At 63.1% G+C, this 56,916-nt stretch carries 51 protein-coding genes (1 of these 51 cut by a window edge); 12 read left to right on the top strand and 39 right to left on the bottom strand.

Annotated features, from left to right (window positions below; genetic code table 11):
* From tssC to SAZ10_RS27150, 4 genes are all read right to left on the bottom strand, one after another.
* Positions 1-1,082, bottom strand: partial view of a type VI secretion system contractile sheath large subunit gene (gene tssC, locus SAZ10_RS27165; RefSeq protein WP_318612560.1) — the 5' portion only. 418 nt of this gene lie to the left of the window's left edge; the window shows 1,082 of its 1,500 coding nt (coding positions 1-1,082); the start codon lies at positions 1,080-1,082; its stop codon lies off the left edge, out of view.
* 39 nt (positions 1,083-1,121) lie between these two features.
* Complete coding sequence (gene tssB, locus SAZ10_RS27160; protein WP_318612559.1) at positions 1,122-1,664, bottom strand: type VI secretion system contractile sheath small subunit; 543 nt, start codon at positions 1,662-1,664, stop codon at positions 1,122-1,124.
* Positions 1,665-1,764: 100 nt separating this feature from the next.
* A complete protein-coding gene (locus SAZ10_RS27155; RefSeq protein WP_318612558.1) occupies positions 1,765-3,081 on the bottom strand; it encodes an ImpA family type VI secretion system protein in 1,317 nt (438 codons plus the stop codon).
* Positions 3,082-3,146: 65 nt separating this feature from the next.
* On the bottom strand, positions 3,147-3,671 hold the full coding sequence (locus SAZ10_RS27150) for an OmpA family protein (RefSeq protein ID WP_318612557.1): 525 nt from the start codon (positions 3,669-3,671) through the stop codon (positions 3,147-3,149).
* Between the two features lie 112 nt (positions 3,672-3,783).
* Between SAZ10_RS27150 and SAZ10_RS27145 the strand changes: the two genes are divergently transcribed.
* The 3 genes from SAZ10_RS27145 (at position 3,784) to tagH (ending at position 7,834) form a co-directional block, all read left to right on the top strand.
* Positions 3,784-5,583 carry a type VI secretion system Vgr family protein gene (locus SAZ10_RS27145; protein ID WP_318612556.1) on the top strand — a complete coding sequence of 600 codons (1,800 nt, stop codon included), beginning with the start codon at positions 3,784-3,786 and terminating at the stop codon, positions 5,581-5,583.
* Between the two features lie 135 nt (positions 5,584-5,718).
* On the top strand, positions 5,719-6,270 hold the full coding sequence (locus SAZ10_RS27140; RefSeq protein WP_318612555.1) for a DUF6931 family protein: 552 nt from the start codon (positions 5,719-5,721) through the stop codon (positions 6,268-6,270).
* A 199-nt stretch (positions 6,271-6,469) separates the two neighbouring features.
* Positions 6,470-7,834: a type VI secretion system-associated FHA domain protein TagH gene (gene tagH / locus SAZ10_RS27135; RefSeq protein WP_318612554.1), complete on the top strand. Its 1,365-nt coding sequence runs from the start codon at positions 6,470-6,472 to the stop codon at positions 7,832-7,834.
* A gap of 294 nt (positions 7,835-8,128) precedes the next feature.
* Here tagH and SAZ10_RS27130 read toward each other — a convergent pair whose 3' ends face one another.
* The 7 genes from SAZ10_RS27130 to SAZ10_RS27100 all read right to left on the bottom strand — a co-directional run bounded on the left by SAZ10_RS27130 (position 8,129) and on the right by SAZ10_RS27100 (position 14,343).
* Positions 8,129-8,611, bottom strand: coding sequence for a DUF4123 domain-containing protein (locus tag SAZ10_RS27130; protein ID WP_318612553.1), 483 nt, complete (start codon positions 8,609-8,611; stop codon positions 8,129-8,131).
* Complete coding sequence (locus SAZ10_RS27125) at positions 8,608-9,087, bottom strand: PAAR domain-containing protein (protein WP_318612552.1); 480 nt, start codon at positions 9,085-9,087, stop codon at positions 8,608-8,610. The genes SAZ10_RS27130 and SAZ10_RS27125 overlap by 4 nt, the downstream gene beginning before the upstream one ends.
* Before the next feature lie 9 nt (positions 9,088-9,096).
* On the bottom strand, positions 9,097-9,492 hold the full coding sequence (locus SAZ10_RS27120; protein WP_318612551.1) for a hypothetical protein: 396 nt from the start codon (positions 9,490-9,492) through the stop codon (positions 9,097-9,099).
* Positions 9,489-10,535: a hypothetical protein gene (locus SAZ10_RS27115; protein ID WP_318612550.1), complete on the bottom strand. Its 1,047-nt coding sequence runs from the start codon at positions 10,533-10,535 to the stop codon at positions 9,489-9,491. Before SAZ10_RS27115 ends, SAZ10_RS27120 begins: the two co-directional genes overlap by 4 nt.
* A 7-nt stretch (positions 10,536-10,542) precedes the next feature.
* Positions 10,543-11,238, bottom strand: coding sequence for a hypothetical protein (locus SAZ10_RS27110; protein ID WP_318612549.1), 696 nt, complete (start codon positions 11,236-11,238; stop codon positions 10,543-10,545).
* Between the two features lie 100 nt (positions 11,239-11,338).
* Entirely contained in the window at positions 11,339-11,467 is a 129-nt protein-coding gene (locus SAZ10_RS27105) for a hypothetical protein (RefSeq protein ID WP_318612548.1), read from the bottom strand.
* A gap of 248 nt (positions 11,468-11,715) precedes the next feature.
* Positions 11,716-14,343: a caspase family protein gene (locus SAZ10_RS27100; RefSeq protein ID WP_318612547.1), complete on the bottom strand. Its 2,628-nt coding sequence runs from the start codon at positions 14,341-14,343 to the stop codon at positions 11,716-11,718.
* 400 nt (positions 14,344-14,743) lie between these two features.
* On the opposite strand from SAZ10_RS27100, the gene SAZ10_RS27095 reads away from it, so the two are divergent.
* The 5 genes from SAZ10_RS27095 (at position 14,744) to SAZ10_RS27075 (ending at position 18,403) form a co-directional block, all read left to right on the top strand.
* A complete protein-coding gene (locus SAZ10_RS27095; protein ID WP_318612546.1) occupies positions 14,744-15,058 on the top strand; it encodes a hypothetical protein in 315 nt (104 codons plus the stop codon).
* A gap of 140 nt (positions 15,059-15,198) precedes the next feature.
* On the top strand, positions 15,199-15,504 hold the full coding sequence (locus tag SAZ10_RS27090; protein WP_318612545.1) for a hypothetical protein: 306 nt from the start codon (positions 15,199-15,201) through the stop codon (positions 15,502-15,504).
* Positions 15,505-16,049: 545 nt separating this feature from the next.
* Positions 16,050-16,964, top strand: coding sequence for a tonB-system energizer ExbB (gene exbB, locus SAZ10_RS27085; protein ID WP_412535306.1), 915 nt, complete (start codon positions 16,050-16,052; stop codon positions 16,962-16,964).
* A gap of 12 nt (positions 16,965-16,976) precedes the next feature.
* A complete protein-coding gene (exbD, locus tag SAZ10_RS27080) occupies positions 16,977-17,426 on the top strand; it encodes a TonB system transport protein ExbD (RefSeq protein WP_318612544.1) in 450 nt (149 codons plus the stop codon).
* Positions 17,423-18,403 carry a TonB family protein gene (locus SAZ10_RS27075; protein WP_318612543.1) on the top strand — a complete coding sequence of 327 codons (981 nt, stop codon included), beginning with the start codon at positions 17,423-17,425 and terminating at the stop codon, positions 18,401-18,403. The genes exbD and SAZ10_RS27075 overlap by 4 nt, the downstream gene beginning before the upstream one ends.
* An 81-nt stretch (positions 18,404-18,484) precedes the next feature.
* Here SAZ10_RS27075 and SAZ10_RS27070 read toward each other — a convergent pair whose 3' ends face one another.
* From SAZ10_RS27070 to SAZ10_RS27025, 10 genes are all read right to left on the bottom strand, one after another.
* Positions 18,485-19,867: a GH1 family beta-glucosidase gene (locus tag SAZ10_RS27070; protein WP_318612542.1), complete on the bottom strand. Its 1,383-nt coding sequence runs from the start codon at positions 19,865-19,867 to the stop codon at positions 18,485-18,487.
* Positions 19,868-19,881: 14 nt separating this feature from the next.
* Positions 19,882-21,075, bottom strand: coding sequence for an ABC transporter permease subunit (locus tag SAZ10_RS27065; RefSeq protein WP_318612541.1), 1,194 nt, complete (start codon positions 21,073-21,075; stop codon positions 19,882-19,884).
* On the bottom strand, positions 21,072-21,863 hold the full coding sequence (locus tag SAZ10_RS27060; RefSeq protein WP_318612540.1) for an ATP-binding cassette domain-containing protein: 792 nt from the start codon (positions 21,861-21,863) through the stop codon (positions 21,072-21,074). Before SAZ10_RS27060 ends, SAZ10_RS27065 begins: the two co-directional genes overlap by 4 nt.
* Positions 21,864-21,870: 7 nt before the next feature.
* Positions 21,871-22,938, bottom strand: coding sequence for a sugar ABC transporter substrate-binding protein (locus SAZ10_RS27055; protein ID WP_318612539.1), 1,068 nt, complete (start codon positions 22,936-22,938; stop codon positions 21,871-21,873).
* A 119-nt stretch (positions 22,939-23,057) separates the two neighbouring features.
* A complete protein-coding gene (locus SAZ10_RS27050) occupies positions 23,058-24,089 on the bottom strand; it encodes a LacI family DNA-binding transcriptional regulator (RefSeq protein ID WP_318612538.1) in 1,032 nt (343 codons plus the stop codon).
* A 386-nt stretch (positions 24,090-24,475) separates the two neighbouring features.
* On the bottom strand, positions 24,476-26,491 hold the full coding sequence (locus SAZ10_RS27045; RefSeq protein WP_318612537.1) for an aldo/keto reductase: 2,016 nt from the start codon (positions 26,489-26,491) through the stop codon (positions 24,476-24,478).
* Positions 26,492-26,532: 41 nt separating this feature from the next.
* Positions 26,533-27,618, bottom strand: coding sequence for a sn-glycerol-3-phosphate ABC transporter ATP-binding protein UgpC (locus SAZ10_RS27040; protein WP_318612536.1), 1,086 nt, complete (start codon positions 27,616-27,618; stop codon positions 26,533-26,535).
* Between the two features lie 12 nt (positions 27,619-27,630).
* Positions 27,631-28,440 (bottom strand): carbohydrate ABC transporter permease, encoded by an 810-nt coding sequence (locus tag SAZ10_RS27035; protein ID WP_412535308.1) that lies wholly within the window; start codon positions 28,438-28,440, stop codon positions 27,631-27,633.
* Positions 28,441-28,508: 68 nt separating this feature from the next.
* Positions 28,509-29,432, bottom strand: a complete 924-nt coding sequence (locus SAZ10_RS27030) for a carbohydrate ABC transporter permease (protein WP_412535307.1) — start codon at positions 29,430-29,432, stop codon at positions 28,509-28,511.
* A 148-nt stretch (positions 29,433-29,580) separates the two neighbouring features.
* On the bottom strand, positions 29,581-30,852 hold the full coding sequence (locus SAZ10_RS27025) for an ABC transporter substrate-binding protein (protein WP_318612533.1): 1,272 nt from the start codon (positions 30,850-30,852) through the stop codon (positions 29,581-29,583).
* Between the two features lie 122 nt (positions 30,853-30,974).
* On the opposite strand from SAZ10_RS27025, the gene SAZ10_RS27020 reads away from it, so the two are divergent.
* Complete coding sequence (locus tag SAZ10_RS27020) at positions 30,975-31,844, top strand: helix-turn-helix domain-containing protein (RefSeq protein WP_318612532.1); 870 nt, start codon at positions 30,975-30,977, stop codon at positions 31,842-31,844.
* A 186-nt stretch (positions 31,845-32,030) separates the two neighbouring features.
* Here the strand turns inward: SAZ10_RS27020 and SAZ10_RS27015 are convergent, their stop codons facing one another.
* The 9 genes from SAZ10_RS27015 to SAZ10_RS26975 form a co-directional block, all read right to left on the bottom strand.
* A complete protein-coding gene (locus tag SAZ10_RS27015; RefSeq protein ID WP_318612531.1) occupies positions 32,031-32,801 on the bottom strand; it encodes an enoyl-CoA hydratase/isomerase family protein in 771 nt (256 codons plus the stop codon).
* Positions 32,802-33,166: 365 nt separating this feature from the next.
* Positions 33,167-34,360 carry a CoA transferase gene (locus SAZ10_RS27010; RefSeq protein ID WP_318612530.1) on the bottom strand — a complete coding sequence of 398 codons (1,194 nt, stop codon included), beginning with the start codon at positions 34,358-34,360 and terminating at the stop codon, positions 33,167-33,169.
* Between the two features lie 26 nt (positions 34,361-34,386).
* Positions 34,387-35,175, bottom strand: coding sequence for an SDR family NAD(P)-dependent oxidoreductase (locus SAZ10_RS27005; RefSeq protein WP_318612529.1), 789 nt, complete (start codon positions 35,173-35,175; stop codon positions 34,387-34,389).
* Positions 35,172-36,353: an aldose 1-epimerase family protein gene (locus SAZ10_RS27000; protein WP_318612528.1), complete on the bottom strand. Its 1,182-nt coding sequence runs from the start codon at positions 36,351-36,353 to the stop codon at positions 35,172-35,174. The genes SAZ10_RS27005 and SAZ10_RS27000 overlap by 4 nt, the downstream gene beginning before the upstream one ends.
* 54 nt (positions 36,354-36,407) lie before the next feature.
* Positions 36,408-37,184 carry an ATP-binding cassette domain-containing protein gene (locus SAZ10_RS26995; protein ID WP_318612527.1) on the bottom strand — a complete coding sequence of 259 codons (777 nt, stop codon included), beginning with the start codon at positions 37,182-37,184 and terminating at the stop codon, positions 36,408-36,410.
* Positions 37,185-37,188: 4 nt separating this feature from the next.
* On the bottom strand, positions 37,189-38,160 hold the full coding sequence (locus tag SAZ10_RS26990) for an ABC transporter permease (protein WP_318612526.1): 972 nt from the start codon (positions 38,158-38,160) through the stop codon (positions 37,189-37,191).
* A 111-nt stretch (positions 38,161-38,271) separates the two neighbouring features.
* Positions 38,272-39,201 (bottom strand): substrate-binding domain-containing protein, encoded by a 930-nt coding sequence (locus SAZ10_RS26985; protein WP_318612525.1) that lies wholly within the window; start codon positions 39,199-39,201, stop codon positions 38,272-38,274.
* A 110-nt stretch (positions 39,202-39,311) separates the two neighbouring features.
* Positions 39,312-40,226, bottom strand: coding sequence for a sugar phosphate isomerase/epimerase (locus SAZ10_RS26980; protein WP_318612524.1), 915 nt, complete (start codon positions 40,224-40,226; stop codon positions 39,312-39,314).
* 23 nt (positions 40,227-40,249) lie between these two features.
* Positions 40,250-41,341 (bottom strand): Gfo/Idh/MocA family oxidoreductase, encoded by a 1,092-nt coding sequence (locus SAZ10_RS26975; protein WP_318612523.1) that lies wholly within the window; start codon positions 41,339-41,341, stop codon positions 40,250-40,252.
* Between the two features lie 529 nt (positions 41,342-41,870).
* Here SAZ10_RS26975 and SAZ10_RS26970 point away from each other — a divergent pair.
* Positions 41,871-42,893, top strand: a complete 1,023-nt coding sequence (locus SAZ10_RS26970) for a LacI family DNA-binding transcriptional regulator (RefSeq protein WP_318612572.1) — start codon at positions 41,871-41,873, stop codon at positions 42,891-42,893.
* A gap of 246 nt (positions 42,894-43,139) precedes the next feature.
* Here the strand turns inward: SAZ10_RS26970 and SAZ10_RS26965 are convergent, their stop codons facing one another.
* The 7 genes from SAZ10_RS26965 to purU form a co-directional block, all read right to left on the bottom strand.
* On the bottom strand, positions 43,140-43,928 hold the full coding sequence (locus tag SAZ10_RS26965) for a class I SAM-dependent methyltransferase (RefSeq protein WP_318612522.1): 789 nt from the start codon (positions 43,926-43,928) through the stop codon (positions 43,140-43,142).
* A 390-nt stretch (positions 43,929-44,318) separates the two neighbouring features.
* Complete coding sequence (locus SAZ10_RS26960) at positions 44,319-45,251, bottom strand: ArsR/SmtB family transcription factor (protein WP_318612521.1); 933 nt, start codon at positions 45,249-45,251, stop codon at positions 44,319-44,321.
* Between the two features lie 111 nt (positions 45,252-45,362).
* Positions 45,363-46,259, bottom strand: a complete 897-nt coding sequence (locus SAZ10_RS26955) for a carbohydrate ABC transporter permease (RefSeq protein WP_318612520.1) — start codon at positions 46,257-46,259, stop codon at positions 45,363-45,365.
* Positions 46,256-47,140, bottom strand: a complete 885-nt coding sequence (locus SAZ10_RS26950; RefSeq protein ID WP_318612519.1) for a sugar ABC transporter permease — start codon at positions 47,138-47,140, stop codon at positions 46,256-46,258. The genes SAZ10_RS26955 and SAZ10_RS26950 overlap by 4 nt, the downstream gene beginning before the upstream one ends.
* A gap of 101 nt (positions 47,141-47,241) precedes the next feature.
* Complete coding sequence (locus SAZ10_RS26945) at positions 47,242-48,525, bottom strand: ABC transporter substrate-binding protein (RefSeq protein WP_318612571.1); 1,284 nt, start codon at positions 48,523-48,525, stop codon at positions 47,242-47,244.
* A gap of 338 nt (positions 48,526-48,863) precedes the next feature.
* On the bottom strand, positions 48,864-50,372 hold the full coding sequence (locus SAZ10_RS26940) for an alpha-N-arabinofuranosidase (protein WP_318612518.1): 1,509 nt from the start codon (positions 50,370-50,372) through the stop codon (positions 48,864-48,866).
* Between the two features lie 520 nt (positions 50,373-50,892).
* A complete protein-coding gene (gene purU, locus SAZ10_RS26935; protein ID WP_318612517.1) occupies positions 50,893-51,750 on the bottom strand; it encodes a formyltetrahydrofolate deformylase in 858 nt (285 codons plus the stop codon).
* 339 nt (positions 51,751-52,089) lie between these two features.
* Here purU and SAZ10_RS26930 point away from each other — a divergent pair, with 339 nt between their 5' ends.
* Positions 52,090-54,402: an amylo-alpha-1,6-glucosidase gene (locus tag SAZ10_RS26930; RefSeq protein ID WP_318612516.1), complete on the top strand. Its 2,313-nt coding sequence runs from the start codon at positions 52,090-52,092 to the stop codon at positions 54,400-54,402.
* Here the strand turns inward: SAZ10_RS26930 and SAZ10_RS26925 are convergent, their stop codons facing one another.
* Together SAZ10_RS26925 and SAZ10_RS26920 are read right to left on the bottom strand one after the other, a co-directional pair.
* The gene (locus SAZ10_RS26925; RefSeq protein ID WP_318612515.1) at positions 54,403-55,038 is read right to left on the bottom strand and encodes an FMN-binding negative transcriptional regulator; all 636 of its coding nucleotides are present in this window, start codon (positions 55,036-55,038) and stop codon (positions 54,403-54,405) included.
* Positions 55,039-55,230: 192 nt separating this feature from the next.
* Entirely contained in the window at positions 55,231-56,358 is a 1,128-nt protein-coding gene (locus SAZ10_RS26920) for a tetratricopeptide repeat protein (protein ID WP_318612514.1), read from the bottom strand.
* A gap of 231 nt (positions 56,359-56,589) precedes the next feature.
* On the opposite strand from SAZ10_RS26920, the gene SAZ10_RS26915 reads away from it, so the two are divergent.
* The gene (locus SAZ10_RS26915) at positions 56,590-56,907 is read left to right on the top strand and encodes a hypothetical protein (RefSeq protein WP_318612513.1); all 318 of its coding nucleotides are present in this window, start codon (positions 56,590-56,592) and stop codon (positions 56,905-56,907) included.
* Positions 56,908-56,916 lie beyond the last annotated feature (9 nt).

Raw genomic sequence — 56,916 nt, 5'->3', positions numbered from 1 at the left:
TCGGTGTTCTTGCGATGAATGAGCGGCAAGAGCCCGGATTTCGAAAGCTCCGCCTCGCGCCGGTCGCTGATGGCGATCTCGGTGGGGCACTTCAGGTCGATGTCGCCGTCGTCAGTCGGGAAGGTGTGGGTGGGCAGGTTGATGACCTCTCCTCCCGACTGGACGCCGCGGATGCGGACGGTCCAGCCCCATTCCTTGTAGGCGCGGTTGATGTTGGCGGCCATCGCATAGGCCGCGTTCATCCAGGCATATTTCCCGCCCTTGTGGCCGTCGGTCTCCTCCTCGAAATCGAACTCCTCGACGGGGATCGACTTCGCGCCGAAGGGCTCGCGGGCGAGCACGCGCGGCATGCAGAGCGCCACGTAGCGGGAATTCTCCGAATCCCGGAGCGACTTCCAGCCGGCATAGTCGGGCGTCTCGAAGATCTTGCTGAGGTCGCGCGGATTGGAAAGCTCCGTCCAGGAGTCCATGCCAAGCAAGGTCGGCGCAGCCCCGGAGATGAACGGACAATGCGCAGCGGCCGCGACCTTGCCGAGGTCGCGCAGAAGCCGGACATCGACCGCCGACTGGTCGAAATAGTAGTCGCCCACGAGGCAGCCATAAGGCTGGCCGCCAAGCTGCCCGAACTCGGCCTCGTAGAGCTTCTTGAAGAGCGGGCTCTGATCCCATTTCGCGTCCGGATAGTTGCGCAGGTCGCGATAGAGCTCGTTCTTCGAAACGTTCATGACCTTGAGCTTGAGCGTCGCGTCGGTCTCGGAGTTGTAGACCAGATAGCTCAAGCCACGCCATGCGCTCTCGATGCCCTGGAACTCCGGCGCATGCATGATCGCGTTCATCTGGTCAGAAAGCTTCTCGTCCAGGCGGGCGATCATGTCCTGGATCGTGTCCAGCACGTCTTCCTTGATGATGCTCGTATCGGCGAGCGCCTGCTGCACCAGCGTGCTGATGGCGTTGTCGACCTCGGTCGCAGCCCGTTCGCTACGCGGCTTGAAGCTCTGCTTCAGAAGCGAAGCGAATTCGTCGGCGTCTTGAAACGCGGCTTCCGCCGAGGCCGTCTTTTCCTGTTGGAGTTCAGTAGCCATGATGTCCTCTCATCAGCACCGCACTACGTGTCGCACCGCTCACTGGGCAGCGCCATCTTCCGACTGTGACTGGTTCGCGAGAGCCGTCGCGCGCCGATCGTTGATCGAACGCATCAGCTCCGGGCTCGCGAGGAGCTCACGCAGCTTCTCCTCCGCCGCGGACTTGCCGTCCATGTAGCGCTGCAGGTTGGCGAGCTGCTCGCGGGCCTCGAGCAGCGCCCGAAGCGCCGGCACCTGGCGGGCGATCGCAGCCGGCTCAAAATCAGCCATCTTGGTAAAGGTGAGCTTGACGCCCATCTGCTCGCCGGACTTTTCGCCGAGCCGGTTTTCGGTGCGGAAGGCGACGGCAGGCTTGACGCTCTCCATATACGCGTCGAAATTGTCCATATCGACGTTGACGAACTTGCGGTCCGCCATCGGCGGCTTGGCGACTTCCGAGGCATTTCCCGACAGGTCCGCCATGACGCCCATAACAAAGGGCAGCTCGACCTGTTTGTTGGCCTCGTACGGGTCCTGATAACTTATGTGGACGCGAGGCGGACGATTGCGCTTGATGAACTTCTGACCGCTGTCTGATGCCATGTGAGCAGTTCCCTCTACGTAAGCTGATGAGACCCGAGTGCCCTGACTTTGTCAAACAAATTGGCGGCTGCCACATTGCAGCTCGCAGCTTGTCGTCGCTCTAGGCAGGCGGCCCTATCAGATCCTTCAAAATCGCGTTGAAATCCCGGTTGGCGAAACCGCTGGCCTTGGCCAACAGCATGGGCACCGGGCTCGACGGCTCCGCCGTCTTGAAGAAATGCTCCACCTCAGCCATCAGCGTCATCGCCTCTCCCCTGGAGCCTGCCGAGAACGTGTTCGAACTCGCATCGGACCCGTTGGCGCCATTCGCAGGGTTCGCAACATCTGCCGTCAACTGCTTCAGCTGCGCCATGTTGAGCTGGAGATTAAAGTCGCCTTGTATCTTGATCATGGCGCGCGGTGCGGCCTCAGGTAACAGAACCTCGATGGCATGTATCAACGGTTTGCCGACCAGCGTCCGCGCCTGATGGATGAGGAGCAGAGCCGGCGCCGAGGGCTCGTGCGCCGCGAAATAGGTCTCGATCGCAAGCAGAGCTGCGGCCGCGTCCGCCTGGCTTGCGATAACGCCTTGGACCGAAGGCGCTTTCGCTTCGGCAGAAACATCGGCCGCCTGCGAGCCGTCGCCGTCGCCTGTTGCCGGCGCCTCTTCGACAGGCGCGGCAGCCACCACCAGTTCGGGCCGCGCCGCCTGAAACAATTTCAGCAGCGGCTCGAGGAAAGCCTGCAGCCGGTCGAAACTCGGCACGTAGTCGTAGCCCGAGTTTTCAATGAAGGCCTCGCGTATCCGGGTCAGCGCAGCCGCGGCCCTCTTCGCCGCGTCGAAGCTGATGTCGCAAAGCGCGCGGTTTTCCTCGGCAGCGAGCGCCCTATGGATGTCGCCGATGTCGGGCACGGCTTCGTTGCCCCGCTTCTCGGCGCTGCCGCTGGCGATTGCGAAGTGCCTGAAAAGAACCGGGCCAAGACGCTTGTCGCGCACAAGCGCCGCGTGCTGAAGCGGCTGGATGACCTGCCACCAGTCGTCGAGGCCGCCCAGCATGTTCTGGCGCAGCGTGAAATCGCCGTCGATGGCCTTGGGATGCACGTCTTCCCAGAAGCGCTCCACGAGCCCGGCTATCGCTTCGACGCAGTCGGCGAAGCCCGACAATTCGCCGGCAAAGCTCTGGAATCGCGCCTCGATGCACAGCAGCCTGACGTCGCGCGTCTCCTTCAGGAGAGAGCCGATCGTCTCCACCTCGTCCTTGAGCTTGATTTCGGCGCGGTCGATCGCCTTGTCGGTGTCGGCCCTATAATACCGCTCCGGAATGCGGCTGGTGACGGAAAGGACGTAATTCAGATATTTCTCGTCACCGATATCGTCCAGGTCGGGACCGCAGGGCTCCGCTTCCGATACAGGTTCGAGCAGCCAATCATATCGCATGCGAGCAGGCCCACCCCTGAAAATGCAACGCCGCCCGCGAGCGCCTTCTTGCCGATGCTATGCGGTCACTGCAGTTTGATCCGCATCTCCACGCGGCGGTTCACCGCATCCAGCGGATCGGGCACGCGCGGATTTGTCTTGCCCAAGCCGACCGCCGTCACCTTGTCCGGGGCAATGCCCTTGTCATAGAGGAACTTCGTGACCGCCTCGGCCCGGCGTTCCGAAAGGCCGAGATTGTACTGATCGCTCCCACGCGCGTCCGTATAACCTTCGACGACGAAATGAGCGCTTGAGAGCTGTTCGTTGCGCAGCGCCTTGGCGAATTCCTCGAGGTTCTGCCGCGCCTGGTCCGTGAGCCTGGCCGAATCCAGGTCGAAGTTGACCAGCATATCGAAGCCCTTCGGCTTGGGGGCGGTCTTGTCGCATTCCTGCGCCGTACCGATGCAGAGCCCTCGGGCAGCTCCGAGCTTCGCAGAGTGCACGAAAAACTGCACGATATCGTCCGCCTTGACGTTCGGATCTGCAACCGCAGGCTGAATCCCGATGGTGCCGGCGCCCAGGAGCACAGCCGCCAGAAACTTCGGAGACATTCGACGACTCCATTTAGTTACGGAAGAAAGCTAATATGGACGATAAAATTCCAGCCGTGCTATGTCAATAAAGGCGATCTGAACCGCTCTGCCTTTCGAAGGAAGTTTCTGAATGCCGGATTCTCTTCGCCAAGACAAACGTCTCGCCAAACTCAACACCCCCCTTGGAAAAGATAAGCTTGTCCTCTCCAGCTTCGACTGCATCGAGGGTGTGAGCGAGAAGTTCCAGATCAACGTCGAAGCTCTGAGCACAGACAAAGGCGTCAACTTCGATTCCGCGATTGGGCAGAACTGCACGATTGCTGTCGAAATAGAACCCGGCAAGAAGCGTTATTTCGACGGAATACTGACCGAAGCGCGCTGGGTCGGCACCAACCCGGACGACAACGAGGCCTACAGCCTGGTCCTCGAGCCATGGCTCAGGCTGCTCGCCTACCGTAGCAATTGTCGAATCTTCCACGAGAAGACCGTGCCGGAGATCATCGAGCAGATCTTCGGGGAGCACAGCTTCGCGCGCTACACCAACAACTTGTCTCGGGGCTATCCCGAGCTCGAATACTGCGTCCAGTATCGCGAGTCCGATATGGATTTCGTCTGCCGGCTCATGGAGGAGTACGGCATCAGTTACTACTTCGAGCATTCCGACGGTGAGCACAAGCTCATCCTCGCCGACGAGATGTCGACTTTCGAGACCCTCCCGGGCGGCGCCAGGCGCTATACACCGCAAGTCGGCGGGCACAGGACGCGCAAGGAGGACTTCTTCACCTGGGAGCAGGACCGCCGTTACGTCTCTGGCAAGATCAAGCTCACCGACTACGACTTCAAGAAGCCGAACAACGATCTGACGGTCAACGAAGACATCAACCCGCCCTTCGAGAACGCCACGCTGGAGGTGTTCGACTATCCCGGCCGCTATGTCGAAAGCTCCGACGGCCAGAAGATCGCGCAGGCATGGCGCGACATGGAACGCGCGAAAGACGGCCATTTCTTCGCCGACGGCGATTGCGTGACCTGCTTTCCCGGCGCGCTCGTCACCCTGGAAGACAAGAGCGGCAGCGGTTTCGACGCCGAGTATCTGGCGCTTCGCTGCCGCCACAAGTTCGGCCCGCAGTCCTACCGCAGCGGCGCCGCCAGCCCGGCAGAGCGCATCTATATGGGATGGTACGAGTTCATCAAAAGCGACAAGACCTACGCACCTCCCCGGGTCACCAAGAAGGCCGTGATCCAAGGCCCGCAGACGGCGGAAGTCGTCGGCAGCGGCGATATAGACGTAGACGAATACGGCCGCATTCTCGTGCGCTTCCATTGGGACCAGAAGAAGGACCAGTCCCGCCGCTGCCGTGTCGCCCAGGTATGGGCAGGCAACCAGTGGGGCGGGATCTATATCCCGCGTGTCGGGATGGAGGTGCTGGTCGATTTCCTCGAAGGCGACCCGGACCAGCCGCTGATCGTCGGCGCGATATACAACGACAAGAACATGCCGCCTTACGACCTGCCCGGCCAGAAGAACATTTCCGGCCTGAAGTCGAATTCAACGGAAGGCGGCGGCGGCTACAACGAGCTCATCTTCGACGACAGCTCAGGCAGCGAACTGCTGCGCCTTCACGCGCAGCGCAATCTGGAATCGGTCGTCGAGAACGACGAAGCGCGCAAGGTCAAGATCAACCGCAAGAGCGAGATCGGACAGAACGACACGTTGGATGTCGGTCAGGTCCTGAAAATCGACGCAGGCACAAAAGTCGAGATCACCGTCGGATCGAGCAAGATCACCATGACGCCTGAAAAGATATCGCTCGAATCGCTGCAGATCGAAATCAAGGCGACCGATCTGAAGTCAGATGCGGTGATGTCGACGCATTCGGCAGGCGGCGTCATGGACATCAAGGGGTCCTTGGTGAAGATCAACAGCTGAGGGGAATAAGGCAATAGGGGAATAGGGGAATAGGGGAATAGGGTTCTTCTCTGACGCGGCTTTCAAAGCCCTAAGGTCTCTCTTCTCCGCCTATTGCCCTATTGCCTTATTGCCCTATTGCCCCTGTGTGGGGACATGACGCAGAGGCTTCGATTCAGCACGGCGCGCGACTTGTTCCAGGCCTTTCCGACCGCGCTGGACGACATGGCCGCGCGTCCGTCGGACCGCGGCTCGCTGGAGTTCGTCAGGGACCTCGCGGGCAGCGCAACGCCGGAGGACGCGATTACCTTCTCGGCCTATCTGCTCGGGCGCCGCGAAGCCGTCTGGTGGGGACACCAGTGCCTGAACACGCTCCCCGACAGGCTCGCCCCCGACGACCTTCGCCTGCTGGCGCTTGCCGAGGATTGGGTGCGGCGCCCCGAGGAGGCGACGCGCATTGCGGCTCTCGATGCGGGCATGGCTTCCCGGACGAGGACCCCAGGCGTATGGATAGCGCTCGCCTCCGGCTGGAGCGGGGGGAGCATGATCGGGCCGGACTCGATGCCGGTCACCCCTCCGCCCTATCTTACCGCAAAGGCCGTGAACGCCGGGGTGCTTTCCGTGCTGGCGCGGGTCGACCGCAAGGACAGAGCGGCGACACTGCGCATTTTCGTCGACATGGCCATCCGCCTTGCAATGAGAACATGACGGGAGCTGGCCCGGGACGGTTTAGTTGTTTTGCAGAAGGGCAGAGCCGCTTTAAGCCACGCACGGCGAAAAAAAGCAAACGTCCTCCGCCCCGCAGGCGGCTCGATCCGCTTTCTTGCAAGAAGCTCGGGCACGGCTAAATTAAGTAAACATTCGGAGTTAGCCTTGCGGGCGTTTCCGATGGGACGGACGCTAGTTGATGACGATCAGCCTGAGGATCGACAATGTCGACGCACTGCCTGACGGCGGGCCGCTGAGCTATCGGGCGAACCAGCGCGGCTTCGAGATCGGCCGTGAGCATCGCGACTGGACGCTGCCCGACCCGAACATGTTCATCTCGGGGCGGCACTGCGAGATCCGCTACGAAAAAGGCGGCTATTGGCTCTACGACGTGTCGCGCAACGGCACGTTTGTGAACGGCGCGTCGCAGCGCGTCCGCAGCCCGCATCCGCTCGCCGACGGCGACCGGCTGAAGATCGGGCACTACCTGATCTCCGTGTCCATCGATGCTGCCGGCGACGCGGAGGAAGGCGAAGCCTCGCCTTTCCAGGCCCCGGCCAGGAATTCCGACAATATCTGGGACACCGGCGAGCCGGCGCCGCCGCCGATCAGCAGACGCGAGCTGATGGCGCGCGAGAAGCAAGGCCAGCGCAGCGCCGATTTCGCCGAGCGCCACCTCGACCTGCCGCCAGTGATCTCGAGCAACCCGTTCGAGGATTTCGCGAAGCCGGCAGAGCGGCCGGCCGCGCAGCAGCCTGACTCGTTCGCGCCGGCCCCGGGTGAATCGCCTTTCGGCCAGGATGCGGCGCCGCAACGCAAAGCCTACCCCGCTGCCGGCCAGCCGTCGCCTGCCGTACGGCCCCCCTCGCCTTTCGATTTCGGCGGCGAGCCGTTTGCGCCGCCTTCCTATCCCACGCCAGCGGCCACCCCTCAGCCGCAACGTCCGGCGACGCCGACCCCGCCCGCGGCTCACCAGCCGGGTGGGGGCGGCTCAGCCGGCGCAGAGGCGATCCTGCGCGCCATAGCTGCGGGTGCCGGCGTGTCGCCCAACGTCTTCCTCCAGCGAGACCAGGCGGATGTCGCGGCCGAGATCGGCACGGTGCTGCGCGCCGTCATCGAGGAGCTGGCGATCCTGCTCAAGGCGCGCGCCGCGGCAAAGGTGATGGCCAAGAGCAGCAACCGCACCATGATCGGCGCGGTCGACAACAACCCGCTCAAATTCGTGCCACGCCCGGAAGAGGTGCTGGAAATCATGTTCGCGCGCCGCGCCGGCTATCTGGACGCCAAGCGCAGCGTCGATGAGGCCTTCCACGACCTCAAGACCCATGAGTTCGCCACCTATGCCGCCATGCAGAAGGCATTGGCGCGCCTCTTGGAAGACCTCTCCCCCGAGGCGATCGAGAAGAAGGTATCGAGCTCGGCCTTCGCCTCGCGAAAGACCCGCGCCTGGGAGACCTTCGTGGCGACCTGGGAAGCGATGGAGAAGCCGCACGAAAACGGCATGCTGGACGTGTTTCTGGCCTATTTCAGCGATGCGTATGCGAAGGCTTCGAAGCCGAAGTAAATCGTGTGGCGTGGTTGGTGGCTGATCACACGCTTCGATTGCGTAAATTTTCATCGTCGGCGCTGCCCCTCACCTGGCTGCCGCCATCCTCTCCCCGTGAACGGGGAGAGGGACGCTCTCTTTTTTGATTTCGCCAATCGCCGACCTTGGGAGAAGAAGCGCCGACAAATCGGCCGGCGTCCTTCTCCCCGTTTACGGGGAGAAGTGCCCGGCAGGGCGATGAGGGGCAGCGCCGACTTCAAAACCTATGGCCGCCAGAGGGCGGATCGCTTCGATCTAAAGCCTGAAAACAGCCTACTCCGCCGCGCGATCATGCAGCTGCCCCTCGCGCAGCGTGAACTCGTGAAAGCCTCCCGCCTCCCGGTTCTCGACCAGATATGCCGACACGCCTTCGAACCAGGGCGCCAGTTCCTCAGGCGTACAGCTCGACAAATACGGCCCGAAGACACGCGGGTCGTAGAAGCGGAATTGCGCGACCATGCCGTCGGGGAGCTTCGCCACCATGAAGCGCCTGAAATGCCGCCTGAGCTCGCCGAGCGGCATGGCAGACCTTGCCATGATGCCCCAGGACTGGCCGCGGCCCTCGTCGCGCCAGGAGTTGAACAGCGGCTCACGGCTCTTCAGGTCGACGAGATAGGGGGCTGCCCGGTTGAGCGGCTCGGCAAGCTCGCCGCCGAACAGGCAAGCCTGGTCGGAAGCCTGCATCACGAGCCCATAGAGCCGCGCGTCCCGGGCGGTATCGATGACGGCATAAAGCGTCTCGGCACCTGCCGTCATTGGTTGCAGAGCTCGCAGAAGGGCACGCCGTCCTTTGCCGCCTGCCGCAGGGCTTCGGCCTGCTTCGTGGCGGCCGAGGAGGAGGAATTGGCACTGGTGAGCAACCCGGCGGAGCCCTCCCCGGCATCCGGGGCGCCACCTTCCCCAGCGCCTGCGCCGCCGCCCATATAGCCGGAGCCACCGCCGGCTTCGCCGATGAGCACATTGAACTGGCCCATAACGATCGTCCCGCCATGCGCCGTCATGTCGCCGATGCGCGCGGCTGGCATGCCGCCGATCAGGACCGTATAGGCACCGGTCACGATGACGTCGGGAGGGCCAGCGCAGGTGCAGAGATCCGAAACGCGGGCGGCCGGCAACCCGCCGATGAGGACGGTCGGCATGCCGGGCGGCAGGATAGGGCCGCCGACATGGGGAACGAGCACGTTCACCATGGGGCAGACATGCATGTCAGTGACGCGCGCGGCAGGCGGCATGGCGAAATCCTAGACCGTGTAGGCAGCGCGCGCTTCCGCAGTATTGAAGCGGCCGACCAGCCAGACGAAAAAGTCGTTCATCTCATCGTCGTCGTCAACATAATCGTCCGGCTCCGGCGCCGGGATCTCGGCGAGCACGTCGTCGCCCCGCGCGATCACCAGGAAGCGGCCTTGGCCGGTCTGCCGAAGGGCAAGCCGTGTGCCGGCATCGAGGATGAGGAGATGGCCGTTGAAGCCGAGACAAGGTCCGCGTTTCGAGGGAACGACGAAGACATGCCGCTCGGGCGTGCCCGAGAAAAAGCCCGGCGCGAGCGGCGCGGCGAAATTGGCCGGCCGGCCCTTGACGCTCAGATCCTGAGCCAGCTCGAGCCGGTCGGCGATGTCGTAGAAGCTGCGGATGATCATGGCTTCAGCTTTTTCACCTCGTCGGCCCATTTGGCGATGTCGTCGGCCGGCATCGTATCCAGCCATTTCTTGAACCCGCCAAGCAGCTTGTCCACCTCCTCGTTTGGCCTGCTGGCCTTTTCGATGATCTCCTTGTTGGAAAGCAACCGCTCGCGGAAGGCCTGACAGGTCGGGCCAAGCGGGTCGCCATATCGCTTGTGGTTGACGGCGCGGATATAGGTCTGAAGCGGTTCCGGCGTCAGCTCCTTGTATTCTTGGCCGAGGGCGCGCCGCTTCCAGCTCACGATCTCCGCCACCTCGCCCTCGTCCATTCCCGCGGCCAGCATGTTGTCGGCGGTGGTCTTCAGGTCCCGCACCTTCTCCATGTATTCCTGCCGCAGCGGGTGCGAACCGATATCCTTGCCGATCGCATCGACGATCGCCGCCACCTGCGCCTGCTTGACGTGAGGCGGCCCAGGGATCGTCTTGCCGCAAGGCAGCACGACCGGGCTGGAATCCGGTGCCGGCATTGCGGGCGCCGCTATCGCGCTCGCCGCCCTGGCGGCCGCACTCGTCGCCGCCGCCGGGATTTGCCCGGCGGCCGCCTGCAGAGCATCGGCCGCCGGCCCGAGCTTGGCGGCAATGCCTTGCGGGATGAGCTGGGGGACAGCAGGCAGTTCATGCCGAACCATCTCCTCGAGCGCCTCGGGGACGCCCGGCGCCTTGAGCTGATCTTCGAGCGTGGAATAGAGCTGGTTCGCACCGTCGGCCGCGTCGCGAAACGCCTTGCTTGCATCGCCCAGCGCCTTGTCGGCCCGATGCTCGAGCGCGGAGGCCATCTGCCGGGCCTTTGCGAAGGCCTGCTCGCGCAAGGCCGGGTCCTTGGCGAGCGCATAGGCCTGCCTGGCGAGTTCTGCCGCCTCTTTGGCCTTGGCCTTCACCTTGTCGGCCGTCTTCTTCGCCGCGTCGGCAGTCTTCAACGCCTTGTCGGCTGCGTCGCCTGCCTTCTTGGCGGCCTGTGCCGCCTGCTTCGCCGCTTCGCCGGGGTCGGGGAGCTTCGCCATATCCGCCTCAAACGAACCGGGCGAAGTCGAGCGCCAGCCTGAGGCGCAGCGCGTTCACGACCGCCCGCGGCGGCAGGCCGGCGCCGAACACGCCGTCGGCCCACGGCAGCCGGCTCTCGTCGAACGCCTGGCCGTAGAGCGAGCGGCAGGCCGCGAGGACCAGCAGCGCATCCGGGATATCCGCAAGGCCGAGCCGACCGGCAAGCGCCTGGGCGGCCTCTACCGTCGCGGATGCGGAAGCCGCCTCCGGCCGGTCGTGGAGCACGAGCAGAATGGCCGCAGCCGTCCGTTCCGCTTCACCCGCTTCGATCATCGAAGGCCTGACGTAGAAAGACAGGGTGGTCGCATTGCGCTCCGCCTCGGCCCAGGCCGCCTCCGAGACGAGGCCGGGCAGCGCAGTCAGCACCTGGTCGCGCGCCCCGTCCTGCCCTTGCAGCACGGCACGAATGTCAGGCTGCTCGTCGAAATTCGCGGCGACCGAAATCATCAGCTCGCAGAAGGCGAGCAGGGCGCGCTGGCCGTATATGCCCCAGCGCGAGGCGCGCCCGAGCATATTGCCGACGATCGCCGCCTGCACCGGTTCCGGAAAGCGCGGCAGGAAATGCAGATATTTCTCAGCAAGCGCGGCCTGGACCCGGCGCGCGAAGAGCGGCCGCGCCGAGGCCTCCAATGTCCGCAATGTCGTCTCGGAAATGGACAGCATTCAGGTCTGCCGCGGCGTCGCCAGGTTTAAATCTGTGCCAATGCCAGCGAAACTGCGCAACTGGCACTACTAGACGTAGCAGAACTGCCGCGGCTCGGCTTCAGCAATTCCCAAGGGGATCATCCCCAGCCTCCGCCACCGCCACCGTTGCCACCACCGCCGCCGCCACCAGCGCCACCTCCACCGTTGCCGCCGCCACCGCCGCCATTACCTCCACCACCGCCGCCATTACCTCCGCCGCCTCGGCTATGTTCCATGGGCGTTGGGAACGGCATCGGATCTGCTGCGTCTGCTGGTTGCTGCGAAACGCGACGTTTCAGCTTCGCTTGTTTCGCCTTGGTCGGCTTAGCCTGGACCGGCTGGTCGACTCTCTGCATCGGCAGCTGCATCGGCAGCTGCGACACGCATGCGGACACCGTGGCCATTGCGGTGCAAGTCAATAGGGCCAATACAATCCTAGGCATCGCATTTCCCCAATCAAAGCATGTCAAGTCTCGGTCTCGAGGTAATCCATTCCTTGCGGACCAGCTGGACCAGGAGTTCGCGCGAATCCTTCGGCGCGCCTGCGCCGAGCACTGCCACTGCGGCTTTGCGCGTAGAGGACCCGAGCTTGCCGTTGATCCTGCCGGTATCGTGTCCCATCCTCGCCAGCGTCGCCTGCACTTCCGAGGCGATGGCCTTGTCGGAAAGATGAGCCAAAGCAGCTCTCGCAGTTTTCGAAACGTCTCCGGTATTCTGCGAGGCGGCCAGGGCGTAGTACCGGATGCCTTCTCCCGAATCCTTCGCCAGGTCAGGATGCGCGGCAATGAAATCGGCGGCGGTGACGGCACACCAAGCCTGGCCGAGCTCAGCGCTCTTGCGGTACCAGCCCAAGACCTCATCCGGACTGGCGTTGCCGGTGTCCAGCAGCAGTTGGCCGATCAGCGTTCCAGCTTCCGGCTGGCCGCCCTTTTCGGCCTGCTTGAAAAGGTCCAGCGCCTTTCCGGTGTTTTTGTCTACCCCTTGGCCGTCGCGATAAAGGATGCCCAGATTGACCATCCCCCACACATCGCCGCGATTCGTAGACTTCTGGAAGAACGATACCGCGCGCGGCAGATCCTGCCCGATATTCTTGCCGTTCCGATATTCAAAACCCAGCTGGTTCAGCGCGTAGGTGTGGCCGGACTCGGCCGCGCTCATCAGCAGCTTCATGCCGCGATCGACGTCGACAGCGATGCCGTTGCCCTGGATAAGCGTCTTGGCGAGAGAATACTGGGCGTAAGGGTCGCCTTTCTTGGTGCCCGCCTCGAAATAGGTAACGGCCTTGGCCGGATCGCGCTCCACGCCGACGCCGAGCTGGTAGAAACGCCCGAGCATGTATCCGGCGCGCACGTGTCCCTGATCATAGGCCGACTTGAACTGCTCGACCGCGCCGTCGAAATCGCCCTTGGCATAGAGCCCCCGGCCGTATTGATATTTGAAGCGCGCGACGTCGGGATATTGCGCGACCGCTTGCTTGCAGGCTTCGCCGGCGGCCTGAACGTCGATCTCGTTTGGCAGCACCCCTTCGGTGACACCCTGAATGTCGAAGGGCTCGGCTGCGAGCTCGTCACATTTGTTCACCGCAGCGGCAACGGTGATCGCCACAGGCTTCGTGTTGCCGTCCGCAGTCGCCGGGACAAGGTTGACCGCCAGCTTCTCGCCGGCCGCCGCGAGCGAGGGACGTATCACGAGATGTCTCACATCTGCCGTCCGGAACAGGTCGCCGCTCGAAACCACCTTGTCGTTTAGCGCCACAAGCACGCCGGGGTCATGATCTGCCAATCGCAGCCAGCCGGTATCGGCTTGCGCGTCGGAAAGCTGAGCGCCGGGCAGGTTGGCAAAGCCGGTTCCCACATCGACAGCCATCGCCATCTGCACTGGCTTTTTGTCCGAATTGGATTGGGCCACCGCGGGCGCGGCTTTGTCGCTCTCCGGCGCTGCCTCAAAGGCAATGTTCACCTCGCCGCTGGCCGTGCGCCCGTCATCGGTGCTCACGACATATTTGACGTGCTGCGGCGATCGGTCGGCAGGATCCGGCTCGAATGCAACCTGGGAAAGCTGCTCGGCGGAAATTGCGGAAGACTGATCAATCTTTTCATTGCCGATCCAAAGCGTGCCGCGATCGGGGAGCTGCGCAAACTGGACCGACAAGGGCGCGTTTCCGCTGCCAAGCGGCATCGGAATCTTCAGCGCCGCCTTGGCCATCACCGTGGACGGTATTCTGACGTCGGTCGTATTCTGCACGACCAGCAGGTTCTGGTTCTTCACGAAGTAGAACGAGGTCGTGAGGCTCGACACGTCCCAGGGAACCTGCCTGCCGCCGGTCTCGCTGATCACTTCGTTCCGGATCCTGGTGATCAGCTCCCGCACTTCGGTGCCGGGCGTCAGTGCGTTTTTCGCGAAGGCACCGGTGAAAGGGCTGACCGACCCGCCGCCGTCATAAGCCACCTGATCGGGCGCCGTGGAATAAACGATCAGCGAGCCAAGACCCGGCATCGGCGCGGCGAGGCCCTGATTTCCGGCCACGTCGACCTTCTTCTTTCCTACGTAGTAGACACCGTTTCTGAAGGGGTTGTCGCGGCAGGCGTCAAGGATCGCAATCTGCAGGGACGAGGACTGCCGCATGTAGTCCAGCAGGTTGCCGACATTATACGCCTGGACTTCCAGATCATAGGAGGACGCCAGGCTGGCATCGACTGGAAAGATGTAGTTCTCGCCCGCCACCTGCGCGGCATGCCCGCTATAGTAGAACAATGCGATGTCGCCGTCGTTCAGGCTGCGCAGGAAATCGCGAATGGTCTTTTCCAGTCCCTTGCCATCGAGATTCTCGCCAACCACGACGTCGAAGTTTGCGCGTTGGAGGACTTCCTTCACACGATTGGCGTCGTTGACAGCGTTGGGAAGCTTGGGGAGCGCCTGGTACTCGCTGTTGCCGATGACCAGGGCGGTCCTGCGGCCGGTGATGTTAAGCGACGCAAATGCCGAATCCTGCAGAAGGAGGAGAGAGGCGATGACGACGAGAAGGGCGACCAACATGCGTTCGCCCGGTAGAATGAAGCGGACACGCGGAACATCTCTCCGCATAGGGCTCCTCCCTTTCACTCGGCTCCCAGGCCTCTGCTGGCCAGATACTCGAACCGCTCTGTAACCGCACAATGCGACGCGCAGGACTTTCTGTAACAGCCAGGTTGCCGCTACGTGCGACTCCGGCATCGCAATCTTCCGTTAGGGAAGCCACGACCTTCCTCATGTCCGCAAACAATGGCGAAATTCCTGATGGAACGAGGTTGCGCTCGAACTGTTCGTGCAAGGCTGCGCCCCGAGTATTCCATGTCATGCGGTTCCCTGGTCTTATCAGCGGCCACCGATCGTTTGACCGTAGTCTGTGAATTGCTTCTCCAACCTCGCCTGCCTCCGGAAACATCGCTCGGCGTCCTGCGTTTGCTGCACGGATCGCAAGAATCGCATCCTCGAAAGGGAATTCATGAAAAGAATTGCAATCGTCGTTCCGCTGTTGTTCGCCGCGGCGGATGCTTCGGCCATTTCGCGCTACGAGATCACCAACATGAGCTGCGCCAAGGTCCAGGGTCTGATCCAATCGCAGGGCGCCGCCATCCTGCGCTATAAGTCGGCGCGTGTCCCGGGCCTGCCGCTCTACGATCGCTATGTTCGGGACAGCGGCTACTGCGACCCCTCCCAGTTCGCTACCTGGGCGACCGTGCCGACCGCAGATACCAATTCTTGTCCGGTCGCGAAGTGTATCGAGAGGGACTTCTTGGAGTTCGACAGGCGGCGCTGACCCGCTCTCGCCTCGTCTGTCGCTGCTCACCTTTCAGCAATTTGAGCCACATTGAACGACGAGCCTCTTGAATTTCGGGGCGCGCCAGCCGCAGATGATTGTCGGGTTTGGGGCCCCAAGCGCCTCCGGAAAGGAGCCCGATGAAGAGGATCGCGATCGCAATCCCCTTGCTGCTCATTGCGGCCAATGCCTGGGCTGCCGATCGCTACGACATAGCCGGCATGACCTGCGAGCAGGTGCAGGCGGTCCTTTCAAAGGACGGCGCCGCCATTCTGCGCTACCCCTCGACCCGCAGCTTCAGCCTGCCGATTTACGACCGCTTTGTGGACGGCCAGAAAGAATGCCAAACCGACGAAGTGGCCGCCAGGACAGGCGTTCCAACCGCCGACAAGAAATACTGTCCCGTTCACAAATGCGTGCTGAGCAGTACGTTCGTCGCGCGGTGAAGCGCGTGGCGGCTGTGATGCCCCCCCGTCAATTCGATGAACTGGATCTGCTCGACACATCCCTTGGCCCGCGTGAGTCCGAGCGAGGCGTCCGTTCCGGCAACGTCGCATTCCGTCCAATGCCCCTTATGGTCCATCGCGAGGCGAGGCGGAGGTAGGTTGGATAGGCCGGCGGGACAGTGCCCCCCTCTGTCCTGCCGGACATCTCCCCCACAAGGGGGGAGATCGGACGGCCGCATCGGTTTCGCCAGCCAGCGTTGGAGATTGGCGAAACCCTTGACGATGGCTGATCTCCCCCCTTGTGGGGGAGATGTCCGGCAGGACAGAGGGGGGCAACGTAGGGCACGTAGTTTTCCGCGGTCTTCGCGCTGGAAGATCGCTTGATGCCGGACACTCCAGGCTGCGGAGGCGGCGCGCGCTGCCCAGGCCTCACCTCACAAATTCCTCGCACGCGGTGATTGATCCATCGTAATAGTTGAGTGTATTTGTCCAGAATTATCTCCGGACGAGCCGAGGACGAATTCGTGGGCAGAGTGACGAGTTGTATGAGCCTTATGAAAGCGGCGAGCCTGGCCGCCGTGCTTCTCTCAGGTCTGTCGATGCCTCCCCAGAGCTTTGCTCAAGAGCAGGCTGCCCAGCCTGCACCGGGGCAAGCCGTTCAGCCCGAAGCCGCAGCACAAGATGCCGTGGAGACTTCGCCGGCCGCCGAGGCAACGCAGGCGGCGCACCCCGCTCCGCCTGCGATAAAGCTCGCTCTGCCCCACAACCTCTCGCCCTGGGGCATGTTCATGAATGCCGATGTCGTGGTGAAGGCGGTGATGATCGGGCTCGCTTTCGCCTCATTCGTCACCTGGACCGTGTGGCTGGCCAAATCACTGGAGCTTCTTGCCGCAAGGATCGCCGCGAGGCGCGCATTTCGATCGATCAGCGAGGCGCTGAGCCTCGCGGATGCAAGCCGCGCGCTCGACGGCAGCAACGGTACCGGTGCCTTACTGGTACGGGCGGCAAGCCAGGAGGTGGAGCTCTCGCAAGGCGCGCTGGCCCATGCCAAGGGCGACGGACTCAAGGAACGCGTCGCCTCGCGCCTGACGCGGATCGAGGCGCAGGCAGGGCGGCGCATGTCACGCGGCACCGGCGTGATCGCCACGATCGGCTCGACCGCGCCGTTCGTTGGCCTGTTCGGTACGGTCTGGGGCATCATGAACGCCTTCATCGGCATTTCGGAAGCGCAGACCACCAACCTCGCGGTGGTCGCGCCGGGCATTGCCGAGGCCTTGCTCGCCACGGCGCTCGGCCTCGTTGCCGCCATTCCGGCAGTCGTCATCTACAACGTCTTTGCCCGCTCCATCACCGGCTATCGGCAGATGCTCGCCGACGTGTCGGCGAGCGTGGAACGGCTGGTGAGCCGCGACCTCGACTTCCGCATGCTGCAGCACCCTGCAGCGCTGGCGGCGGAGTGAGGGAAGCTAGCCATGGCAGCAAGATTGAACGAAAGGTTCGGCGACGAGCTCGAGGAGGCGCATGAGATCAATGTGACGCCGTTCATCGACGTCATGCTCGTGCTGCTCATCATCTTCATGGTGGCCGCGCCGCTGGCGACCGTCGACGTCAATGTCGACCTGCCGGGGTCGACCGCAGCGGCCGCGCCGCGCCCGGAGACGCCGCTCTTCCTGACGCTGAAGCAGGATCTCAGCCTCGCGCTCGGCAATGAAAGCGTGCCGCGTGAAACGTTCGGAACCGTGCTCGACGCCCGCACGGATGGAGACAAGGAGACGCGCATTTTTCTGCGCGCCGACAAGTCGGTCGATTATGGCGACCTCATGGAGGTGATGAACCTGCTCAGCGCCAGCGGCTATCTCAAGGTCGCGCTGGTGGGGCTGGAGACGGCGCCCGGCACGGCGCCGCCGGCGGCAGGTCAGTGACGGCCTATGTCGACATAGGAAGCCGGCCCCAGTCTCTGCCGTCCGCGCGAGAGGCGGGGCTTTGGGTGGGCGCAGGGCTGGTCGTGATGACCACCTATGCCATGATCGCCTATGCCGTGCATACGTTCGTGCCTGCCGAGCCGTCGCCCGAGGCGGCCCAGCCTGCGATGGTGGTCGAGCTGACGCCCCTGCCGGTATCGCAGCCGGAATCGGTCCAGTCGGAGACGCTGACGGAGGAGCGCACCTCAGAGACAGTACCGGTCGAGGAAACTCCCGAAATCATCCCCGAAACGGCGGAACCCGCAGAAGCAGCGCCTGCCGAGGAGGCCGTCAGGCCGGAGGCGATCGCGCCCGAGACACTGAAACCCGAAACCACCGAGCCGGCCACGCAAACGGCGGAACCGGAGACCGTAGCGCCGGAAACACCGGAGGTGGAGGAGCCTGAGACGGTGGAGCCGGAGCTGGCACCGGAAGTCGCAGAGGCGGTGACGCCGGACGTCGCCGTGCCGCTTCCGCAGCCACGCCCCATCGTCGAGGAAAATCCGAAGCAGGCGGAGCCGGCTAGGAGGGCGGAGAAGCCGGCCAGCAAGAAAGCCGAGAAGGAGCCGAGCAGGAAGGAGGTGGCCAAGGCCGAACCCAAGCCCACGCCGAAATCCAATGCGTCCACGGAAAGCCGCGCCTCGAAGGCGCCGACGATCAGCCCGGCCAAATGGCAGTCGAAGGTTCTCGCCTGGCTCAATCGCCACAAGCGCTATCCGCGCGGTGCACGGTCGCGCAAAGAGGAGGGAATGGTGCGCGTGGCTTTTGCCATCGACGAGTACGGCGCCGTGCTCTCGGCCCGCATCGCACGCTCCTCCGGCAACTCCGAGCTCGATCAGGCAGCGCTCGACATGGTGCGCCGCGCCTCGCCGGTCCCGCCCCCGCCGCCGGAGGTGGCTAGGAATATCACGGTGCCGGTGCAGTTCAGCCTGAGGTGATCAATGCTGGTGTGGCTGGATAAATGGGGGTAGCGCCCTTCAGACCCCCCTCTGTCCCGCCAACCTGTTCCGGCTCGCCTACTATGCCGTCGGCATCGTGACGCCCTGTTCTTCAAGCCCTGCGCCTATGCTTTCCCCATTGGTCGCGATCACGCGCTGGTACCAGCGTGCGCTGTCCTTGAAGGTGCGTCGCTGCGTCGCGTAGTCGATGTGGATCAGGCCATAGCGGCGCGAATAGCCGGCCTGCCATTCGAAGGTGTCGATCATCGACCAGGCGATGTAGCCGCGCACATCGACGCCGCGCGCAATGGCTTCGCGGATAGCGGCAATATGACCACCCAGGAATTCGATGCGTTCCTGGTCGCGGATGCGGCCACTCGGATCGACATAGTCGAAGCAGGCGACGCCGTTCTCGGTGATCAGGAGCGGCAGGTCCGTGTATTCGCGGCGGACGCGGGTGAGCACGTCGAGCAGGCCCTCGGGGTTGAAGCCGACATTCATCGCAGTGCGTCGCTCACCCGGATAGGTGAAGAGCGCTTTGCGTTCCGGATCGGTCGGGTCGGCGCGGGTCAGGTGCTGTTCGTAGAAATTGACGCCGAGAAAATCGATCGGGCGGCTGATCGCGGCAAGGTCGCCGTCCCGCACGAAGCCGAAATCGGTGACGGGTTCATAGAACCGGAGGACGTCGTCCGGGTAGGAACCGCGGAACAGCGGATCGAGCAGCAGGCGGTTTTCGAGGCCGTCCTGCCGGCGTGTGGCCGCAATGTCGGCCGGGCTGTTCGTCGCCGGGATCTCCGACACAAGATTGAGGGCGAGCCCGATCCTCCCGGCGACGCTCTCGGCGCGCAGGCGCTCGTTGGCTCGCGCATGCGCCAGCAGCTGATGGTGGATCACCCGCGGCGCCAGGGCCTCGTCGCTGACCCCCGGCGCATGAATGCCGTCGCGGTGACCGACGAAGGCAACGCACCACGGCTCGTTGATCGTGTTCCAGAAGGCAACGCGGTCCCTCATCCTCTCCGCCACCGCGGTCACGTAGTCGGCAAAATAGTCTGTGGTCGCCCGCGACCCCCAGCCTCCCTCATCCTGCAGAGCCTGCGGCAGGTCCCAGTGATAGAGGGTGAGCATCGGCTCGATGCCGCGGACGAGAAGCCCGTCAACCATGCGCTCGTAGTAATCGAGACCCCTTTCGTTCACCGTTCCTTTCCCGTCAGGCACGACGCGCGACCAGGAGACGGAGAAGCGATGCAGCTTGAGGCCGAGCTCGGCGGCGAGGTCGAGGTCGCTCTCGAGCCGGTGATACTGGTCGCCCGCCACGTCACCAGTGTCGCCGCGGACGATCTTGCCCGGCTGGCGGACGAAGCTGTCCCAGATCGACGGGCCGCGGCCGTCCTCGGCCGCGGCGCCCTCCACCTGGTAGGCAGCGGTGGAAGCGCCCCAGAGGAAATTCTGAGGAAAGGCGTTCATGTATCTCTCCGATTTCAGCGGTTCTGTCTGTTGGCGCGCGCCATGGCGTCGATGGCAACGGCGATCACGAGGATCGCGCCGGTGGCAATGTTCTTGGTGCTCGAAGGAGAGCCGAGCAGGTCGAGGCCATTGGCTACGCTGCCAATGACGAGCGCGCCGAGTATGGCGTGATAGATGCGCCCGCGCCCCCCGAACAGGCTGGTGCCGCCGATCACGGCCGCGGCGATGGCGTCGAGCAACAGCGTGCCGCCGCCCGTGCCGATCGACACGGCGAACTGGCGCGAGGCGCTGATGACGCCGCCGAGGCCGGCAAGCGCGGCGATCAGCGAGAAGACGCCTATCCTGACCGCGGCGACCGGGATGCCGGCCCGGCGGGCCGCTTCGGCATGGCCGCCGATCGCGTAGATATGCCGGCCGGTCATGGTCCGCTCGGTGAACCAGGTGAGCGTCAGCACCACCGCACCAAGAAGGAGCAGGATGAAGGGCACGCCGAAATAGGCGTTGAGCGCGGTAATGAAGAGCGCAACTACGAGTGCGAGCGCTGCAAGCCGGAAGGCAGCCCTCCCTGCCGGCTCGTTGTCGAGTCCGGCTTTCTGCCGCAGCGTGCGGCGGCGCAGGACCACGGCCGCGGCGGCAAGCACAACGAGCGCACCGATCGCATAGCCCATCGCAGGACTGAGATAGCCCGAGGCGATGCTGCGGATCAGCGGATCGCGCACCAGCCGCTCGCCGGTCGGCCCGAGCAGGATGAGCTGCACGCCCTGCCAGGCGAGCAGGCCCGCTAGCGTCGCGATGAAGGACGGCACCCTGAACACCACGATGACGAAGCCCTGGAGGAGCCCCAGCAGCGCGCCGGTGACGATCGCCGCCAGCAAGGCCAGCCAGCCCGGCCAGCCATATTCGCTGAGCATCACGCCGAGCACGGCCGCGGCGACGCCCGCGACGGCCCCGAGCGACAGGTCGATCTCTCCGAGAAGCAGCGCGAGCACGACGCCCGAGCCAAGCGTACCGACCACCCCGATCTGCAGAATCAGGTTGGACATGTTGCGCGGCGTCAGGAAATTGGGATTGAGGCTTTGGAAGACGATGGCGATGACGACGAGCCCAGCAAGCACGGGGATCGGCCCCAGCTCGCCGTGACGCAATCTCTCCCGCAGGCGCGCCAGCAAGGCCGGGCGCCCCAGCGCACCATGCGCAATTTCCGTCATGGCCCGGCCTCCGCGAGTTCGTTGCCGCCGGTGATTGCCGCGACCACGTCGTTCCGGTTCGTCTCGTCGACCCGGAAGCTCGCCACGCGACGGCCGAGCCTCAGCACGATGATACGGTCGGCCACGCGAAAGACATCCGACAGATTGTGTGAGATCAGCACGACCGCGAGGCCGCGATCGCGCAATTGCCGGACGAGCCGGAGCACCATCGCGGTCTGCTCGACCCCGAGCGCCGCGGTCGGTTCGTCCAGCAGCACGACCTTCGAGCCCCACAGCACGGCGCGGCTGACGGCCACCGCCTGGCGCTGCCCGCCGGACAGGAAAGAGACCGGCCGTCTCAGCGACGGCAGCTTGACCGCGAGCCCCGACAGGACCTCGATTGCGCGCGCCTCCATCGCGTATTCATCGAGCGGTCTGAGCGGCGGCGGCAGGCTTCGCGGCCCTGTCTCGCGGCCGAGAAAGAGGTTGGCGACGACGTCGAGGTTCTCGCAAAGCGCGAGGTCCTGGTAGACCGCCGAGATGCCCAGCCTGCCCGCGTCCTCCGGCGAGGCGATGTGAACGGGCTGGCCTTCGAAGAGTATCTCACCTTCGTCGGCGCGATAGGCGCCCGACATGATCTTCGTGAGCGTCGACTTGCCGGCGCCGTTGTCGCCGACCAGCGCCACGACTTCCCCGACATCGACCTCGAAATTCACCCCGGAAAGCGCGACGACCGAACCGAAACGCTTGTGGATGTTGCGCAGGGCGAGCCGGTGGCCGCCCTGCGCCGGTGCTTGGGAGAGTGCCACGACCAGCCTACTTGCACTCGGCAGCGGCGGCCGCTGCTTCGACGCAGATGCGCTCGCGAGTGGTGAACCCGTCTGCGATCACCGTTTCCTTGATGTTTTCGCGGGTGACGACCACGGGATCGAGCAGGATGGAGGGGACCTTTCCGGCGCCGTTGTCGACCTCGGTGGTCGCCAGCGCCGCCACCTCATCCTTCTTGCCGGCGGCGAGCAGCAAGGCTGCCTTGGCGGCGGCTTCAGCCTCGGCCTTGATGGCCTTGTAGACGCTCATCGTCTGATCGCCGGCCAGAATGCGCTGGAGCCCGGCATCGGTCGCGTCCTGCCCTGTGACCAGCACCTTGCCGTTGAGGTTTCGTGCGGTGAGCGCTGCAATCACCGCGCCGGCCATGCCGTCATTGGCGACGAGCACGGCATCGACCTTGTCGTCGAGGCTGGTCAGCCCCTGCTCCATCGCGGCCTGTGCCTTGGCGGGGTCGAACTGCGGGATATCCGCTTCATAGCCGAGCACCAGCTTGCCGCTTTGAACCACCGGATCGACGGCCTCGTGCGCGCCTGCCTTGAACTCGCGTCCGGGAGCGATGTCCTGCGAGCCGTTGATGAGGGCAATCGTGCTGCCTTGCGGCAACTTGTCGGCCAGGAACTTCCCTTGCAGCTCGCCGACCTTCTTGTTCTGGAACGACACGAAAAAGTCGGCCGGAGCTCCGGTCAGAAGGCCGTCGTAGGAAAGGACCGGAACCCCTTGCGACTGCGCCTTGTCGACGATCGCCGCGCCCGCAGCCTCGGTGAGCGGCGAAACGACGATCACCTTGGCGCCGTTGGTGAGCGCCGCCTCGGCCTGGCTGACCTGCGTCTCGGCCGACCCCTGCGCATTGTTCGCAATCACCGTGGCGCTCGGGTCGAGCGCCTTCACGGCCGCGATGAAAAGAGGCTTGTCCTGTCCTTCGAAGCGGTCCGCGCAGGTCGAGCACGGCATGAGGAAGGCGATGACCGGGCCGTCCGCCGCTGCCTGCCCGATGCCTGCGGCAGCGGAAACGGCAAGCAGCGAGGCTGCCAGGAATGTGGATTGCAAGCGAGACATGACCAATTTCCTCCCTGGTCGTTGATACCGGCCGCTATGCGGGCCGTCGGTCCGTCAGCTCACTCGGAGCGGCCCCCTGCCCCCCGGTTCTGACAAAGCATGCAGTCGGCGACGATCCGTCAGCCGCGACCTCCCGCGCCGTTCCGCGACGGGACGCTGGAATCACGGACGATCAGATGCGTGCCGATGACTTCCTCCGATTTTTCGATTGGCTTGTTGGCCTTCACGCCGTCGAGCAGCTGCGCCATCGCCCTGGCGCTCATCTCATAAAGCGGGTTGTGAACGGTTGTGAGCCGCGGCTCGGTGAACTCGGCCGACGCGAAGTCGTCGAAGCCTACGACCGATACGTCGTCCGGAATAGCGAGGCCACGTTGCTTCAGAGCGCGCATCGCGCCGACCGCCATCGCGTCGCTTGACGCGAAGAGCGCGTCGAAGCCGACGCCGCGATCAACCAGCGCCAAAGTCGCGGCCTGCGCAGCGGGCGCGGTGAAGGGCGCCTCGATTACCAGCTGCTCGTCGAGCTCGAGCCCGTGCTTGCGGATTGCCTGCCGATAGGCGTCGAGACGTGTCGCGGAGATCGGAAAATCGGGTGTGCCGGCGATGATGGCGAAGCGCCTGCGGCCCACAGCAACCAGATGCGCTACGGCCTCGGCAATGCCCACCGCCTCGTCGGGAATGATGTCGGCCAGCCCGGCATTGAAGCCGTAGTCGTTGAGCATGACAACGGGAAGGCCATCGGCCGCGGCCTTGGCTATCGCCGGCACCTCCTGCTGCAGCGACACCACCATCAGCGCATCCATCGAGCCGTTGTTCAGCTGGTCGGCAAAGCGGGCCATCTCGGCCGGGGAGTGCGGAAAACTGTGCAGTACGAGGCTGAAATGGGTGGCCTGAACCCTCTCCATCGCAGCGCGCAACACCTCGATCATCCAAGGCGAGGTATCGAACGGGGCCAGCAGACCGACCACATTGGCGCGGCCCTTGGCGAGCTGTACCGCACGCGCGCTGCGCACATACCCGACGTCTTCTATTAGCGCCAGCAGGCGCGCCGACGTCTCGGCGTCGACATCCGGACGACCATTCAGAACGCGCGATACAGTCGTCTTCGAGACATTCGCCTCGCGGGCGAGATCACTGATGGTCCATTTACGCATGCGCGGCTGAAATCTCGTCTTATCCCAGAAACCGGTACCGGAATCGGTTCCGGAACCGGTTTCATGATTTCTCGGCCAAAGATTTTGGAAAGTCAATCGTGTTTGGGATCGTGCGGAATCGGCTAGCAGGACAGCGACGGCGGGCAACAAGCGCCCCGAGGCTCAATAACCGGCCTCTTCAGTCTCGGCGCAAGTGACGGATGAGCCGGCGCGCGTCGCGCCCCCCTCTGTCCTGCCGGACATCTCCCCCACAAGGGGGGATGTCCGGCAGGACAGAGGGGGGCGCCGTAGAGCGCGGCGTCGGGATTGTCTCGACGACTGCGCCACAGGAGGAAGCCTGCCGCGCCTCCGCCTACATCACCCTAAGCCGACTAGCATCGCTCGCTTCACCCCCTGTCCAACCATTCGACATCTTCCCGCGAAAGCGAGATATCAAGCGCCTTGAGGCTGTCGTCCAGCTCGTCGAGCGTGCGCGGGCCGATCAGCGGGATCGATGGAAAAGGCTGCGCGAGCACGTAGGCGAGCGCGATGTGGATCGGGCTTTTGCCCAGCCTGGCGGCGAGCTCGACGGCGCGGTCGCGGCGGCCGAAATTTTTCTCCGAGTACCAGACGCGCACCAGCTCTTCATTATCCCGCTTGTCGCGGCCGGCGCGATCGGTGAAGAAGCCCCGCCCCTGGCTCGACCAGGCGAAGTTCGGCATCTGCCGGGCTGTCAGCCAGCCCTTCCAATCGTCGGTCGACGAGGTGATGCAGCCCGGCCAGATCGGCTCCAGCATCTCGGCCAGCGAAAAGTTGTTGGAGAGCGCGCCGGGTTTCTGCTTGCCGGTGCGCTCGGCATAGGCGATCGCCTCGTCCATGCGCTCGCGCGTCCAGTTCGAGCCGCCGAAGGGGCCGCGAATGCGGCCGGCCTTGATCTCCGCGTCCATAGCATCGACGAACTCGCCGACCGGCACGTCCGGGTTGTCTCGGTGCATGAAATAGACGTCGACATAGTCAGTCTTGAGCCGGTCGAGCGATTGCGTGAGCTGCTTGCCGATTACGTCGGGATAGCAGAGCGGCGAGTGTGCCCCCTTCCCGATGACGACGGCCTCACCGCGCACGCCGCGGTTCGATAGCCATTCGCCGAGCAGCTTTTCCGTATAGCCGGCGCCGTAGACGTAAGCGGTGTCGAAGAGATTGCCGCCTGCCTCGAAATAGGCGTCGAGAAGGATCGAGCCCGACGAGAAGGTGCGGAAATCCTCAAAGCCGAGCGCGAGGCGCGATGCGGGCTGGGCGAGCCCCGGAATCTGGCGTTTGGGAATGATGCTGCCGCCGGAGCCCAGTTTGCGGCCCGAAATCGTGTTGACGCGCTTCGATGCCTTCTCGATCTCGTATTCGAGCCCGACCGCCGCCCGCCATTTGTCGAGCACGCGAAGGTTGCCGAGGCTGTCGGCCCAACCCATGCCCGGCCAGGCGAATTCCTGCCGGCCGGCCGAAATCGCTTCGCCTGCGCCGTCGACCTCGAAGGAATAGAGATGGCGCGTTTCGTTGAGGCTGATCGTCTCGGGCCTTCCGTCAGCACGGAACAGGTCGATCCTACCAGGTCCGACATCGCGATTGCCGGCCGCGAACCAGAAATCCGGAACCTCGATGCGGCCCTTCGTACCGAAAATGCGCAGCACATTGTCCTGGTCGAGGGAAATGCTGCAGGAGACTTCCGCGACGATCCCGCCCGGAAAATGCAGCACGGCAGATGCCCATTCGTCGACGCCGGACTGTCCGAGATGTGCGACGCCCGCCACCTTGTCCGGCTCGGCGAAGGGCTTTCCGGTCGCCGCACCCGCGATCAGCCGCGCCATCGAGACCGGGTAGCCGCCGACGTCGAGAATACCGCCGCCCGCGAGATCATTGGCGTAGAGCCTGTGTTCTGGCATGAAGCCTGGCATGGCGAAGCCGAAACTCGACTTCACCATGCGCACCTCGCCGATCGCGCCGGACTTCACCAGCTCGGCAAGCTGCGCGGTCTGCGGGTGCAGCCGGTACATGAAGGCTTCCCCGAGGAAGGTGCCGGCCTTCTTTGCTGCATGGATCATCGCGTCGGCCTCGAAGGCGGTGAGGCCCATAGGCTTCTCGCAAAGCACGTGCTTGCCCGCCTCGGCGGCCTTGATCGCCCATTCGGCATGGCCCGGATGCGGGATCGCGATGTAGATCGCATCGACGCCGGGATCCTTCAGCAGCGCGTCGTAGCTCTCGAGGATGCGGGCACCCGGGAAGGCTTCGGCGAGCCCAGGCTTGGCGGGATTGCGCGTGCCCAGGGCGACGAGCTCGCCGGTGCGCGAGCCGGCGACGCCGCCGGCAAAGGCCCTGGCTATGCCGCCAGGTCCGAGAATGCCCCAGCGGATTTTTCTTTGCGAGGAAGTCATGGCAGTCTCCATAAGCCGCTAGGGCGGATCGTTGAGGGAGGTCAGTGAATACGGGCGCCGCCGGCATCGAAGAGCAGCGCGCGCTCGGCCTTGATTGAAACCGTGAGCAGGTCGCCGTGGCCGCCATGGCGCGAGTCCCCACGCTCGATGATGAGCTCCTCGCTGCCGCTCCTGGCATAGACGTAGCTCACCGAGCCGAGATGCTCCGCGACATCCGCCTTGACGGTGATGTCACAGTCGCCTTGGCCGGCTTCGAAGAAATGTTCGGGCCTGACCCCGATGGTGATGTCGCTGCCGGCCGATGGCAGGGAACCGGTCAGGGGTTTCCTCAGCCGCGCGCCACCGTGGTTGCGAAGCTCCAGGACCGCCACGCCGTGATCGGCTTCGACCATCGTCGCCGAGATGAAATTCATCTTCGGCGAGCCGACAAACCCCGCCACGAACCGGTTCACCGGGTCGTCATAGAGGTCGAGCGGGGCACCGATCTGCTGGACATTGCCGCGATTAAGCACAACGATCCTGTCGGCGAGCGTCATCGCCTCGGTCTGGTCATGCGTGACATAGATCATGGTGACGCCCAATTCCTTGTGGAGCCGCGCGAGTTCCACCCGCATCTGCACGCGCAGTTCCGCATCGAGATTGGAGAGCGGCTCGTCGAAAAGGAACACCTGCGGGTGCCTGACGATGGCGCGACCGATCGCGACGCGCTGGCGCTGCCCACCCGAGAGCTGCTTCGGATACCGGTCGAGCAGCGGTTCGAGCTCGAGGATGCGCGCAGCGTGGCTCACTTGCCTGGCGATTTCGTCCTTTGGCGTGCCGGCAAAGCGCAGCGCAAACCCCATGTTGTCGCGCACCGTCATATGCGGGTAGAGCGCATAGGTCTGGAACACCATGGCGATGCCGCGCTTGGACGGGTCGACTTCGTTCATGCGCTCCCCGCCGATCTCGAGATCGCCAGAGGTGATCGGCTCTAGCCCGGCGATCATGCGCAGCAGTGTCGATTTTCCACAGCCCGAAGGCCCTACGAAGACGACGAATTCCTTGCTTCTTATGTCGAGATCGACACCCTTGATGACTTCGAGGGACCCGAACGACTTGCTTACAGCCCTCAGCTTCACGCTGCTCATATGGTCGCAACCCTATTTGACGGCGCCCAGCATGCCTTCGACAAAGCGGCGCTGGAGCAGAAAGAAGATGATGAGGGTGGGGAGAGTGGCCAGGATCGTTCCAACCATGACGACCCCGAAATCGGGATAGTAGGCCGAGCTCAGCGACTGGATGACGAGTGTGATGGTCTTCTGCTCATTGGTCTGGAGCACGATGAGCGGCCAGAGATAGTTGTTCCAGTTGGCCATGAACACGATGATTACCGCCGCCGCGTAGGTGGACCGCATCACAGGCAGGTAGATATGGAGGAATATCTGCCACTCCTTGAGGCCGTCGATGCGCGCGGCATCGCGAAGCTCGGAAGGGAAGGCCTTCGTCGCCTGGCGGAAGTAGAAGATCATGAAGATCGAGGCGATCGTCGGCAGGATGATGGCGGTGTACGTATTGATGAGCTTCAAATTCGCCATCATGACGAAGAGCGGCACCATGAGTGCTGCGAACGGGATCGAAAGCATCAGCAGCAGGACGCCAAAGATCTTCTCGCGAACACGGCTCCTGAACATCTCGAAGCCGTAGCCGGCGAGCGAGGAGACGGCGAGCGTCAGCACGGTGCCGACGATGGCGAGGAACGCCGAGTTCCAGAAGATGCGCAGCACATCCACTTGCGTGAAGAAGTTGACGATGTTGGTCCAGAGCGCATCGCCGAACGTCGCCTTGCCCTTCAGGACATCGGCGGCCGTATTGGTGCTTGAAACGATCATCCAACAGAACGGGAAGACCGAGATGACGGCGGCGACGATCAGCAAGAGGTAGACGATGGCGCGGCGCAGGACGCCGAGCACGTTGAAGGTGGGGCTCAAGTGGCGCGTCGCGAGCGCCGGTCCGAACCCCGCAGTCTCTCCGGACGCGCTCATGTTCGACTGTCCCTGGAACCGCGCGCGTTCAGGGATCGCTGCGCCGCTCCGTCTGCCTGTTCGCGCATTGGATCGGCTCGAAAACCGCTACGCAGCTTCCGGTCCGACGCCACCATGAACTGGAGGAGGCTCAAGATGCCGACCAGCACCACGATGACGTAGGAAACGGTCGATGCGTAGCCGAAGCTTGGCATGAACTTGAAGGTGAGGTTGTAGATGTAGAGCGAGAGCGTGAGCGTCGAATCCGACGGGCCGCCCAAGGTGATGGTGTTCACCTCATCGAAGAGCTGCAACGTCCCGATGGTCGAGATCACCGAGGTGAAGAGGATGACCGGCTTGAGCATCGGCACGGTGATGTACCAGAAGCGTGCCCAGCCTGGCACGCCATCGATCCTGGCCGCCTCATAGATCGAGCGGTCGATATTCTGCATCGCCGCGAGGTAGAAGATCATGTTGTAGCCGGTCCATCGCCAGGTGATGGCGGCTATGATTACAACCTTGGCCCAGAAGGGATCGCCCAGCCACGGGATCGGGTCGGTGATGATGCCGGCAAAACGCAGGAAGTCGTTGATGACGCCTTCATTGGCGAACATCGACTTGAAAAGGATCGAATAGGCGACAAGCGAGGTCGCGCAGGGCAGGAATATCGCGGTACGGAAGAGGCCGCGGCCCCAGAGCTTGTTATCGTTGAGCGCCACCGCAAAAAGCAGCGCCAGGAGCAGCATGATCGGCACCTGCACGATCAGGAAAGTGAGCGTGTTGCGCAGTGCACGCAGAAAGATCGGGTCCTGCGTCAGGCGGACGATGTTGGCGAAACCGCCGAAGGTGAGGTTCATGCCGCGGCCGACCTGAAAGCTCATCCAGAGCGACCAGATGATCGGGTAGACCATGAAGATGCCGAGGAGCACCAGAGCCGGCATGATGAAAAGCCAGCCATTGATCTGCTCGTCGCGCCCGAGTCTTGCCTGTGCCAAGAGGTGCTCCGGATCCCTGCAGAACGGACGCGTGCCCGCTCGCGGCACGTGTCCCACGGAAAGGGGGCGGGAGGACCGTCCCGCCCCGCAGTCCTTATTGGATCTGCTGCTTCACCTGTGCGCCGATGGCCGCGATGGCATCGTCGAGCGAGCCGCCCTTGGCGAGGGCAGGCGCCTGAGCGACGATCGCCGCGTCGACCTCGTTTGTGAAGATGCCGTAGTTGACGGCCGGAACGGCAGCGAGCCAATCGGAGAAGTTCTGCCAGACTGGCTGACCGCCGAAATAGTCGTCGCTGGCCTTATAGGCTTCGCCGTTACGGGCCGCGAGCAGCGAGCCGAGCGCCCCTTGGCCCACGAGGATCTTCTGATAGAAATCGACGTCCTTGCCCCAGATCTCGGCAAGGAAATCCACTGCTTCGTCCTTCTTTCCCGAAGAGGCAAGGACATACCAGCTCGAGCCGCCCAGGTTGGAAGCGTGGGTCGCACCCTCGACATCAGAAAGCTTCGGGATCGGGGCGACACCCCATTTCCCGGCCTGGTTGGCCGCCTTGATGGTCGCGGTCATCCAAACGCCGGTATTGACCGCGGCGGTTTCGCCGGAGACGAAAGCGCCGGTATATTCGTTCCAGCCCGCGACCGGCTTATAGATGTCGGTCGCCTGGAGCAGCTTGGCATAGGTCCCGAGCGCCGCCTTGAAGGTCGGGCTGCCGGCGATGTCGGGTTTCCCGTCAGGGGTGAAATACCACTTGCCGGCCGATTGCAGCATGATGCGAACGATGCCGGCATCGTTGATGTCGACGCCAAGCAACGGATGGCCGGTCTTTTCCTTGACGGCCTTGCCGATCTCGATGAGCTTGTCCCAGGTGAGATCCTGGAGCGCCGCGGCATCATAGCCGGCCTGCCCAAGGTAGTCGCTGCGGTAGAAGAGGCCGGTGACGCCTGAGTCGAAAGGCAGCGAATAGGTCTGGCCGTTGACGGTGGCAAGCTCGACCTTATAGGGCGCGAAGGCGGAGTAATCGACCTTGCCGTTGAGAGGCTCGAACGCGCCGGGAAACGACTGCAGGTACTTCTGCGCCCCATAGTCCTCGATCAGCACAATATCCGGCAGGCCTTGGGTGGAGCCGGAGGCGAGCTGGGCCTGCAGCTTCTGCTCGAGGTCGGCCTTGGCGAAGTCCACCACGTTGAGAGTGAAGTCAGGGTGCTTGGCCTTATAGCGCTCGCCAGCTTCTTTCATCGTGGCGCCATTGAAATTCGGGTCCCAGCACCAGACAGTCACTTCTGCTGCCGAAGCCGTGGCGATCGACAGCAGGCTGACGCCGAACGCCAAGGCAAGCGCTCTGCGCAACCGCGAATGGATGCGATCCATATACTCCTCCCTTTTCGTTTGCTCTCCTCTTGAGCGGCCCCTAGACTACCGGCCGAAAGGGTTTCGTCGCCTTCAACGGTAATATGGACTTGCCGGAAAGTAAGATGGGAGGTCGGGGGTAGTTGGGAGAACGCGCGTTCTACCAGCCGGGTGCGAGCAGCGTCGAAGGACTGCCGCTTGCGCTGCAGATGTTTCACAACAAGCCGCTGATCATGCTGAAGCCGCATTGGCACGCGCAGGTCGAGGTGAATTTCATCGTCAGCGGCCGCGTGCGCTACCGCATGAACGATCACGAGATCTCGCTTACGGCCGGCGAGATGTGCCTGTTCTGGGGCGGGCTTCCGCACCAGTTGCACGAGGCTTCGGACGACGTGTTCTATGCCGGGGCGCATCTGCCGCTGGTGCATTTCTTCCGGCTGCATCTGCCCGCCGATGTGCGCCACCGCCTGATGACGGGCGCGGCGCTGGTGACCAGCGCGACGGATGCTTCCGATGCTCATAATTTCGAGCGCTGGTATCGCTACGGTCGCTCGGGCGACCCCGCAAAGGCGCAGCATGCCGTCGACGAGCTTGTTCTGAGGCTTGAGCGGGTGCGCTTCGAGCCCTACCGCCTCGTGCCCGAAGCTCAGGCGATCGAGGGCGCAGCCAGCCCCTTCGACCAGCAGTCGTCGCGAAATGTCGGGCGCATGTGCGACTTCATCGCCGAGAATTTCCTCTACGACATCGATTCGGTCGACATCGCCGCAGCGGCCGACATCCATCCCAAATACGCCATGAGCCTGTTCCGCAAGTCGACCGGGATGACGCTCAACGAATATGTCAATTTGCTGAGATTGAGCTATGCGCAGGCGCTGCTGATCGACCAGGACGCCAAGGTGCTGAGGGTCGCCATGGAGAGCGGCTTCGGCTCGCTCAGCGCCTTCAACAAGGCATTCCGCAAGCTCGCCGGCATGTCGCCGTCGGATTTCCGGAAGGTTTCGGCGGTGAGGTAGGTGGGAGGCATGCGTCTGAGGCGCAACGCAAGTCGCTTGAGGTTGGCGCCGCCCCTCACCCTTACCCTCTCCCCGTAAGGACGGGGAGAGGGGGTCGCCAACGTCTCAGAATCCCCTCTCCCCGTAGTTCACGGGGAGAGGGTAAGGGTGAGGGGCAGCGCCAACCTGAAAACCATCAGGCTCCAATCAGCGCCGCCGGAAAACCGGCGAGCGCTTTTCCTTGAAAGCGGCGCGGCCCTCCTGCGCATCCTCCGTCGCGAAGCAGATCGTCTGCAGGTCGCGCTCATATTCGATGGCTTTCTCGGCCGGCATGGAGAAGGCTGCCTTGAGGTTCAGCTTGGCAGTCTCAGCAGCGATCGGCGCCCGCGAGGCGATCGTGGCGGCGATCTCGCGGGCGCGATCGAGGAGCCGCTGGCGCGGGACGACGTCGCTCACCAGACCCCAGGCCAGCGCCTTCTCGGCGCCGATCGGATCGCCGGTCATGATCATCAGCGCGGCGTTCGATGCGCCGATCGAATGGGCGAGGAACATCGTCATGCCGCCGCCGCCGATCCAGCCGAGCTTGATCTCGGGCGCGGCGAACTGCGCGTTGTCGGAGGCGATGCGGATGTCGCAGGACATCGCCGTCTCGAGCCCCCCGCCGAATGCATAGCCGTTGATTGCCGCGATCGAAGGCTTGGAAAGCCGGCGGATGGCGTCGCAATAGTCGGGGCGGTTGCGGAATTGCCAGGGCGTGTCATAGGCGTCGAGCTCGCGAATGTCGGAGCCCGCGCAGAAGGATTTTTCGCCGGCTCCCGTCACGATCACGCAACGGATCGTGTCGGAGTCGTTGCACTCCTTCACGGCAGCAACGATGGCATCGGCCATCTCCGGCGTGACGGCATTGAGCTTCTGCGGACGGTTCAGCGTGATGACGGCGACGTGGCCGTCGACCTCGAACAGGACATCCTGGGTCATCGTGGTCTCCTAACTCGTCGCAACGTCGCACTCCGTCCAAGGCCGCTCTTCCGAGATCGTGGAAAGCTTAGCGCCCTTCGTTGCCCCCCTCTGTCCTGCCGGACATCTCCCCCACAAGGGGGGAGATTGGCTGTCATCGAGAGTTTCGCCAATCTCCGACGCTGGCGATTAGCGAAACCAAAGCGGCCGTCCGATCTCCCCCCTTGTGGGGGAGATGTCCGGCAGGACAGAGGGGGGCGCTGTCCCGCCGACCTCCCCGCGATAGATCGAACTGCCCTGACCGCCTTACCTCCAGATGGTGATTTGTGAGAGAAGGTGTCGCCGAAGGCGAATCGATGGGGTTCTCCAGGAGGCGCGGCCGACAATCAAAAGCCCCCCATCCCGATCACCCCCGCCTTCTCCAGCCGATCGATCGTCTCGCCATCATAGCCGGCTTCAGTCAGCACCTCGCGCGTATGCTCGCCGGCGAGCGGTGCGCCGCGCTCGACCTTCGAGGGCGTCTTCGAGAATTTGATCGGGAAGCCAGGGGTCTTCACATGGCCCTCGGTCGGATGATCATATTCGACGAAGGCGCCGTTGTGCTTGATCTGTGGATCCTCGACGAGCTCCTTGTAGCCGTAGACTGGGCCGGCCCAGATATCGGCATCGGCGAAGAGCTTCAGCCATTCGGCCGAGGTCTTCGCCTTCAGCCTCTCGCGCGTCTTGGCGAAGATCTCGTCGCGGCGCGTCCAGCTGTCCACCTCGTCATTCATATCGAGGAAGCTCGGCTCGCCGATGATCTCGCCGAATTTCTTCAGCGACGGGAAGGCGATGACGATATAGCCGTCGCTCGTGGCGAAGGCGCCGTAAGGCGAGCGGATATAGACATGCGCGTGCGGCTCGGCCGACCGTTTCTGCTCCTTGCCGCCGACGGTGAAGACGGAAAGCTCCTGCATCTGGATCGTGGTGATCGCGTCGAGCATGTTGACCTGGACGAGCTGGCCTTCGCCTGTGCGCTCGCGATGGAACAATGCGGCGAGCGTTCCTTCGAAGGCCGTATAGGCGGTGATGGCGTCGACCAGATATTGGCCCGACGGGGTCGGCGGCTCTCCGGCGCGCCCGGCGGAAAGCATCGCTCCCGACATCGCCTGCAGGATGAGGTCCTGGCCCGGCCGGTTCATATAGGGACCGCTCTCGCCATAGCCGGACATCGAGACATAGACGAGGCGCGGATTGATCTTCGACAATGTCTCGTAATCGACGCCGAGGCGCCTGGCGACGCCGGGTCGGTAGTTCTGCAGGAACACGTCGGCCGTCTTCACGAGATCGTAGAGGATCTTCCTGCCCTCTTCCGCCTTCAGGTCGATCGCAAGCGAGCGCTTGTTGCGGTTGAGCGAGAGGAAGGAGACGTTGACCTTGTTGCCGCGCGCGCCGCCCGCAGCGACATGGCGCTGCCATTCGCCGTTGACCGGCTCGACCTTCACCACGTCCGCGCCGAGATCGCCGAGGCGCTGCGCTGCAAAAGGCCCCGCCATGGCGATCGAGCAGTCGAGCACGCGGATACCGCTCAGAATTCCCATGATCTGTCTTTGATCCTTATTGCCTGTCAGTGCATCACCCAGCCGCCGTCGACACTGAGCGTCTGGCCGGTGATGAAGCCGGCTTCGTCGGAAGCGAGGAATATCAGCGCATTTGCGATGTCGCGAGCATGCCCGCGCCGCTTCACCGCCTGATGATCGAGCACGAAGCGCGTATAGCCTTCGGGGTCGGGATGGATCTTCTCGGCGTCCGTCGGGAAGGCGCCCGGCGCGATCGCATTGACGGTAATGCCGTACTCGCCGAACTCGCGAGCCCAGGCGCGCGTCAGGCCGACCAGCGCGCCTTTGGACTGGACATAGGGCGCGAGCTTTGCCCAGCCGCCATAGAAGGTCACCGAGGCGATGTTGATGATGCGGCCAAAAGCCTGTTCGCGCATGTGCGGCAGCCCCACCTGCACGCAGACGATGCCGGCATCGACATTGACGCGCTGCACGGCCTGGAACTCCTCGATCGTATACTCCTCGAAGTCCTTCGAGGGGTAGATCGCGGCGTTGTTGATGACGACATCGAAACCGCCGACCTCGGCCGATTTCTTCTCCAGTCTCGTGCGCAGGCCCGCAAGGTCCGACAGATCGGCCTCACAGATTGTCAGACCTTTCAGGCTTTCCTGTTTCGCCAAAGCGAGCAGGTTCTCGACCTTCCCGTGGTCGTTGTCGACCGCGATGACCTGCGCGCCGGCGCGCAGGAACTGCAGCGTGGTCTCGGTGCCGAGCCCGCCGGCTGCGCCCGTGTAAAGGATCGTCTTGCCGGCAATCGAAAGCGAACCTGGCCTGCCGGCAGACTGCCTGGCATTCATGACCGGCCTCCGATCGGGAGATGATTGCCGGAAGGTTCCGGGAAATCCTCTTCCGGCTGCCTGGCCAGCGCGGTGATGCGCTTCTCGGCCGCCGCGATCTCGTCCTTGCCGGCGAGGATACGAAAAATCGTGTCGTAGCTGCGCTCGTCGCCATGCTCGAGCCAGATCAGCTCGCCGCGCTCGCGCGCCGCCTTGTGGCCGAGCACGTGGTTGGTCGACGGCTCAATCCCGACCGCATATTGCCCGGCCTGCAGGTTCTGCCACTCATACATGCAGGGAAACTGATCCTTGCGGGTGACGACCTCGAAGCCGATGCCGAGCGCGTCGTTGACCAGGGCGACGGGAGCCTCGCCGCTGTCGCCGGCGGCAAGCTCGTGCTGCCAGACCTGCTCATGGAAATTGAGCTGCGGCGCGGGAAATGTGCGATAGCCGACCTTCTGTTTGCGGTAGTCCGCGCCGGCATGTGCTGCCCAGACGACGTCCTTGATCGGCGCCAGGTAGCGCGAACCTTCGGCCACGACCGGATGCCCGACATTGATGTGGTAGCAGAACATATGCGGCGTCCTGTAGAAGCCGCGGTTGACAACGCGATCGAAGAGCCTGATCTCGTTCGAGCCGACCTTGGCCTCGATGCGCCGCACGAGTTCGAGGTCCTCGCCGAACACCGTGCCCTGCCTCACCACGCCTTCGCACCAGAGCGTGCAGTCGTCGCCCTCCCAGGACTCGCCGTAGCCGGTGAGCCGTGCGGGGATGGTGGCGACGCGGCCGTGGATCGAGTGGCTGACCGATTTGCGTGGGCCGTAGACATAATGGTCGGCCGGCTCGTCATACATGAAGAGGATGTGATCGAGGCCGCAGGTCATCACCAGACCCGAGAAGCTGCGTAGCCAGGCAAGTCCGCCCTCGCCCTCATATTCGGCAAGCCCGGGATGCTTGAAGCCCGACGGCGAATGCCAGCCGACGGCCATGCCGCGATACTCGCAGTCGGCAATGTCGAGCGCGCGGTCGACGAGCACTGTGAACCGCAGGCCCGTGCCGGTGCGGAACTCGAGCATGCGGATGCCGCGCTCGACGCCGTCCCCCAACGTCATCAGCCGCACACCTGCGAATTGCGACAGCGCACTCGAGCGCTCGGAGAGCTGCCGACGCGTCAGCGTCTCACCGTATAGTTTCACCATGAAGTGTCATCCTTCAGTCTATATTGCGTCTTCGGGACAAAGCGCGGGCCACGCTCAATGCGAGATGGCGCTGCGCAGCTCGCTGTCCGACATGCCGGTGATCACCTCTTCAACCTTCTCGATGCTGCTCTTCTTCGGATCGATATCGTCAGCCACCACTCTGCCCCGGCGCAGCACCACGATGCGGTCCACGACCTGGAAGACGTGATGAATGTTGTGGGCGATGAAGATGCAGGAATGGCCGGTATCGCGCGCGTTGCGAACGAAGCGAAGGACGCCCTGGGTTTCGGCCACGCCGAGATTGTTGGTCGGCTCGTCGAGAATAATCAGGTCGCTGTCGAAATGCATGGCCCGGGCGATCGCCACGGCCTGACGCTCGCCGCCAGAAAGGGCGCCGATCGGCGTGGTCGGTGGAATGTTCTTGCTGATGCCGACACGTTTCAAGAGGTCGCTCGCCACCTGCTCCATGACCGCCTGATCCATCCGGTTGAGGAATCGCGGGCCCTTGATGGGCTCGCGGCCGAGGAAGAGATTGCGCGTGATGGAAAGCTGCGTGACCAGCGCCGAGTCCTGGTAGATCGTCTCGATGCCGTGCGCGATCGCGTCGGTCGTGCTCCTGATCTCGACCTTCTTGCCCTTGATATAGATGTCGCCGCTGCTGGGGCGTACCGCCCCCGAGAGCACCTTGATCAGCGTCGACTTGCCGGCGCCGTTGTCGCCGAGAAGCCCGACGATTTCGTTCTCGAACACCCGGAACGTCACGCCATCGAGCGCGCGCACGCGGCCGTAAAACTTGCTGATATTGTCCATGCGGACGAGTTCTTCGGCCATGGTCCTAGTTCCCCGTCTGGTGTCTGCGCTCGAGGCCCGAGTGAAGGGCCATCATGCCGAGGATGATTGCGCCGATGAAAATATTGTAGGCGAGGCCGGGCACGCCGATCATGACGATGCCGTTACGCATCACGCGCAGGATGAAGATGCCGATCACCGTGCCGATGATGGTGCCTCGCCCCCCGGTCAGTGCTGTGCCGCCGATGACGACCATGGCGATCACCTCCAGCTCATAGCCTGTGCCGCTGTTCGGGTTGGCGGCAGAGGTGCGTATCGAGCTGATGATGCCCGCAAAGGCCGACAGGACGGAGGTGAGCATGAAGAGCGCGACCTTGGTACGGTCGACATTGACGCCGCGCGCGCGGGCGGCATTGGGATTGCCGCCTGAGGCCTGGATCCAGTTGCCGAACTTGGTCTGCGTCAGTGTGTATCCTAGCGCGACCGCGACCAGGATGAACCAGAACAGAGACATGTAGATGCGGAATGGGCCGACATAGAAATCGCCCACCAGCACCTGTGCCAGCCAATGCCCGCCGGAGTTCCATGTCCGCTGCGGGAAGCCGTCAGTGACGAAAAGCGCCGTCCCACGCGCCACGAGCAGCATGCCCAGCGTCACCAGGAAGGACGGTATCTTCAGCCTGGTCACGAACAGACCATTGGCAAGCCCGATCAAGGCGGCAAGCAGCATGGCGGCGACGAAAGAAATCTCGAGAGGAAGCGAACCGCTGTTGAACAGCGTCCACATGATCACCGGCGTCAGGCCGAAGACTGAGCCGACCGACAGATCGAACTCGCCGGACGTCATCAGCAGCGTCATCCCCAATGCGATGAGGCCAAGCTCGACGGAGAAGGCCATTGTGTTGCTGATGTTAAGCGGCGACAGGAATTGCGGGTTGATCGCGTAGAAGATGACGAGCTCGGCGATCAACAGCACGAGCGGGCCGAATTCGGGTTTGGCAAACAGACGCTGGGCCATATTCGACTTTCAGGGCTGCCGGGCGATCAGCGCCTGCAGCGTTTTTCGGGATCATCGTTGCCTGGACGGCCTCCGCGGCGATTAGGCCGCGGGGGCCTGTGCTCGGGGGACCTACTTGCCCGCCATGACTTTCTCGTAGACGTCGGCGCCGTCCTTCTCGTAGAGCGCACCGGTGATGATGTTGAAGGCCGGCGGAATGCCGTCGCTCGCCATCAGCGCCAGCGAGAGCGCGAGATAGCTGGTCGCCTGCGGATCCTGCCACTGGGCGGCGTTCACATAGCCTTCCTTGACCTCGCCGGTGGTGTCGAGCGAGTTGCCCCAGCCGACAACCGGGATTTCGCCCGGCTTCACACCGACCTGGTCGAACACGCGCTTGATGCTGCCCGTCGCCAGATCGCCAAGGCCGATGATCGCCTTGATCTTCCCGCGATTGGCGCTGAGGTAGTCGCTCATGCGCGTGATGACTTCGGCCTGGTCGAGCGTCGTTTCGGTGATCTCCCAGGTGATGCCGAGCGGTTCGAAGACCTGCTTGATGCCCTTCTCCTCCTCGACACCGTAGCTGGCGCCGGGGACCTCGACTGGCATCCAGACGAAATCGCCCTTCTTCACGAGGCCCTTGTCGACCAGGTATTGCGCCCAGCCCTTGCCGACGACGATGAGATCGGTGCCGACATAGGCCTGGAAATGAGCCGACGGATCAGGCGTATTGAAGTTGATCAGCGGGATGTTGGCGGCCTTCGCTTCCTTGACGATCTCCACAAGGCTGCCCGGGTCTGGGCTGGTGGTGACGATCGCGTCGGCTTTGGCGGCGATCGCCGCGCGGATCGCTTCCTGCTGGGAGGGAACATCGCCGTTGTGGAACGAGGTCTTGACGGTCTGGCCCGTCGACTTCGCCCACAACTCGGCGCCCTGCAGGAAGTAGGTCCAGACCGGATCGGCCGGGCCGCCATGCGAGATCCAGTAGAGCGTCTTTGCCTGTGCCGCTACCGGCAGCGCCAGCGCGATCATCAGGCCATAGAACAACAGTCGCAACTTCTTCATCTGTTTCCTCCCATTGTGAAACTGCTACTCTGCTCCTCCTCGGCCCGGATCGTTTCGGGCCTCGTCTCGACGTCAGCTCGGCATGACCTTCGCTGCAGCCGGACGTCTCCTCAGAGCCCGTTCGCCTTGAACTTGCCGTCGAGGAACTTCTTCGCCCGGGGCACATCGTCTTCCGCCAGGTGCTCGATGATGACCGGGATGTTCGGATGTTTCTCGGCGAGCCGCCTGAGATAGAGGTCATAGTTCAGCTCGCCGAGGCCGGGCGCCGGGAGCTCGATCTCGCCGACCCCGCGGAATGTATGGCTTTCCATTGCATTGGCGTCGCCGATATCGGCGTGCTTCTCGGACTTGTCCTCGCCCGAGCGCTTCACATCCTTGGCGTGCGCTATCCTGATCTTGTCGGTGAGCGTGTCGAAGACCTGGTTCAGGATCTGGTCCATGCGGTCGATATTGTGGCTCTCGAAATAGTTGGTCGGGTCCATCAGGAGACCGAGGCCCGGATGATCGACCTGCGCGAACATCTTCACCGTTTCCTCGACCGAGCCCACCACGTTGTTGACGTAGGTTTCGAGACAGAACACCGCACCGTGATCATAGGCCGTCTGGGCAAGGTCGGCGATCACTTTGCGGCATTCCTCGAACCCCTCCTCGGTCTTGTTTTTCGGGTGGTGGACCCAGTCGGATTCGGTGTTGAAGGTGCCCGTCTCGGAGATCACGTAAGGCGAGCCGAGATCGCGAGCGCTGCGGATGATCTCCTTGAGGTAGCCGACGCGCTTCTCGCGCTCGGCCTTGTCCGGATGGACGATGTTCGTATAGCCGGAGACGCAGCAGATCGGCAGCTCGTGGTCGCGGAAGACGTCGCGCACCCTCTTCGCCTTGTCCTTGGTGATCTGGCCGGCCGACATGTCGATATCCCTGAAATGAAGGTCGAGCTGCACCGTATTGAAGCCGAGCCCGCGGATCTTCCTTGCCGTCTCCTCCAGGCCGTACGGGAAATAACCCGTGAAAATGCCAGCTTGCATCATGGCGTGAATTCCTCCTCGGCAGATCAGTTTATCGGGATTTCGGAGAGCTTGACCGTGCGCCCCTTGGCGATCGAGCGATAGCCCGCCTCGACCAGTGCCATGGTCTTGACGTTGTCGGCGACCGAGAGAGCCGGCGGCTCCCCCGTCTTCACGGCGTGTTGGAGTTGCTCCATGACGCCGATGAAGGCATGCGGGAACCACATGGTTTCCCATTTCGGCGTGACCCATTTGCCGCCGGTCGTGCTGGTCGATGCATAGGTGAGCGTGGAGGCGACGCCGGTCGGCCAGCCAATCGTGCCCTTGGCGACGCCAAACGTGCCGTCCACCCGCCAGCTGATGTGCTGGTCGTCCTTGTAGCCTTTCTCACGGGGACCGGACCACACGTCCTCCAGCGAAACTGCCATGACGCCCGACGGGAATTTGATCGTCGAGACCGTGATACCGTCCGAGTGATCGAATTTCGTGCGCGGGTCCTTGCGAGTGAGGGTCGTGATCTCGGTCGGATCGCCGAACAGGAAGCGCAGCACGTCGAGATGATGGACGGCCATGTTCGAGAGCGTCAGCCGGTCATAGTCTTCGAGGAACGTCTGCCAGTGCGGGATCGCGTGCATGTCGATCTCGGCGAAGACGATGTCGCCGAGCGCGCCCGAGTCGATGATCTGCTTCAGGACACGCATCGACTGGTCGTAGCGCATGTTCTGGTTGACCGAGAGGATCTTGCCGGCCTTCTCAGCCTGGTCGCGCAGCTTGACCGCTTCTTTGAGCGACAGCGCCAGCGGCTTCTGGGCCAGGATCGCCTTGACGTGCTCCTGCTTCAGCGCATGCCGGATGAGCGCAGGCTGTTGGTCGGGCGGGAAGGCGAGGTCGACGATCTCGATACTTGGATCTTCGATCAGCTCTTCCGGCGTTTCGTGGACTTTCGGGATACCCCAGCGCTTGGCGACCTTTTCCGCATTTGCCTTGGTCCGCGAGGCGATCGCCGCCACTTGAAAGCCCGCCTGCTTATAGGCGGCGAGATGGCATTCCGCCATGATCATCCCTGCTCCAATGCAGCCGATCTTGTACCCCTTCGTGCGGACCTTCACGTCCGGCTCGAATTTCGGCGCCTTGGCCATCTCTCCTCCCGGGCTTTCTCTCAGGCGCTCGTCGGACGAACGCTTCCTGTTCGTTCGTTTTGGCGACGGCTACCCTCAGCTGGCGCAGTCGAATACGCGAAGCGACGAACGCCGCATCAAGCGGGTCAAATCCGACATTGGAATCCTCCCTGTGGACCCGCTCCTCCAGGTCCATCCTGATTGATATTGACGACCCCGCCCGATCGCTGTCAACATCATTTCTACTCAGAAAACATCATAATGGCTCACGAGCGAGGGAATATGCCGGAAAATCAATCGGATCCCGCATGGCAGTCATGCCGTCTCGCGGTGCAACTGCTGGATTTTGATGTGTTTTCCGATGGTTTTCGAGGCCACTGGACCCAGGCTGCCACGAGATGCAGCCCGGGTCCGCTTGCATCATCTTGCGACGCAGATACATCATTTCACATCAGAATCACTCGTCGCGAGGGGGCGGCGAGCAGCTCAACGAGATCCGGCCATGCGGCAGCGACCTGCGCTCACGCATCGCCGGCAAAAGGCAACTGACGTGCGCTCTACCCTGATCGACATCGCCCGGGAGGCAGGCGTATCGGCCGCCACGGTCGACCGTGTCCTGAACAACAGGGCGGGCGTGCGCAGCCGCACGCGGGAGATCGTCATCGAGACGGCGCAGCGGCTGGGCTATATTTCTGCCGGCTCGAACAGCGGCCAGGCCGCACCCGAAGCGATCGTTCGCCTTGACTTCGTGCTGCCCATGGGCACCAACCCCTATATCAAACTGTTGCGACAGCAGATCGAGTCCCAGGCCGAGGCGCGTCCCGACCTCGACGTGCGCGTCCATTCCATCGAGGGTTTCCACCCCGATACGCTTGCCCGCACGCTGCGGGACCTGACGGACCGAACTCAGGGCGTCGGGGTGATTGCGTTCGACCATCCGACGGTGCGCGAGGCGATCAGAGGCCTCTCGGCGAGCGGCGCGAAGGTCCTCACGCTTGCGACGGACATCCTGCACGTTCCGCGGGTCGCCTATGTCGGCATCGACAACCGCCAGGCCGGGCGGCTCGCAGGCTATATCGTCGGGCGCTTCCTCGGCACGACGGAGCCGAAGAAGGTCGCGCTTTTTGCAGGCTCGCTCTCCTATCGCGGCCATGAGGAGCGCGAGATGGGCTTCCGGCATATCCTCGCAGAGGAATTTCCGAACCTTTCGATCGTCGAATTGCGCGAGATGCGCGACGACCGCGAGAAAGCCTATGCCGAGGCGGCCGCATTGCTCGACCGCTACGACGACCTTGCCGGCATCTACAATATCGGCGCGGGCAATCAGGGCATTGCGCGAGCCCTCAAGGAGCGCGGCCGTGAACGCTCGGTGGTCTTCCTTGCGCATGAGGCGACCGAAGGCAACAAGGCGCTGCTGCTCGACGGGACGATCGACGCGGTCATCGACCAGAATGCGCGGGTCGAGGTCCGCGAAGCGCTCAATATCCTGAGCAGCAGCGTGCGTGGCATTACATGCGAGCAGCACCCGCCCAGGCTGCAGATCATCTTCAAGGAAAACATCCCGGAGTTTTGAGGGGATCTGAAGCGCGGAGCTAGATTAAAAGGCTCTGATGGCGCCCTTCAGACCCCCCTCTGTCCTGCCGGACATCTCCCCCTCAAGGGGGGAGATTGGCTGTCATCGTCGGTTTCGCCAATCTCCAACGTAGATGACTAGCGAAACCAAAGCGGCCGTCCAATCTCCCCCCTTGAGGGGGAGATGTCCGGCAGGACAGAGGGGGGTTCACACGCGCTACTCTTCCCGCTTAGCTTAGCTTCCCACCTACGGCCGACGCGCAATGAGCGCGTTCGACGTGACCACCTCCAGGAGTGGACCGGAGGACGACAGCTCGGCGGCAAGCGCGCGCAGTTCCTCGATCATGACGTCTACCCGTTCACCGAGCCGGGCCCGCGACGTGCTCGACCGTGAGAGCGCACGATCGACAAGACCATCGATGGTGAGCTCCCGCTCCGCCGTCACGCCGAATTGCTGGAGCCGGTTGAAGGGTGAGCGGAGCAGCACCGAGATATGAGGCGCGAACGCATCGGAACGGCGATGCCTGCGGCCCTCGTCGTCCTCGGAGTAGCGCTCGAGCAATGCCTCGACTTCCTTCACCCATTTGTTCTCCGGGATAGCCGGCCGGCCATCGCCGAACAGCACGACTGCGCCGTCGGGTTCGATCAGCCGGTCAAGCCGTTTCAGCGTCTCTTCGCGATCCATCCAGTGAAAGGCGCGCCCGATCAGCACCGCCCTGAAGCGACCGAATTCAGGGCCGAGGTCATCGGAACTGCCCTCGGCCACCTTGACGTTGGGCAGGCCATTGGTCGCTTCGCGCGCGAGCGCCAGCATGTGCGGCTCAGGGTCGAGCGCGAGCACTTCCCCGGCGAAAGGCGCGAATGCCGTAGCGAGTTGCGCCGGGCCGCAGCCGAGATCGAGTATCCGGTCGGTGGACAGCAATTCAAGCAATCGCGCAACATTGGCGATCAACGCCTCGGGATATGGCGTGCGGCCTGCGAGATAGTGCGCAGCAGCCGACTGGAAGCGGCGCGTGGCGAAATCGAGCGCGGTCATCGCCGGTATCCCCATTCTGGCCCTGCACGGCTGGATATCAGGCTCTAGGCGAATTTCGGAATCAAAGGGGCGCGAGCAACCTCTCAGCCACTAGACGTTTCAATTCTTGCCTTGAGATCAGGAGGCGCGACGCGGGTGTCCCCCTCCCCCTTGTGGGGAGGGATTCAGGGTGGGGGTGCCTCGCGATTAGCTTGCAGGGTTAGCTGACGCAGCACTTCCGGCTTGGATTGGCGCGCCTCGGACCCTGAATCCCTCCTCACACAGGGGAGGGGGGCACCAGCGTCGCGCTTTCCATATGCGATTGCCCTGCCCTTGCGGGCAGGAGTCGTCGACCTCGCGCCCGTCTTCCTTAACCGGTCCGGGAATCTTGGCTCTTGCCCCTCCCCGCAGTCAACGGCGCAATCCGAGACGCATGACGATATCCTGGTCGTAATTGCCGAAGCCGCGCCCGAATATATTGATGCCGCCGGGATGCTTGGCCTTAGCGTCGATGCCGATCCGCATGCGGATCGAGTGATGTTTGGTGATGTCGAGATCGTCCATGGTGACGTCCGAGATGCGGACGCCGTCGATGAAGGATCCCGACTGGCCGATGCGCCAGGTCTTGAGCTTGCCATATTGCGAACCCGCCAACTTCCACCAGCTCGGCGTATAGACCCCGCGCTTGTCGCCATAGTCGCCAGGCGACGTCCAGGTGCCGACGGCGACGTCGTTGACCCAGAGCGTAAGGTCGGACGGCCAATCCATGTTTGTTCCGGGAACCTCCGACGAAAGCTCCATCGAGAACTCGATCGACTCCACCCCGGCATTGAGCAGCTTGGCGTTGTTCGGAAACTTGTACTCGACGCTGCCCATCCCGAACCAGATCAGCGCAGCCTGCACTCGTGCCGGATCAAGGAAGGAATCCGGTACGTCCAGCATGCCGATCACGCCATCCGCCGAGCAGAGACCGCAAGGTGGGCTGACCTCGACGGAGGTGAACAGGCCGAGCGGCATCGCCACTTCGACGATATTGGCGTCGCGCTGAAGTCCCTCCTCCGCCTCGAACCGCACGATGATCTCGTCGAAGCGGGCGGTGCAGATCTTCTGGTGGCCTTTCCTGGCCTTGACGGCCTCGGTCACGATCAGGCCGGCGTCCTCGAGCATCTGCACATTGATGGCGACCGTCGATTGCGGCAGCTCCAGCCGGCGGCTGATGTCGTTGACGTTGAGGGGGCCCGCGCTTCGCAGGAGCTTCAAGATGCGGATGCGGATCGGCGACGCCAGTCCCTTGAGGACCTCGATGTCATCCTCGGGATCGATGGTCAGGAAATTGGGCTTCATGGAAGGCGGCGACCTTAGCCAGCAAAGGCTGCGTGTTTATATCAGAGTTTCTGATAGTCCAACTACATGCTGCCGCAGGCCTCCATTTCCGGACTGGGCAATACAAGGCCGTCACCCCTTGATGCCGGCCGACAGCGTGATCGCCTGGGTCACCCGACGCTGGAAGATCAAATAGGCGAGTGCAACTGGCAGTCCTGCAAGCACGGCACCTGCGAGCTCGCGCGCATATTGGACGCCGAAGGCGGAATGCACCTGCGTGATGCCCACCGTGATGTTCATCATCTCTTCCGAGTTCTGGGCGAGGAACGGCCACAGGAAGGCATTCCACGCGCCGATGAAGGTGATGATGGCAAGGGCCGTGGTGACCCCCCAGTTCATCGGCAGGTAGATCTTGAAGAGAAGCTGAAACTCGTTGGCGCCGTCCATGATCGCCGCCTCGCGAAAGTCGCGCGGGATGGAATCGAAAAACTGTTTGTAGACGAGCACGACGACCGGAACGATGAGCTGGGGAAGGATGACCCCGAGCCAGGTGTTCAGCAGGCCGAAATTCGACATCAGCACGAAATGCGTGATCATCAACGCCTGGATGGGCACCATGAAGCTCGCCATGATCGACAAAAAGAGCAGGCGGCGGCCGGGGAAACGAAGCTGCGATATCGCATAGCCGCAGGCGGCTGCCATGAAGATGACGATCACGGTGACCGCCCCTGAGGTCACCAGCGAATTCAGGTACCAAAGCCCGATCTTGGTGTTCAGGAGGACATAGGTATAGGCCTCGAGTGTGAAGGTCGCTGGCCACAAGCGTATGCCGGGCTCGACGACCTCATATTCGGGCTTGAGCGTGGTCACTATGGCCCAGTAGAGCGGGAAGGCCCAGATGATGGCGAACGCTAGCGTCGCCAGGGTCAGGATCAGCCCAACGATATCGAAGGCCCGCAGCTTGCCGCGCGGGCTTTCGGCGCCGACTGCGACGGTGGGGAATTCTATCCGGCCGGCTTCGACGCTCATCGTTCCGCGCCCCTTGCGCGTAGCACCTGGTATTGCAAAACCGATAGGGCGGCGATCAGCACGAACAGCGCGGTGGCTATCGTCGCGCCATAGCCGCCGTGGTTGCGCTGGAACGCCTCGCGGTAGATCAGCTGCACCAGCACCATCGTCGGGTCGGCGCGACCGCCGGTCGAGAACAGATAGACCTGGTCGAATATCTTGAGCTGCAGGATGAGCTGGATCGTCAGCACGAGTGCGGTAACCGGCCATATCAGCGGCCAGGTGATCTTCCAGAACAGCTGCCAGCGATTGGCGCCATCGATCGCGGCAGCGTCATAGATTTCCGGGGAGATGTTCTTCAACCCGGCGATGAAGAGCAAAACGTTGAAGCCGTTGGTCCACCAGATCGTGATCAGCGCGACCATCGGCAGGAACCACGGGATGCTTCGGAAGACCGCGACCCGCTCGCCGTAGAAGAATTCGATGACGTATTGCGCGATCCCGAACTGAAGGTCGAAAATCCATCGCCACATCAGGAAGACCACCGAAACAGGCAGAATATAGGGGAGGAAGAAAGCGGCGAGGATGATGCTTTGCGTCCATCCCTTGAGCCGGCTCACCATGAGCGCGATCACCAGGCCAATCGCCACGTTCGGCACTACGGTGAGCACGACGAAATAGCCCGTGTTCCAGACGGCCGTATTGAACGCGCGGTCGCTGAAAAGCTTGAGATAATTCTTGAAGGAGACCCAATCCCCGGCGCCGATCAGCGGAGCGTTGGTGAAGGAGAGCTCCAGCATCTTCACGGTCGGATAGATGAAAAGCACGACAAAGATGACCAGATAGGGCGCAATCAGGATGTAAGCGCTGCGCCGCTCGCTGCGTCTGGTGCTTGCTAGCATCGGACCGGGGTCTCCTGCTCGATACAATCCAACCTCTAGAGCGCCACGGCTCTAGAGGTCGCCCGCCGACAACCGCAGTCGCCGGCGGGCTTCCCCGGAACTCACTCGGTCTGACCGTTCAGATCGTCGCGCATCTGCTCCATCGCCCCTTGGGGATCGAGCTCGCCGTTGATCGCCGGCATCATGTAGTTTCCGGCCGCGTCATAGACCGGCGAGGCCACGCCAGCGAGCTTGGAGCTCGGGTCGAACACTGCCGTTTTGGCGAGCGTCGAATAGGTGGCGTTCGGCTCCATCTTCTTGAAATCGTCGCTCGACGTGACCGGGAGGTAGGCAGGGATGTGTCCTGCGGTCGCCCAGAAGAGCGAATGCTCGTTCATCCATTTCACGGTTTCGAGTACAGCCTTAAACTTCTCAGGCGAGATCTCCTTGCCTTTGCGGTTCGGGATCGCGAAGGAATGCGAGTCGGCCCAGGTCGCCGGCTGGTCGAAGAAGGTCGGCAGCTGGATCGCGCCCCACTCGAAGCCGAGCTTGTTCTGCTTGGCAAGATCGGTGAAGGTCGGCACCTCCCAGACGCCGTTGATATGCATGGCAGCCTTGCCCGACGTGAAGAGCGCGATCGAGGCCGGATAGTCAGTCGACTTGGGCGCGAGCCCGTCGGCGACCCACTTCGCCATGACGCTCGTGGCCTTGACCGCCTTGTCGAGGTTATCGCCTTCGAGAAACTTTCCGTCGTCAGAAAGGAACTTGCCGCCCTGCTGACTGAACAGCGAGTAGAAGATGCGCCACGCCGAGTCGCTTGCGGCGCTGTGGATGGAAACGCCATATTCCGAGCCGCCCTCCTTCAACTTCTCGAGAGCTGCGTGGAAGTTGTCGACGCCGTCGAGGCCCTTCGGCAGGCCGTCGTCGCCCAGCAGGCCGGCCGCCTTGAGCTTGTCCTTATTATAATAGAGAACGATCGAATGGATGTCGAAGGGGATAGCGTATTGCTTGCCGTCCACCTGAGCCGCCTTCCAGTTGGCTGGCGCGTAATTGTCGGCCGAGAAACCCGCCGCCTTCAGCTCGTCGGGCGTGATTTCACGGAGCGTGCCGGTGCTGACCCCGAGCGGCAGGCGCGACAGGTGGTAGGTCATGACGTCCGGTCCCTCGCCGACGGCCGCCGAGGTCTGGACCTTCGTGTAGAACGGCACGCCCCATTCGAGGGTCGTCGCCTGGATCTCGATCGAGTCCGCATGTTCCTTGTTGAACTGATCGATCAGCGACTTCATGCGCACGCCGTCGCCGCCGCTCAGGAAATCCCACCACACTACCGTCTCCTTGGCTTGCGCGGTGGTGGCCAACGCGATCAGCGCCGCCGTGGCGAGCGCCCTCGTCAGAATAGTCCTCATCATGATCCTCCCTTTCGGTTGTCTTCCGCTTCCTTCGAGAACTTGCCGTAGCGCTCGAACTCCTCAACCGACGCGGCAGTAGCGACCAATCCAGCTTGCCGTGCCCATGATCCTTTCATGAAGATCGGCGAGAGAGCCGGTTGTCCGGACACGTCTCACGTCCGTTCCTCCCTCGTCGCAAACGCGGATGCCGATCCGCGCTTGTGTGCCATGTACGATCCGCTTCCCAGTACCCTGACGATATCTTTGCCTTACAGGCGGGTCAACCAAGCTTCTGGTATGTATCATAGTTCATGATATTCCAGTGAGCTGGCTGGCCACCTTCTTATCTGCAGACCTCAGACGCTCACGCGCACCAGGTGATAGGACCTTGGTGGCAGGCTCCCCCTCACCCGACCGTCGGTGACTGAAATCCCCTCACCGTTGCGAGGCGAGACGCGGCCCGGCTGGGCGGCCGTATTCGTGGCCTTGAGGTCGGGATGGGCGATGACCACATGCTCCGCCATCCCTTTCGGCGCGAAGCCGGCCATCTCTATGTCGATTTCCATGGCCTCGTCCGGGTGACGATTGACCATGAAGAAGGCCACGGTCCCGCCGTCCGGGCTGCGCACAGCAGCGATGTCGAGATAGGGAACATCATCCGCCACCTTGGCGTCGTAGGTCGGCACGTCCACGGCCACGTTCAAAGCATCGCCACGGCCATAGAGCGAGGCGTAGTAATAAGGATAGTAGATCGTCTGCTTCCAGGCCGGCCCGCCGGTCTCCGTCATGATCGGCGCAATCACGTTCACGAGCTGCGCGATGCAGGCGATCCGCACGCGGTCCGAGCGGCGGATGAAGGTGTTGAGCGCGCAGCCGACAAGCAGGATGTCCTCGAAATTGTAGACGTCCTCCAAAAGGCTCGGCGCCTTGGCCCAATTGACCCCATCGCCGTCACTGCCCCCCCTCTTGCGAGAGTGGTACCAGACATTCCACTCGTCGAAGGAGATGTAGACGTCGTGCTTCGAGCGTCGCTTCGCCTTCACATAATCGATCACGCCGCCGATCGTCTGGATGTAGCGATCAACCGGGACGGATTTGGCCATGAAGTTCAGGTAGTCGTCATCCCAATTGTCCCAATACTGGTGCAGGGAGATATAGTCGACATTCTCGTAAGCCAGCTCAAGGACCCCGGCCTCCCATGCGGGATAGGTGGGCATGTTGTGGTTGGAAGAGCCGCAGGCGATGAGCTCGAGGGTCGGGTCGAAGACCTTCATGGCACGGCCGACCTCGTTGGCGACCCGGCCATATTCATGTGGCGTGCGGTGGTTCATCTGCCAAGGGCCGTCCATCTCGTTGCCGAGGCACCAGATGCGCACATTGTGCGGCTCGGCAGAGCCGTTCTTCTTGCGCAGATCGCTCCAATAACTGCCACCCGGATGGTTGCAGTATTCGAGCATGGCGAGCGCCTCGGTGAACCCCTTGGAGCCGAGATTGACAGCCAGCATGGGTTCGGTGCCCGCCTTGCGGCACCAGCGTATGAACTCGTCCGTGCCGATCTCGTTGGTCTCGGTCGTCTTCCAGGCGTAGTCGAGCCGGACGGGCCGCTGATCCTTCGGCCCGATCCCGTCCAGCCAGTCATAGTTGGAGACGAAATTGCCGCCGGGATAGCGAACCAGCGGCGCGTTCAGGCCGCGTACGAGCTCCAGCACGTCGCCGCGGAACCCGTCCTCGTCTGCGGTCTCGTGACCGGGTTCATAGATGCCGCCATAGACGGCGCGGCCGAGATGCTCCAGAAAGGCGCTGTAGATACGATCGTCGATGGTTCCTATTTTGAAATCCCGGTGGATCGCTACGCGCGCCTTCATGTCCGTCGCCTGCCCTATTTATATCGTATAATTTGATACGTACCCGATGATATGAACATCAGCGGTGACGAGTGTCAATCGCAACTTGGAGGCGGCTGCGGGAAAATCAGATGGGGCCCATTCATCGATGAGGCAGGCTTGTGGCTGCAGACACTGCTGTGTCGAATTCGACAACTCGAATATCCTGCGCTGAGCTGATGAGTGTGCCTTGCAGCACTCGTGTGTCAGGTTGACGCTGCCCTCACCCTCTCCCCGTGAAGAACGGGGAGAGGGGGCCACCGACGTTGGCGCCTCACCTTCTCTCTGCACGGCATTTGGACTGGGGTGGCGATTAACCGCGACGCTGACGCCCCCCTCTCCCCGTCCTTCACGGGGAGAGGGTGAGGGTGAGGGGCGGCGGCAACCAAAAACCAGAAGGCTCTGGCGGCCTACGACCACGTCACTCGAATCTATATTCACGATGCCATGATCTTGTCCGAAAACTCCGCAGCTTTTTCGCCCCCAGGTTCGGGATCGTACTCTACCCCGCGAACACAACGGTCCGGTGGCCATTGAGCATGACCCGGCTTTCAAGGTGGAGCTTCACCGCGCGGGCGAGGACCCGGCTTTCGATGTCGCGGCCGGTAGCGACGAAGTCGTCAGCCGTCATGGCATGCGTCACGCGTTCAGTTTCCTGCTCGATGATCGGTCCTTCATCGAGATCGGGCGTCACGTAATGTGCGGTCGCGCCGATCAGCTTCACGCCGCGCTCATGCGCCTGATGATAGGGTTTCGCGCCTTTGAAGGACGGTAGAAAGGAATGGTGGATATTGACGACCTTGCCGAACAGGCGGGTCGAAAGCGGGTTCGACAGGACCTGCATGTAGCGGGCAAGTACGACGAGATCGGCCTCGCTCTCCTGCGCTAGCGATAGAAGTTTTTTCTCCTGCTCCGCCTTGTTCGCCTTGGTGACCGGCCAATAATGGAATGGGATGCCCTCGAGCTCGGCGGTCCTGCGGCTGTCCTCGTGGTTGGAGACGATCGCGGCAACCTCGGCGCGAAGCCACCCGACGCGGATCTGATAGAGAAGATGAAGCATCGCATGGTCGAACTTCGAGACCATGACGATCATTCTGGGGGTGCGCGACTGATCGACCAGCGAGGTCTTCATGTCGAAGCGCTCGATGGCAGGCTTCAACGCGCGCTCGATGCGATCCTTGGCGAGACCCTCGGGCGCCTGGAAGGCGATGCGCATGAAGAAGCGATTGGGCTCTTTGTCCCAGAACTGGTTCGACTCGGCGATGTTCGCGCCGAGTGCGGCGAGTTCGGTCGTGACCGCCGCGACGATTCCCGGGCGATCGGAACAGGACAATGTCAGAATGTAGCTGGACCAGGGCATTTACTCTCCTATTCGCGCGAGCCGGCTCGACGGAATATGCTGCATACTCACCGCCGGGCGGCGAATCCACTGCGCGGTCGTCGCAGTGTAGCCCCTGTGCCTTTCCGCGGGAAAAAGTGATCTGTCCTCGGGCGCTTCCCCTTTCTCCAACTCGCTCCTGGCGCGCCGATGAACCGCTAAAGACCGCCCCGCGTTGTCAAAACGGATTGGGCGTTTTGCAGGCGCAGACTGCGTTTTCCGCTCGCGCCAGCTGTGAAGCGCCACGGCCTTTCTGCGGGAAGAAGTAGACCGCCCCCGGCACTAGCCCGACGGCCGGTCGGATCATGAAAGGAGCATGGCGTGCCCAAGTCGCAGCAAAACAGAAGTGAAGACGAACAAAACAAGGGACGCCGTGGCACAGCGTCCGCGGCGCCGGACGAGGGATCTGCGCAGGCGCAGCGGCACGCCCGGCAAACACCGCACGCGCAGCACGAACGCAAGCAGCGGGTGCTCGCCGGCCAGCCGGCCATCGTCGGCAGTATCGCCGATGCCGTGACGATCAAGCACGGCGACCTGTTCTGGCTTGCCAGGCAGGACGGGCAGGTGCCGCTCGAGGGCGAACACGGTTTCGGTCTCTATTTTAACGATTGCCGGTTTCTGAGCGGCTACGAAATGCTGCTCGCCGGGATCGTGCCTGTCGTCCTCGCATCGACCGCCGAGAAAGGCTACACGGCGCTGTTCGAGCTCACCAATCCGGACCTTCACCTCGGCAACGGGCAACTGATGCCCAAGGAAGAGCTCGGTATTCGCTGGGAGCGCGGGCTCGATGGCGAACAGCTCGCGCTGAACGAGACCGTAAGCTTCCGGAGTTTTGGCCAGCATGCGCATGAAATTCCGCTCACGCTGCGCTTTCATGCCGACTTCGGAGATGTGTTCGCGGTGCGCGGATTGCTGACGGAGAGGCTCGGCCGGCCTGAGCCGCCGACCTGGAGGGACGGCAAGCTCACCTTCGTCTATCATGGCGCGGACCAGTTGCTGAGAACAGTGGCTGTCGCGTTCTCGCCAGCGCCGCACCGGACGGAAGCAACCGCCGCGCATTTTCGGATTGCGCTGTCCCCCGGGGAAAGAGCGACGCTCACGATTGCCGTCGAGGTGAATGAACAGCGCGAGCATTCGAGGGCCACGGCGAAGACGCGACGTCCGTCAGCCCCCGTGCGCAAGGCTGCCGAAAAGGCGGGCGACAGATCCGCAGAGAGGCTGGAGCGCCAGACAAGATTTCAGAGCGACAGCCTGCTCCTCAACAGCATGGTGGAGCGTTCGCTCTGGGATCTGAACATGCTGCGGTCAGAGCTCGGGGCAATGCACTACTTCTCAGCCGGCGTGCCATGGTACGTGGCCCTGTTCGGGCGCGACAGCCTGATCGTGGCGCTCGAGATGCTGGCCTTTCAGCCCGAGATGGCTGCCGAGACATTGCGCACTCTTGCAGCGCATCAAGGGCAGCGTGTCGACGATTGGCGCGACGAGCAGCCGGGCAAGATTCTTCACGAGTTTCGCCTGGGCGAATTGGCCGGATGCGGAGAGATTCCTCATAATCCCTATTACGGCACAGTCGATGCTACCCCGCTCTTCCTGGTGCTGCTGGGGCGTTACGCCGCCTGGACGGGCGACCTGGCGCTGTTCCATGAGCTCAGGCCGGCGGTGGAAGGCGCGCTCGAGTGGATCGACCGCTATGGCGACCGCAACGGCGACGGCTATGTCGACTACCAGGGCGCTTCGGAGAAAGGCCTGATCAATCAGGGATGGAAGGATTCAGGCGACGCCATCGTGCGGAGCGACGGAACGCTTGCCGAGCCTCCGATCGCGCTAGTCGAGGTGCAGGGCTACGTCTTCGCGGCCAAGCAGGCGATTGCCGATCTCTATGAGCGCGCCGGGGAGTTGGACCGCGCGGAACAGCTTCGCCGCCACGCAGATGCGCTGCGCGCAAGGTTCAATCGCGACTTCTGGTGCGAGGGGAATGGCATCTATGCGCTCGCGCTCGAAGGAGATGGCCGCCAGGTCTCGGTGGTATCGTCCAATCCAGGGCAGGCGCTGTGGACGGGCATAGCCGATGCGGACAAGGCGCGGCGAACGGCCGGCCGGCTCATGGCGAACGACATGTTTAACGGTTGGGGAGTGCGCACCCTGTCGGCGAACGAGCGGCGCTACAACCCCGTCGGATATCACCTCGGGACAGTCTGGCCGCACGACAACGCGCTGATTGCAGCAGGTTGCCGGCGCTATGGAGAGGATCAGGCGACGGAGCGCATCCTCACCGGAATAGCAGAGGCCGCGATGTACTTCCGCTATCACCGGCTGCCGGAAGTTTTCGCAGGCTTCCGCCGGGAGGATTTCGGGATGCCGGTGCGCTATCCCGTCGCGTGCCACCCTCAGGCATGGGCTGCCGGTGCCATACCCTTTCTGCTTACCTCTTGCCTCGGGCTGGAGCCGGACGCCTTCGCCAACCGGCTCAGAGTAATCCGGCCAAGCCTTCCGGAATTTGTCCATCACCTCCAGCTTTCCGGCCTGCGTGTCGGCCGTGGGTCGGCAGACCTCTATTTCCAGCGGACGCCGGACGGCACCGCTGTCGATGTCCTTGGGACGGCGGGGGAACTAGGAGTCTCGGTGGAGACCTGACTATCCTGCACTCTGCAAGGGAATAAGGGCGGACACCGCCCGGTCTGAAGGCCGCTCGCTCTCCAACAGCCCATTCACGACCCCACGACGGTCCGCATCGCTGCGGTTCTGGCTCATCTTGCGCTTACCCTCGAGCCTGGTGATCGGCATGCGGATACCGACGATCCCGCGCAGTTGCGCCTGAACGAAATCCGCCGGGGCATCCGACACCGCCCAGGGCGAGGCACGCTCACCTTCATGGAGGTTGGTCAAACGTCTGACGACTTCCAGCAGCCTGTCCGGGTCCTCGAAGAACTCGACCGGGCCGTGGGCGTGGACAGCGACGTAGTTCCAGGTCGGCACGACCTTCCCTGTTTCCTGCTTGGTCGCATACCAGGTCGGTGTCACGTAAGCATCCGGCCCCATGAAGATTGCGAGACCATCACCCAGCGGCGGAATACGCCACTGAGGGTTTGCCTTCGCAAGGTGGCCATAGATCACGCCATGCTCGCCCTCGCTCTCGTCGAGATAGAGAGGCAATGCGGTCGCCAACGGCCCGTCCGGCGTGGCGGTGACGAAGTTTGCCAGCCGCGCGGCGCGGATCGTCGCCCTCAAACTCTCCTGAACGTCGTCGCGGAAGGCGGGAGGCGTGTACATCGCAGAACTCCTTGCACTGCAAAAACAGATGCCAGATGGCCTGGCTTGTTGAAAATAGCCAGTTCACAAAATTTGCTGTGATCCAGCTTATACAGGCTCCTGAGAACCATTAATTTTGCCGCCAGCGCGATTTCGGGAACTTTGCCCGATTCCAGCCCCCCAGCGCTCCCGGCCGGCAGGGCCGATGTGGGGTCATTCGCCCATCTTCGCCAGTTCTTCCTTCGCCTCAGAGCTCCAGCGTGCGGCGCGCTTGAGATACTCGATCGCCTTGGCCTTGTTCGCTTCATAACCTCCCCGGCCCTCCGCCATGTAGCGGGCGAGAACAAGCGTCGCGTCGCTATTGCCCTGATCTGCTGCAAGCTTGTAGAGGCGCGCCGCTTCTCGCGTATCCTGCGGCAGTCCGCCATTGCCCTCCTCGTAAAACCTCCCGAGCTCGTATTGCGCGAATGCATTGCCTTCGTCGCTCGCCAGCTTGAAAAGCCTGGCCGCCTCCTTGTCGTCTTTCGGCAGGCCGTAGCTGCCCCGTTCATAGAGCACCGCTACGAGCTGCCACGCTTGGGGATCGTCTCCCGCTACGGCCTTTTGGAAAAGGCGCAGAGACTCTTCCGGGTTTCTCCCCAGGCCGCCTTTGCCCCGGAAGTACATTCTTGCGAGATCTTGCGCCGCAGTGGCGCTGCCTTGCGCAGCAGCCTGGTGCAGCAGGCGAGCAAGTTCTGCCTCCTGGTCTGCGTCCCCGCCCAGGTTCAACGGCAGGCTGAGCGCGTAGAGCGCGTCGGCATCGCCGGCGTCGGCCGCCTCCTCGACGATCCGGAGTTGCGCCTCGTCGGCCTCAGGGTTGAAGGTCGTATCGCCAAACAGGCTCCGGCGCTGCGACTTGGCCTCATTGGCGTCCGCCATCATCGCCTTTTCCAACAGACGCATGGCCTCGTCCGCATCTCGCTCGAAGCCGCCCCAGCCATACCAATGGAAGGCCGCCAAAGCGACTTGTGCCGCCGGATAGCCCTGGTCCGCCGCAGCCTTGAAATTCCGTCCGGCCTCCGCCTTCTGCTCGGGCTGTTTGTCGACGAGGCTTGCCGCATCGTGCGCCCGGCCGAGATTGAAAAGGAGGCGCGGATTTTGCGGGTCGGAAGCCAATGCCTTTTCGCAAGCCGCGATGGCCTCAGCCGGTTCGATCCCGTAGAGGCCAATTCCCTCCCCGACCCGGTTTGGGTCGGTGGGCGATCCGGCCAAACGGTCGCATTCGGTTGGTTCCCCGGCAAGGGCGGCCCCTGCCATCGACAACGCAAATAATCCGGCAACGATCAATTGGCGCGAACACATGGAGCCCCCTCCCCCTGTTGGTTCTCCAATTCTAGCCGGATTTTGCGCTTGTTGCATGCCCTGCGGCACTTCTACTTTGCGAGCGTAGACAGGCGCGCTAGTATGACCTCGGCGAGGCGGCCGTAACAAAGGATACGCGAGATCATCGGTACAGACGCCGTGCTTGTTTGATTTCTCCAGACAGAATGGCTGCGCACCTGCCGTCTGCGACCTCTCGTGATGGAGGTTTTAGTGTCTCGATCTCCCCTGGCAGCTCTTGTCCTCACCCTCGCCCTCTTGGTCGAGCCGATGGCGCTTTCGACACCCGCGGAGGCAGTATCGATAAGCATTCATGTCGGCACCAATCTCAGCGGTGGAAGGGCGATCAGTTGCGCCGAGGGCGCGCGGCGTGTGCGCAGTCGCGGGTTCCGCGACGTCCGAAGGATAAATTGCAGCGGGCGCTATTTCGTCTACCGCGCGTGGCGAAGCGGCCGCCAGTATGAGATTGCAGTGCGCAGAAGCAATGGCCGCGTCGTGGATGTGCGCCGCGTCGGGCGGCGACGCTTCTAGGTTAAGACT

The sequence above is a fragment of the Mesorhizobium sp. BAC0120 genome (genome assembly GCF_033542235.1).
GTDB lineage: Bacteria > Pseudomonadota > Alphaproteobacteria > Rhizobiales > Rhizobiaceae > JAWRCU01.
This window is presented reverse-complemented; position numbering and strand designations above follow the sequence as displayed.

Bases quoted from the DNA above. Each gene is read 5' to 3' on its own strand.
- tssB (WP_318612559.1), bottom strand. From the start codon at position 1,664: ATGGCATCAGACAGCGGTCAGAAGTTCATCAAGCGCAATCGTCCGCCT.
- SAZ10_RS27155 (WP_318612558.1), bottom strand. From the start codon at position 3,081: ATGCGATATGATTGGCTGCTCGAACCTGTATCGGAAGCGGAGCCCTGC.
- SAZ10_RS27150 (WP_318612557.1), bottom strand. From the start codon at position 3,671: ATGTCTCCGAAGTTTCTGGCGGCTGTGCTCCTGGGCGCCGGCACCATC.
- SAZ10_RS27145 (WP_318612556.1), top strand. From the start codon at position 3,784: ATGCCGGATTCTCTTCGCCAAGACAAACGTCTCGCCAAACTCAACACC.
- SAZ10_RS27140 (WP_318612555.1), top strand. From the start codon at position 5,719: ATGACGCAGAGGCTTCGATTCAGCACGGCGCGCGACTTGTTCCAGGCC.
- tagH (WP_318612554.1), top strand. From the start codon at position 6,470: ATGACGATCAGCCTGAGGATCGACAATGTCGACGCACTGCCTGACGGC.
- SAZ10_RS27130 (WP_318612553.1), bottom strand. From the start codon at position 8,611: ATGACGGCAGGTGCCGAGACGCTTTATGCCGTCATCGATACCGCCCGG.
- SAZ10_RS27125 (WP_318612552.1), bottom strand. From the start codon at position 9,087: ATGCCGCCTGCCGCGCGCGTCACTGACATGCATGTCTGCCCCATGGTG.
- SAZ10_RS27120 (WP_318612551.1), bottom strand. From the start codon at position 9,492: ATGATCATCCGCAGCTTCTACGACATCGCCGACCGGCTCGAGCTGGCT.
- SAZ10_RS27115 (WP_318612550.1), bottom strand. From the start codon at position 10,535: ATGGCGAAGCTCCCCGACCCCGGCGAAGCGGCGAAGCAGGCGGCACAG.
- SAZ10_RS27110 (WP_318612549.1), bottom strand. From the start codon at position 11,238: ATGCTGTCCATTTCCGAGACGACATTGCGGACATTGGAGGCCTCGGCG.
- SAZ10_RS27105 (WP_318612548.1), bottom strand. From the start codon at position 11,467: ATGGCGGCGGTGGTGGAGGTAATGGCGGCGGTGGCGGCGGCAACGGTG.
- SAZ10_RS27100 (WP_318612547.1), bottom strand. From the start codon at position 14,343: ATGCGGAGAGATGTTCCGCGTGTCCGCTTCATTCTACCGGGCGAACGC.
- SAZ10_RS27095 (WP_318612546.1), top strand. From the start codon at position 14,744: ATGAAAAGAATTGCAATCGTCGTTCCGCTGTTGTTCGCCGCGGCGGAT.
- SAZ10_RS27090 (WP_318612545.1), top strand. From the start codon at position 15,199: ATGAAGAGGATCGCGATCGCAATCCCCTTGCTGCTCATTGCGGCCAAT.
- exbB (WP_412535306.1), top strand. From the start codon at position 16,050: ATGAGCCTTATGAAAGCGGCGAGCCTGGCCGCCGTGCTTCTCTCAGGT.
- exbD (WP_318612544.1), top strand. From the start codon at position 16,977: ATGGCAGCAAGATTGAACGAAAGGTTCGGCGACGAGCTCGAGGAGGCG.
- SAZ10_RS27070 (WP_318612542.1), bottom strand. From the start codon at position 19,867: ATGAACGCCTTTCCTCAGAATTTCCTCTGGGGCGCTTCCACCGCTGCC.
- SAZ10_RS27065 (WP_318612541.1), bottom strand. From the start codon at position 21,075: ATGACGGAAATTGCGCATGGTGCGCTGGGGCGCCCGGCCTTGCTGGCG.
- SAZ10_RS27055 (WP_318612539.1), bottom strand. From the start codon at position 22,938: ATGTCTCGCTTGCAATCCACATTCCTGGCAGCCTCGCTGCTTGCCGTT.
- SAZ10_RS27050 (WP_318612538.1), bottom strand. From the start codon at position 24,089: ATGCGTAAATGGACCATCAGTGATCTCGCCCGCGAGGCGAATGTCTCG.
- SAZ10_RS27045 (WP_318612537.1), bottom strand. From the start codon at position 26,491: ATGACTTCCTCGCAAAGAAAAATCCGCTGGGGCATTCTCGGACCTGGC.
- SAZ10_RS27040 (WP_318612536.1), bottom strand. From the start codon at position 27,618: ATGAGCAGCGTGAAGCTGAGGGCTGTAAGCAAGTCGTTCGGGTCCCTC.
- SAZ10_RS27030 (WP_412535307.1), bottom strand. From the start codon at position 29,432: ATGCCGGCTCTGGTGCTCCTCGGCATCTTCATGGTCTACCCGATCATC.
- SAZ10_RS27025 (WP_318612533.1), bottom strand. From the start codon at position 30,852: ATGGATCGCATCCATTCGCGGTTGCGCAGAGCGCTTGCCTTGGCGTTC.
- SAZ10_RS27015 (WP_318612531.1), bottom strand. From the start codon at position 32,801: ATGACCCAGGATGTCCTGTTCGAGGTCGACGGCCACGTCGCCGTCATC.
- SAZ10_RS27010 (WP_318612530.1), bottom strand. From the start codon at position 34,360: ATGGGAATTCTGAGCGGTATCCGCGTGCTCGACTGCTCGATCGCCATG.
- SAZ10_RS27005 (WP_318612529.1), bottom strand. From the start codon at position 35,175: ATGAATGCCAGGCAGTCTGCCGGCAGGCCAGGTTCGCTTTCGATTGCC.
- SAZ10_RS27000 (WP_318612528.1), bottom strand. From the start codon at position 36,353: ATGGTGAAACTATACGGTGAGACGCTGACGCGTCGGCAGCTCTCCGAG.
- SAZ10_RS26995 (WP_318612527.1), bottom strand. From the start codon at position 37,184: ATGGCCGAAGAACTCGTCCGCATGGACAATATCAGCAAGTTTTACGGC.
- SAZ10_RS26990 (WP_318612526.1), bottom strand. From the start codon at position 38,160: ATGGCCCAGCGTCTGTTTGCCAAACCCGAATTCGGCCCGCTCGTGCTG.
- SAZ10_RS26985 (WP_318612525.1), bottom strand. From the start codon at position 39,201: ATGAAGAAGTTGCGACTGTTGTTCTATGGCCTGATGATCGCGCTGGCG.
- SAZ10_RS26980 (WP_318612524.1), bottom strand. From the start codon at position 40,226: ATGATGCAAGCTGGCATTTTCACGGGTTATTTCCCGTACGGCCTGGAG.
- SAZ10_RS26975 (WP_318612523.1), bottom strand. From the start codon at position 41,341: ATGGCCAAGGCGCCGAAATTCGAGCCGGACGTGAAGGTCCGCACGAAG.
- SAZ10_RS26965 (WP_318612522.1), bottom strand. From the start codon at position 43,928: ATGACCGCGCTCGATTTCGCCACGCGCCGCTTCCAGTCGGCTGCTGCG.
- SAZ10_RS26960 (WP_318612521.1), bottom strand. From the start codon at position 45,251: ATGAAGCCCAATTTCCTGACCATCGATCCCGAGGATGACATCGAGGTC.
- SAZ10_RS26955 (WP_318612520.1), bottom strand. From the start codon at position 46,259: ATGAGCGTCGAAGCCGGCCGGATAGAATTCCCCACCGTCGCAGTCGGC.
- SAZ10_RS26950 (WP_318612519.1), bottom strand. From the start codon at position 47,140: ATGCTAGCAAGCACCAGACGCAGCGAGCGGCGCAGCGCTTACATCCTG.
- SAZ10_RS26945 (WP_318612571.1), bottom strand. From the start codon at position 48,525: ATGAGGACTATTCTGACGAGGGCGCTCGCCACGGCGGCGCTGATCGCG.
- SAZ10_RS26940 (WP_318612518.1), bottom strand. From the start codon at position 50,372: ATGAAGGCGCGCGTAGCGATCCACCGGGATTTCAAAATAGGAACCATC.
- purU (WP_318612517.1), bottom strand. From the start codon at position 51,750: ATGCCCTGGTCCAGCTACATTCTGACATTGTCCTGTTCCGATCGCCCG.
- SAZ10_RS26925 (WP_318612515.1), bottom strand. From the start codon at position 55,038: ATGTACACGCCTCCCGCCTTCCGCGACGACGTTCAGGAGAGTTTGAGG.
- SAZ10_RS26920 (WP_318612514.1), bottom strand. From the start codon at position 56,358: ATGTGTTCGCGCCAATTGATCGTTGCCGGATTATTTGCGTTGTCGATG.